This is a genomic window from uncultured Ruegeria sp., assembly GCF_947489545.1.
Lineage (GTDB): Bacteria > Pseudomonadota > Alphaproteobacteria > Rhodobacterales > Rhodobacteraceae > Ruegeria.
In genome coordinates this window covers 1-57,671 of the sequence record NZ_CANLDZ010000010.1, presented here as the reverse complement: position 1 = coordinate 57,671, position 57,671 = coordinate 1, and the positions used below count along the sequence as shown (strand labels likewise).

The following is a 57,671-nucleotide window of genomic DNA, read 5'->3' as shown; positions in this document are numbered from 1 at the left end:
ATTCTGAGGTCTTTGGGAAAGCTGGTCAGAGACCGGCAACCATCCTCAGTCACCAATACATCATCTTCGATGCGAACGCCGAAGTTTCCAAGATCGTAAAGACCCGGTTCGTTCGTCCAGACCATGCCAGCGCGGATCACCTGGTCGTTCCCGCGCGTGATATAGGGGGCCTCGTGTACATCGCGGCCCAGCCCGTGGCCTGTTTTGGTTCGAATGCGATCGGCGTAGGGCGATGCTTCAAGGACATTGATCACAGCGTCATCAATGTCATGAGCGGTCACGCTAGGGCGGCAAGCCTCGAACCCAGCCTGATTGGCCCTCAATACAGTATCATAGACCGCCCTGCCCTCATCCGAGACCTCGCCGACAAAAAATGTTCGGGTGATATCCGCCGCAAACCCGTGCTTGCGCGCACCAAAGTCAAAAAGCAGCGCATCTCCGGACTGTATCTTGTAGTCAGCCCTCGCTTTGCCATGCGGTTGGGCTGAGTTATCGCCAGCCGCGACAATCGGCGAAAAGGCCAGTGAGGAAGCCCCTTCGGCGAACAGCGCCTGTATCAGCGCCTGCTCAATCTGTTTTTCCGTTTGGCCGATACGCACATCAGCAATGACCCGCTCCAACGCGCGTTCTGAGATATCGATGGCAGCTTGCAAAGACGCGATATCGTCTTCCGTTTTGATGATTCTCAGACCGGAAATCTCGCGTTCAGCATCTACGATCTGCAAGTTCGGAAGTGCCTTTGTCAGCGCCTTGGACACGAACACGCGCATGACTTGGCCTTCGACGGCCAGTGTTGCCATCGGCAGGTGCGCCGCAAGCTCTGCAAACGCGCTATCATACCCCGTTTGGTCACGCCAATCGAAGACCGCGCCGTCAAAGCCGACAAGATCCCAGGACCCCAGTTCAAGATTGGGAACAATCGCGGCTGGTTTGCCCGAAGCGGGGACGACGACCACAAAGGGTCGTTCGTGACTCATGAAAGCGTGGCCGATAGCGCGGGTGAAATTCGGGCCGGGCACAAGGGCCACAGCATCGACTGACATGTCCTTTGCCAGTTGGGGCGGCTCCGGTCAGTGAGTGGTGGGTTATTCGACGCTTACACCGTAGAAGATGTGACCACCCAAGGGATGAACCTTGTAGCCCTGGACCTTGTTGCTCATCGGCATATAGACGACCGAGTGGGCGATTGTTGCCCAAGGCGCCTGATCCTTAAAGACAACCTGAGCGTCTTCATACAGCTTGGTGCGTTCGGCCTGATCAGTGGACTGCTTGGCCTCGAGGATCAGGTCCTCGAACGGCTGATGGCACCATTGTGCGCGGTTCGATGCTTCGCGACCGTCACAGCCCAGCAAAACCGCCAGGAAGTTGTCCGGATCGCCGTTGTCACCGGTCCAGCCCAGTAGTACCGCACCATCCCGGTCCAGGTCTTTCGAACGTGACAGGTATTCGCCCCATTCGTACGACACGATTTCAACGTCGACGCCAACCTTTGCATAGTCAGCCTGGATCAGTTCCGCCATACGGCGCGCGTTGGGGTTATACGGACGCTGCACAGGCATCGCCCAGACCTTCATCTTCAGGTCTTTGACACCTTCGGCTTCCAACATCGCTTTGGCTGCTTCGGGATCATAGGCGTCGTCAACGATTGCGTCGTTGTAGCCCCACATAGTTGGCGGGATGGGGTTCTTGGCGACTTGGCCCGAACCCTGGAAAACCACATCGATGATCGCGTTTTTGTCGATCGCCATGTTCAGCGCTTTACGCACTTTCGGATTGTCGAACGGCGCGATGGTGGTGTTATACGCAAGGTAGCCAACATTCAGGCCTTCCTGCTCCATCATGTTGATGTCTGCGTCATCCTTCATCGCCTGAATATCGGCGGGGTTCGGATACGGCATGATGTGGCACTCGCCCGCTTTCAGCTTTTGATAACGAACAGACGCGTCTGGCGTAATCGCGAAGATCAGATTGTCCACATCCGCAGGTGCTTTCCAGTAGTCACCATTGTTGGCATACCGGATCACGGCGTCCTTCTGATAGGCCAGGAATGAGAACGGGCCCGTCCCGATCGGCGCAGTGTTCAACTTTTCAGGCGTACCCGCTGCCATCATCGCATCGGCATATTCCGCCGACAGGATCGAGGCAAAATCCATCGCCATATTGGCCACGAAAGGGGCTTCGGGCTTGGACAAGGTGAACTTCACCGTGTAGTCGTCGACTTTCTCGATGGATTCGACCAGATCAGGCATGCCCATGCTCTGGAAGTATTCCCAGGTTCCGCCCGACACCTGATTATAGGGATTGGTTTCGTCTTTCTGACGCATGAACGAGAAAATCACGTCGTCCGCGTTGAAATCACGGGTTGGGGTGAACTCGTCGTTGGAATGGAATTTGACACCCTGACGCAGCTTGAACGTGTATTCCAGACCATCATCGCTGGCTTCTACACTTTCCGCCAGTCCGGGGACCACGTTGGTGGTTCCGGTCTCAAACTCCAGCAGACGATTGTAGATCGGATGCGAAGACGCATCGAAGGTCGTACCTGCGGTGAACAGCGCGGGGTCAAAGCCTTCCGGCGACCCTTCTGAACAATACACCAGCGTATTTGCCTGTGCGGCAAAACTGGTGAGTGCTGCAACTGCCGTGGCAGCCAACATTGTAAACTTCATTGCTTCCTCCCGTTTCAATGGTCCAAGCCCTGACCCATGACCGTTTCATACGGTCCTTGCGGTGTATGCGGGCGATGATTCAGTTCGGACTCTGCGTTTTGTATCCAAAATACGTTATCCATTGTCAACTCGTTTACTACACGCCTTAGGTGTTTACCAATGCCCGTCGCCTGCACGAGGTACCCCTCACAGTTCGGAGCTTGCTGTCCCGCTGCTGTCAGTTCAGCCACGTAGTCTGTGGCCGATTGCAGCGCACGAAGACCTCACCAAACCCGCCGCCAAAGGCTGTAGGGCACATAAAATTTCGCCAAGTGTTGCGGCGCCAATCCGCAGGCATTCATGCGTTGTTTAGATGCGCTTTCGGCGTACGCACTGCGCCCTGATTTACCAATCTGGATCGCCGCACAATCATGTACCCAAAACTGATGCTTTTGAATTCCCGTATTTCAAAGCTTGCAGGATCAGAAAAGGTAAGTCTTTCCGCACACTGAAAATAGTTGGCGCATGGTTGTTAATGACACCTATCAGATTGAATCGCAAGCTGCAGGGATCCAACGCAGCGTGGTTCATCAACAGAACTCAGCGCATCGGATTACTTGGAATGAAAACCGCGCGACAAAGACGCGTTCTCAGGCTTTGAATAGTGCAGACGGGTTTGAGGATCATGTCGAAGCCTTGCGAAGTTGGCTCTGGCGTGACCCCGGACGCAGCAGGGAAATGACATCTTCCGCGATTGCGATCAGTACCGGCACAAGAACCAGCATCAGGGCCGTTCCGAACAATTCACCGAAGGCCAAAGAAACCGCGGCTGGGATCAGATACTGCGCTTGTTCCGAAGTTTCTGTCATCAGGGGAAGCAATCCGATGACTGTCGTCGCTGTGGTCAGGAAAATCGCACGAAAGCGACCGACGCCTGCACTGTGCAATGAGCGATCTACGCTCTCGCCCTCCGCGCGCGCTTGATTGTAGCGTGTGATCATCACCAAACTGTCGTTTACCACGACCCCGGTCAGCGCCAGCATTCCGAAGAAGGAAAAGACCGACAGCGTCACACCCATAATCAGGTGCCCGACCGCTGCGGCAACAAAACCGAATGGCACGATGGCGAGGATGACAAAGGGCTGCCAGTAGCTTTTTAGCGGCACGGCCATCAAGACATAGATCAACACAGCTGCCAGCAGCAACGCGCGCTTTAACCCACCACTAATTTCCGCTATTTCCTCCAGCTCGCCCGCGGCCAGAACTTTCACACTTGGATAACTCGCGTGCAACTCTGGAACCAATTGCTGGAATACGGCCTGCCCTACCTCTTCTGGTGCAACAATTGACCGGTCGACCGATGCGGAAACAAGGTTCATGCGCCGACCATCCCGACGATTGATCGCCCCTGACACATAACTGCCCTCGATGTCCGCCACCGTTTCCAAAGGCACCCACGCGCCGGTTTTACTGCGCAACCGCGTCTGCATCAGATCCGCCAACGTGTCCCGATTTTCACGCGCGTTCTGGACAACAACACGCACTTCGGACCCCTCGCGCCGAACCTTGGAGACCTCAGACCCGCCAAATCCATACCCGATCTGGCTGGCCAGAGTTTCGGCGTTGAAACCCAAGTTGCGCGCGTCTGGACGCAGGCGCAGTTTTAGCTCGGGCTGTCCGCCCACAAGCCCGTCCCTTAGATTCGTCACTCCGTCGATCTCGGATAAAAACGTCTTCATATCCGCACTGGCCCTTCGCAGCAGGTCATCATCCTTCGATACCAGCCTGATCTGGAACCCTCCGGCCAAGGCTTCCGAACCGGTAAACTCTAGCTCTGTTGCGCCTTCAACGTCTCCAACGCGTTTCTGCCATTCACGCACGACATCAAGAATTTGCACGTTGGGACGCTCGGCCACCGGCAGCATTTCCGCAAATATCTGGGCGCTACCGGCGCTGCTGATGATAGTGAAAATGGTTTGAATGGGAGGTTCTCGCATGCCAGCGCGGTCCGCCAGCTCGATGTTCAACTGCCCGATCGTCGCTTCGATCCGGTCAATATTGGATCGGGTCAGCGCAAAGGGCGCACGTGCATCCATTTCAAGGTTCACGGTAATCACCTGTCCGGGCACATCGGGGAAGAAAACTGTTTTGACTTTATCTTTGACCATCAGCCCGATGCCAAGCAGCGCAGCCGCGACAAACAGGATCAATACCGCATAACGTTGGCGAACCGACGCCACGAGGACCGGGTAGTAAATGCGATCCCTAAACCAGATCAAACCGCCTTGCGCCCCGTCCTGAATGCGGCCCCAGATCCGCGTCACCAGATACCGCCTCTCCTGATCCAACGGAATATGCGCCAGATGGGCCGGCAGGATGAATTTACTCTCAATCAGGGAAAAGATCAGCGTCAGAATGACGATACCTGAAAACCCTGCCAGCACTTTTCCCAGCGGATTGTCGATCAGCAGCATCGGGAAGAAGGCGGCAATTGTGGTCAGAATACCAAACACTGTGGCGACGGCCACGCGATGTACGCCACGCTCAGTGCCTTTGATCGGGTCTTTTTCCTTGCGCCGCTCTTCAAAAACGCTTTCGCCAACGACAACGGCATCATCCACCAAAATCCCCAAGGCAATGATAAGGCCAAAGGTCGTGACATCGTTAAGCGAATAGTCCAGCCATTTCGAACCCGAGACAGCGATTGCCCCCATGACAGAAATCGGAATACCCATCGCCACCCAGAAGGCCAGTCGGACATTCAGGAACACTGACAGCATCAAGATGACCAGTATCAAACCCTGCACGCCATTTGACCGCAAAAGTGCCAACCGGTCCGCTATGTAACCAGCGCTGTCGCCCCAGATTTCAGCCTCAATTTGCGGAGGTAACTGACGGCTGAAATCTTCAACTGTACTGCGCACAACGCGGCTTATGTCCAGCAGGTTTTCCTTTTGACCGATCAGCACTTCCATGCCGACTGTTGGATTGCCGTCCAATCGAAACAGAAAATCATCATCCAGAAAGCCGTCTTCGATCGTGGCCAAGTCACCAAGCGGCACGTTCGATCCGTCATCTCGCTCTATCACCGGCAAAGCGGCATATTCCGGCGCGTATCTGGCGCGGCTGTCCGCCCGCAAAAAGATTGTACCACCCTCGGTACGCAAACGACCGGCCTGAAACGGCGGCGAGTTTTCGCGAATAGCACGGGTAACGTCCGCGACTGTCAAACCATAGTGCCGCGATTGCTCTGGATCGATTTCGATCCGCAATTCACGCGGGATCAGCCCCCAGATATTCAAGCGTGATAACTCGGGTTGCGCCAGCAAGTCTTCCTTGAGCCGTTGCGCCAAGGTCTGCAACGTAGCCGGGTCGGCATCGCCGTGCAGGTTCACGTAGAGGGCCGGGAAATCAAAGCCTGATGCCTCGATCACAGGACGCCGCGCCTTTTCCGGCAGATCAGTCAGCCCATCAATTCGAATACGAACCCGATCCAAAACCGCCTGAAGTTTTGCCCCGCCAGCGCGGCGCACCGAAATCGTGCTCAGGCCATTTTCAGACTGCGATGTAATGCTGCGGACACCTTCCAGCCCCTCCAGCGCTTGCTCGACCTTCTGCGTCACCAACTCATCTACCTGTTGGGCGGTAGAATCTGGATATCCGATCGATATCGTAACGCTTTCAGGCGGAATCCGTGGAAACCCTTCGATGCGGATGTTCATCAGGGTCTGAACACCAAGGAACAAAATCAACGCCATCATAAGGTTGGCGGCGACGGGGTTGCGAATGAACCAGGAGACAAGGGCGTGCATTGATCAACCCTCGGCGTCCAACGGCGTCACATGCTGACCCGGCAAAAACGAGGCCAAAGGCGTCCGTGCAACACGCCACGGCCCTCCCCCATCCGGGGCTGGAATTGTCACAGTACCGTCTGAACGAAACAGAATACTGGGCGTGATCCGGCGCAGCAAATCATCGGCATCGACCAACCACACATAACCTGCGCGAGTCATTGCACTGTCGGGAAGGGTCAACGTCTCGTCGATCAGACGGCCGGGAATAGACACACGCAGATAGTCCCCAGCCAGGATTTGATCGTTTGGTTCCGTGACTTCCAGAAAGACCCGCATCTGACGCGTGTTCTGGTCCAGGAAGCCACCCCCGCGTCGAATATGCGCCTGCCCCAAAGCCGCGCCATCGCGATCATAAAGCGCGGCCAGCTTGCCCGAAATCGGGTGTTCCAATAGCTTCCAGTCCGCCTGGCTGAACTCTGCGACAAGCTCAAACTGACGATCGTCTGAAAGGTGGAGCAGCGCCTCGCCCGGCGCCACGGTTTGACCGAGGCTAGCAGCCCGACGTGTCACAAAACCCGAAAACGGAGCCGTGACTTCTGTGTCCAACAATTCCTTTCGGGCCGCCTCTAGTTTTGATTGTGCCGAAGCAACCGTCTTTTCCTGGATACGCAACTGAGGAAGCCGCAGGGAAAGCTCGGTCGGCGGGTCTATTCCATCCCTTTGGAACTGTCGGCGCGCAACCGTGACATCGTTTTGCGCGCGCAATAATGCAAGCTGCGCCTCTTCAACTTCCCTTTCTGCCGATGCAACCGCGCTTTCGTATTGAGCTTTTTCAATCGTGAACAAAGGATCACCCTTGGCAACCTTTGATCCCGCTAACGCGCTTTCATGAACCGCCACTATTCGACCTGTCACGGCAGATCGCAGCTCAGCATCCCACCTGGGCCGCACTTCGGCAAATGCTGTGATCTCGGCACGTACTGTTGCCTGATCAACCATGAGAACGGAAACTGCCGGAGGTCGCGGCGGCAAATTGGATTTCTCGACATCGACTGTGTCTTCGACTTCCAGAAGCACCAAAATGACGCCAAGCAAAATCATGGCCGCGCCCGCTATCCAAAGCCATCGCACAACCGGTTTTGCTTTCGGTTCAACTGAATCTGCGGACATTGAGTGGCCTTTCTATTCCAGACGAAATTGCCCACCGCCTTGCAGATAATGGGTTTCCGCTATATAGTATGAACGATCGTTCGTTCAATAATGATGGTAAAATAATGCCCGACTCCAAGGCCACAACAAATCGAGACAAAGCGACATCCAAGCGCCGAAATCAGATTCTGGAAGCCGCGGTCATGTGCTTCTTGGAAAAGGGCTATCACCAGACTGGTGTGCGCGACATCGCGGCCCGCGCAGGTATTAGCCTGGGAAACCTCTATAACCACTTCCCCGGCAAACACGATGTATTGGTCGAAATCGCACAGCTGGAACGGAAAGAAGTGGGCCCATTCCTTGAAATGCTGATGAAGCCTTCACCAGCACCCAAGGTTCTAGACGGGTTCATAGGTGCCTACGCGAAATACCTGTCTGCACCTGAGAACGTGATCTTAAGCCTGGAAATCACCAGCGAAGCCATTCGCCAACCGGATATCGCAAGGCTGTTTCTGGATACCCGCGAAAACCTGATCGCAACATTAGTTACCCTGGTCGAACGCGGCATCGCAGAAGGTGACTTCAGATCTGTCCCGAACGCCAACCAAGTCTCGCATTTGATCATCGAGATACTGGAAAGCAGTGCAGAACGCAGCGTGTTCTCAAATACTCCGATGCGAAAAATCGTTGGAAGCGTGCGGGATTTCGTATCAGCGGCGCTACAACCGCAATGACACATTCACACAGCACGACGCGTTCTGGTCCAGTATGTCCTTCGACGCCTTTGAGGTTTGCATATCGGGACCTTACGCCGGGAACCAAGACCAGGGCACTTATGGTCTTCCAAAAGTCCTGCTCATATATTTGCCAAAACTCGAGCCAAAAAATAACACATTCTAGATGTCAGTTTAGGATTAGTGCTTTTGTAGTAGTAGGTAAGCTGGGTAATGGACGGTTCAACAATCAACGGTGATGTTCAGGGTTACATTTCCGGAACAATCAAATGGTTCTCACCTGAGCGCGGATATGGCTTTGTTGTTTGCAACACCACAGGCAAAGAAGCGTTGCTGCATCAAAACGCAGTATATGACTTTGGACAAAACTCGATTGCTGCTGGATGCTCTGTTGACGCAACCACATGCATAACGCCCAAAGGACTGCAGGTCGTCGAGGTTTTGAGCTTGAACGCAAAGCCCCCTGCAAAATGCGAAACAAGTATCGTCATTGATCGGAAACCCGATATCTCAAAAACCTTTGAACCCGCACGGGTCAAATGGTTCTCGTTGGAAAAACGATACGGCTTTGTAAATGTATTTGACGATAAACGAGATTGCTTCCTGCATGCCAACATCCTGGAAGATGCCGGGCTCGGATCTGTGAACGTCGGTGAAGCACTGGGTGTAGAGCTTAGCGAAAGATCAAACGGTCGTGTTGTTGTGGCCGTGAAGTCTTGGATCTGACTAGGGCCGAGCTTGCACCGAGCGCGCATTTTCCGGCCAGCAAGATATCACAGCGTATCTAGCGACCAAAACCAAACCGGATCTTCGCCGTTTACCCTGCATGCGCCAGAGAAAGAGACGTCTGCAGATCACCCGATTTGTGCACAAAACACTTCGACAAAATGCTGGCAGCTTTTGGTAACCAAGGCATCGTGACGAGTTCCTCGGCGTCATCAAAGCGCGTACCCGTCTAAACGGATCCCAACGCCAGTGTGATCAGGAAAAACACCGTTGCGGACAGAATGGCAGCTGCCGGCACCGTAATCACCCAAGCTGCGATGATGGTCATAAAGTGAGAGCGACGTACGAGCTTGCGACGTCTACGTTCTTCCGGAGCATAATTGGGCCTTTCCGGCATCGTAAGGCGCGCATTTCGAATGCGGCGTTCAGCATCCCATTCACGGAAGAACCCGACACCGAACACACCTCCGACCGCGATGTGAGTTGAACTGACGGGCAGCCCCAGCCAACTTGCGACAATCACCGTGATCGCAGCGGACAGAGCCACGCAATAGGCACGCATCGGGTTCAGTTTGGTAATCTGACTCCCGACCATGCGGATCAGTTTGGGTCCAAACAGGAACAAACCAAATGATATCCCGAAGGCCCCGATCACCATGACCCAGAACGGAATGCTCACAGCCTCGGTAAAGTTACCAGACTGCGACGCTTGCACGATCGCAGCAAGCGGGCCGACAGCATTGGCGACATCGTTGGCACCATGGGCAAAACTGAGCAGTGCAGCAGAGACAACCAACGGAATACCAAACAGAACCTTCAATGATTTGTTGCGGTTTTCCAGCCCTTCGGATTGCTTGCGGATGACCGGGATCATCGTCACCCACACCAAGGCCCCAATAGCCGCACCGATCAAAAGCGCTGTTGGCAGGTCAATCTTGATGATCTTCTTCAGCCCCTTCAGCGCCAGATAAGAGGCAAAAGCCCCGGCCATGATCCCGACCAGCACCGGCACCCAGGTGCGCGCGGCCGCGATCTTGTCTTCGCGATAGATGATCCGGGATTTGATCAACCATAGAAACAGAGCGGCAACCGCCCCACCCAATACAGGCGAAATCACCCAGCTGGCTGCGATTTTGCCCATGGTTGGCCAGTTCACTGCGGCAAAGCCAGCCGCTGCAATCCCAGCCCCCATCACGCCGCCAACGACGGAATGCGTGGTCGAAACCGGTGCCCCGACCCAAGTTGCAAGATTGACCCAAAGGGCAGCCGACAAAAGGGCGGCCATCATGGCCCATATGAAAATCTCGGCGGTGCCCATGCTTTCAGGCGCGATGATGCCCTTGGCGATGGTAGAAACCACATCTCCGCCAGCAATCAGCGCCCCGGCGCTTTCAAAGACGATGGCAATGGCAATGGCGCCACCCATGCTCAGCGCATTTGCTCCAACAGCCGGACCCATGTTGTTGGCAACATCATTCGCGCCAATGTTCAGTGCCATGTAGGCACCAAAACAAGCGGCGACGATGACGATCATGGCGTTGTTGGTTTGCCCAAAGAACAAAGCGGCGGCGAGACCGGCCAGAACCACAAAGACCAGCGAAATTCCTGGGCCGACCATTGGCCTGCCAACGTAACTTGTTGCCGTCTCGAGATTGGAAAAGCGGGCGAGATCGCGATCCAGCGTTTCAAGGTGACGTGGATCGCCTTGTTGTTCAGTCATCTGCTTCCCCAAAAAGATTTGCGCGTGTTTAACCGTCGCAGGGAAAGAAAATCAATCACTAGCTCTGATGTTTTTGATCAAAAGCCCCGACTGCGGAGAATTTGTCGGTGCTTTGGTTCCTCAGTCACAAAAGCCTCGGCCCGCACTATCATTGATCATCGAATTTATTCGGCCTTTTACTGGCCTCCTCATGCGCGTCAGAAAGGGGCTTCACTGGTCGGTCACACAGAAGGCCAGCGAACCCGATTGACTGACCAAAATCACGTCAGCCCACTTTCCAATGTACGGAAGTCGTTTTCCAGCCAAGGGAGCTTTGCGTTCATTGGATCGCAAAAGTTCTGCTTTATCAAACGGCTCAGTACCTTGTGAATCAATAGAGAAGTGGAAGCCGGGTAAACATCCGTTGTGAACAGCGACACTGTGCGTACAAAGTTTCGTCCCGGAAACGGCAGGGCCTTTACGTTGCGATGGAACCGCTCAGCGCGCCTATAGCTGGCGGCCGTGGTTATTGCCCAACCGCTGCCCTCGGCGACAAGTCCAACAATCGAATGATTGCATTCCAGTTCGAACCGGTTTGGCAGGCTGAACTTGCTGCGTGTCAGCTGTATCTCAATCTGCTTGCCGATTGTGTAATCGCGCGAGTAGCGCAGGAACGGCAGGTCCGACTCAGGCGCCAACACATCCTCGGCACCACCTTGGAAGCTTTCGGGCAGGATGACGATAAACGGATCGCGCAACAACGGATATTCGACCAACCCATCCGTTTTCCCAGCGGGTCGTGAGGCCACTCCGGCATCTAGTTTGTGTTCTTGTAGTTTGGCCGTAATTTCATGGCTTGGGCGGGTAAAGTGACGGAAATTGCAGCGCGGCAAAGCATGCGCCAGAAATCGAAAAAGCTCGGGGGCGACCTGATTGTCGAACTCATCGATCAATGCCAGCCTGAGGGCAGTCGCATGTTGCCAGTTCCCAGATCGAATTTCCGCTTCGCCGCGTTTCAGCGCTGTCAGCCCCTCTCTCACGTACCGCGAGAACACTTCACCCGCCGGGGTCAACCCCATGGGACGGCGACTATGATCCACTAATTCGACACCCAGGGCGGTTTCCAGACTGCGCATGTGATTGGATACGGTGCTGATCGACAAGCCCGTCTCGGACGCGACCTTTTGGATGGATCCGGACTTGGCAATCAATTGGAACACTTCCAGCCAACGGAGGCTCAGGGATTTTGGCAATTTCTTGGTTCCTGATGTTTCGACTTATTCGAAAAAATCGAAACAGATTATCTTCGGTGCGGCAATGATAAATCTACAGAACCACGCGCCACGCCCCAAATTTAGACCTCGATCTAGCTGTATTTGCCATAGAGGAGCGGGCACCTTCTGCAAGTACTAGCTTTGTGCATTGGCCATCTTCGGATCATACGGCGACGGCTCGATAACCTTAGCACGCTTAAGCCGCCCGCACATGTCGATCTCTAACGCATTTCCTATGGCCGCGAAGGGCGTATCGACAAAAGCATAGGCTAGGTTCAATCCGGTTCGGTGACCCCAATCACCCGACGTCACTGCGCCAACGACATCAGACCCATTCATCAGTGACGCCCCAGGATGGGCAGGCGCGTGTGCGGCATCAATTTGCAACGTCACCAAACGCTTTTGCGGCCCGCTTTCCTGCCTTTCGAGCAGAGCCTGTCGACCAACAAATTCATCCTTGTCCAGTTTTACAAACCTATCCAAACCCGTTTCAAACGGATCAAACTCGGTGATCAGATCCGCTTTCCAATGCAGAAACCCTTTCTCCATCCGCATGGATTCGACCGCGCGAGCGCCGAATAAGCCCATTTCAAACACCTCACCAGCCTTTTCCAGCGCCAGATAGGCCGCGTAAAGCGACGCATTTGGAACATGGATTTCATAAGCCAGCTCACCAGAAAAGCTGACATTCATCACTGTGGCTGGGGCGATACCCACGAAACACTCCCGAACGCTAAGCCACGGGAACGCTTCGCGCGACCAGTCACCGCGCGCGCACGCGGACAACACTTTTCGGGCGCGGGGACCTGCCAGAACAAGGATCGTCTGATCATTTGTCAGGCTTTGGATTTGTACGTCTTCGTCAGGGTTCAGGTGGTATGACAGCCAATCCATATCATGGGCTTCACTTGCCGCTGCCGAGCCGTACCAGACCCGCGCTTGACCCCGATCGCTGGCCGGTATGTTGGCAACTGTCGCCTCGGATTTGACCATGCCATGGTGGTTCAGCAGATATCCCAGCCCCATCCGCCCATCGCGTTTGGCAACGGTTCCGCACATCAACCGATCCAAAAAACTGTGACGGTCTGAACCGGTGATTTCGATCCGGTTGAATCCATTGACCTCAGCAAGCGCTACATTTGTCTGCACGTTCTTCACTTCGGCGGCTACAAGATCGAAAGCTTCGTCAAAATCGAAACTCAGAGAGGTTGTGAAATCCGGATAGGGTTTGATGTATTCGACCCGCTCCCAACCGTTGACGACAGTGAATTCTCCGCCTTTTGCAGCCAGGACCGGTGTCAAAGGTGTCGTCTTTGCTGGCCGACCAGCGGGCCGATGCTCATGCGGGAAGTGGAACCGAAACTCGTTTTGGTAGTCTTCGATAGCTTTCAGTGCCGTTAGCTCAACATTGCAGTGCCCGGCGAACCGTCGGGGATCGAGGCACCAGGTGTCATAGCAGGCTTCACCGTGTACGATCTGCTGCGCCAACAACCATCCATGCCCACCGCCTTCACCAAGCCCCGCGCGCAATCCAATGATGCAAAACGCGTTGCGCTTGCCCGGGATCGGACCAACCAGGGGTGCCCCGTCGATTGTGTAGGTAATGGGTCCGTTGACCACCGTGTGTATGCCAACCTCCATCAACGCAGGCATCCGCGCAAATGCCCCTTCCAAAACATCTGTCACCCGATCCAGATCATCTGGGCACAAAGCGTTGACGAAGTTCGGATCGATCCCGTCCATACCCCAGGTTTTACAATCCTGCTCATAGAACCCCAGCAGCAACCCGTTCTTTTCCTGACGGCAATAATAGTCGCTGATGGGGCATCTCAGCAGCGGCATCCGGTGGCCCGCATCACGAATGGCGGGGATGTCTTCGGTCAGGAAGTACTGGTGTTCCATTGATGCGACCGGATGATGCACACCCATCATCGCGCCCACTTCATTCACCCGGTATCCGCCCGCATTGACGACAATGTCACAATCGATGTCACCATGCTCGGTCTGCACTGTCCACGTATCGTCGTTGTGCTGCGTCAGCCCAGTGACCGGAGCGTTGCGATATACTTCCGCCCCGGCCTTTCGCGCGCGCCGTGCCAGCGCCTGACACAGCTGCGCCGGATCAATGTCACCGTCCAACGGGTCCCATAGTCCGCCAATCAGGTTCTCACTAGAAATCAGCGGATGACGGCGGGCGCATTCCTCGGCGTCGATCACTTCGAAATGCACATCCATTCCACGCGCCATGGACGCGAAATGATGGTAGCCTTGCATCTGCGCCTCGGTATTGGCCAAACGAATTCCGCCATCGCCATGATGGTAGTTGATCGGATAGTCCGGGTCGTCGGCCAGTTCTTTGTACAGTTGGATCGAGTGTGTTTTTAGGCCGACCATCGTTTGGTTCATGCCGAAATTGGTGACCTGCGCAGCAGAATGCCAAGTGGTACCCGATGTCAGTTCGTTGCGTTCAACCAAAACCACATCTGTCCACCCTTCTTGTGTCAGGTGGTACAAAGTAGAACACCCGGCGATGCCGCCACCGATGACAACAACTTTAGTGCGCGTTTTCATCTAAACCGTCCCCGTTCGTTTTGCTTAGTCTTGGGAACAAACCTTACCCTTCGGCAACGCGGCAGTTGCCGGTTTCGGAAAATCGAAACTGCGATTTTAGATTTCGAAATTTTCACAGCTGCTTTTGCCCGTCGGGCAACGTCGTGCCTATCGTACTGGCAGAAACGAGGCAGGAGAGGCCACAGAATGCCGTCGGACAACAACCGAAGAAGCGGGCGGAAAGCCCGATTGGTGCAGCGCGCGGCAAAGCCGGAAGTTGACCCATGCTCGCCCGGCCAGATCGGTGGAGCCTTCAAGCCTTTGACCGAGGCCGAGATTGGTCTGATCTACGATACAGCGTTGAGACTACTTGAAACTCTGGGGATGGGCGAAGTACCCGAGAGGCTGCGCAAAGACCTGCTGGCGGCAGGCGCGCTTGGTGGCAAACAGGACCGAGTCACTTTTCCGCGGGCCATGGTCGAAGACACCGTTCGCATGGCGGCGAAGACCTTTGTGCTGCATGGCCGGGACGAAAGTCGTTCGATTGAGGTTGGTGGTGATCGTGTGTTTTTTGGAACAGGTGGGGCTGCCGTGCAAACGCTGGATCTTGATACCGGCCTTTACCGACCCTCCACGCTGGCGGATCTGCACGATTTCACACGCCTGCAAGACACGCTTAGCAATGTAAGCTGGTTCACCAGATGCTGTGTTGCCACCGATGTGCCCGACGTTTTCGATCTTGATGTGAATACTGTGTACGCGTTGGTCAGAAACACCACCAAGCCGATCGCAACATCCTTCACGCTGGCGGAACACGTCGCCCCCATCGTGGACATGCTGAACATCGTCGCCGGAGGTCCGGCCAAGTTCTCGGAACGCCCCTTTCTGAAAGCCCACATCAGCCCGGTCATCTCACCCTTGCGGTATGGGGAAGATGCGGTGGACGTTGTCTATGAATGTGTCAGGCACAACATCCCGATGTCCTGTATCACTGCGGCTCAGGCCGGCGCGACCGCACCGGCAACGCTGGCCGGATTCCTGGCGCAATCCCTGGCCGAGACGCTGGCCAGCCTTGTGATGGTCAACGCCATCAAACCGGGCTATCCGATGGTTTTCTCAAACTGGCCGTTCATCGTGGACCTGCGCACCGGGTCTTTTGCAGGGGGCAGTGGTGAAACCGCTATTTTGAATGCGGCTTCAGCACAGATCATCAATTGGCTTGGGTTGCCATCTGGCGTCGCCTCATCGATGACCGACGCCAAGGCGATCGACGCGCAATACGGCGTGGAAAAAGCCATGACCTCGCTGGCGGCGGCACTGGCCGGTGGTAATCTGATCTATGAAAGCTCGGGTATGACCGCATCGCTTTTGGGGGCAAGTTTCGAAGCCTTTGTTCTGGATGATGAGATGCATTCCCACACTTATCGCGCATTGCGCGGGATCGAGGTAAACGCCGAAAACCTGGGGTTTGAAGCTATCTGCCAATCAGTTTTGGGAGACGGGCATTTTCTGGGCAGCACGCATACATACACTGCGATGGAGCGGGACTATTTCTATCCGTCCTTAGCGGACCGCCGTGAACCCAGGACATGGGAAATGGACGGCGCCAAGGATGCCTGGACCACTGCACGCGACCGGGCGCGCGAAATTTTGGATACCTATCGCCCCGAATATCTGACCCCCTCGCAAGATGCAGAAATCCGCAGCAAGTATCGCATTCTGATCTGACGCCCGCAAAATCATTCCCTTTGCGGAGTTCACCCGATAGGGTCGGCCGAAGCAAAAAGGGGCACGAGGTACGCATGGCCAATTCCTTCTTTCAACCGGTATCGGCGATGGAGCTTGCCCGGTTTGCTGGTGTCCCAACATTTATGCGCCTGCCCGTCCTGACACCGGATCATGAGCGGTTCAACGAGGTCGATCTGGGGATTGTCGGAATCCCCTGGGATGGGGGCACGACCAACCGGCCCGGCGCGCGCCACGGACCACGGCAATTGCGCGATTTTTCAACAATGATCCGGGCCATGAACCCCGTCACAGGTGTTAGCCCGTTCGACCTGATCAACTGCGCAGATTTGGGTGACGTCGCACCCAACCCGGTGGACATCGACGATACACTTGGGCGCGTAACGGAATTCTATGCCGGGCTGTGCGACAAGGGTATCACTCCGCTAACCGCTGGTGGCGACCATCTGACAACCCTGCCCGTTTTGCGCGCTTTGGCGACGTCGGGGCCATTGGGGTTGATCCAGTTCGACAGTCACACAGATCTGTTTGACAGCTACTTTGGAGGGTACAAATTCACCCACGGGACACCGTTCAGACGCGCGGTTGAAGAAGGGCTGGTTGACCCCAAACGCTTTGTGCAGGTTGGCATTCGCGGGACCGCCTACAATACCGAAGATATCGAATGGGGTGAGGCCCAAGGTATTCGCATCATCCGCATAGAAGAACTGTTTGACAGGGGCATCGACGACGTCATGGCCGAAGTACGGCGCATTGTCGGGTCCGCGCCTTGCTACTGTACCTATGATATCGATTTTGTTGACCCGACCTACGCTCCGGGCACCGGAACGCCAGAAATTGGCGGGCCCAACAGTTTTCAGGCTCAGCAGGTTATTCGCAAGATGTCCGGGCTGAATCTGATCGGCGCAGACCTGGTTGAGGTGTCCCCCCCGTTTGATCCCAGCGGTAGCACAGCGTGGCTTGGTATCTCGTTGATGTTCGAATTGCTATGCGTGCTGGCGCAGTCCGTGGATACTCGCCGCCCTAATTAGCGCTTACATTTTCGGCGATCATCGAGATCATCTCGAACATGACGGCGGCAGCGGTCAGCGCCGTGATATTGTTGGGGCTGTCCTTGGTGGGCATCATACAGACGACATCTCCTCCGACGATGTTCAGGCCCCGCGCCGCGCGCAGCAAACCAACCGCTTCATCGATATCAAAGCCTTTCTCGCCGGGCTCCAGATTTGACACCGCTGGCGCCACCGTCGGATCAAGGCAATCCAGATCAAACGTAATGTACACGGGTCGGTCGCCCAGAACCTCGCGCGTTTGCGCGACGACATCTTCCAAACCGCGCTGACGGAATTCCCGCATCGTCACGATGTTGTATCCGTAGTCATATGACGGTTGCAGCCAATCCAAACTGCGCGGGTGACCTCGTAATCCAATCTGCATGGAACGGGTTGGGTCAACCTGGCCTTGGTCGGCCAGGTAAGCCCCCCAATGCGCCGCAGACTTTTTGGCACCCAGGAAGTGGTCGACCTTGGTAAACACATCCGTATGGGCGTCAAAATGCAGAAAGCTGACCGGCTCGCCGCCGGCAAGATTGCCCCCTCCAAGCGCCTGAACAATCCCGCCTGTAATCGAGTGATCCCCACCGATGGAAACAGGGCGCGCACCCGCCGCGTCGATATCCTTGTAAAAGGCTGTGATACGTTCGATGCAGTCTTCGTTGTCATTGGCACGCGGAAAAGGGACATCCCCCACATCCGCAATCCGGGCACTGTTCCAAGGATCGATTCGGAACAGCGAGTGAACCCTGCGCTGTACGGCAGAGACATTGCGTAAAGCCCTGGGCCCCAAATGCTGGTCGCGCTCGGTCGTGCCGTTTCCAGTTGAGTGTGGAACCCCGACCAGCGCAATGTCCTGATCTTCAGGGCCTACATGAGGGCATCTGAACAAGGTGGGCACACCCCACCAATAAAGATTGTCCATCATGGATTTTTCGTAACGATCAGTCATGATTGGTCTCAGCAGAAATCAAATGCGCCCCCGGAGAAGTCCGGAGGCGCAGAGCATTTTAGATTTTTTCGTCTTCGCGCCTGAATGCGCCTTGCACGATCCGGTCCATCACCATGGCGAGGAACAGGATTGCAAAGCCACCCAGCAAGCCGGGTCCTTTGGCCGCATATTGCAGCGCTTCAAGGATTTCCTTGCCAAGTCCTCCGCCGCCGATCAGCGAGATGATAACGACCATAGACAGACACATGAGAATGGTCTGATTCACGCCGGTCATGATCGATGGCAAGGCAAGCGGTATTTCAACATCTTTCAGTAACTGCCACTTGGATGCGCCAAAGGCTACGGCCGCCTCTTTAATACTGTCTGGCACCCCGCGCATACCCAACGCGGTCAATCGTATGACCGGTGGCATACCGAAGATGATCGTGGCCAAAATTCCCGGCGGGTTGCCGGTTCCGAAAAACGCGATAATCGGGATCAGATACACAAAGGCCGGAAGCGTCTGCATCAGATCCAATACCGGTTCCGCCGCTCGGTACGCGCGTTTGGATTTCCCAAACCAGATCCCCAGCGGGATCCCGAAGACAACACATAAAAATACCGCGGCTCCGACCAGGGCGACCGTCTCCATTGCGACTTCCCAATATCCCAGCAGTGCGATGTAGGCCAAGGAAGAGGCCGTGAAGATTGCCACGCGTGGACCCGCCGCCCGCCATGCTGTCACGCAGATAACAAGCATGACAACCGGCCATGGTGACCCGATCAAGGCAATGGTCAGCGCATCAAGAACCGATCGAACACCTGCCACGATCCCATCGAAGACATCCCCGCCAGCGGCGGCGGCAGCATCAATCTGGGCTTCCATCCAAGAGGCCAGCGCCGAGAACAACGTACCATTTCCTTCACCCAAGATCAGCTCTGACACTGCCAGTTCGGGAAAGGCATCCAGCATGGCCATGGAAGAATTGACGGTGAATTTGTACACGATCAGCGGGCCAATGGCGGCGACCAAAACAGCACCAAGAACCGTGTTGTGCATCGAGCGGCCGCTTTCAGTACTTTTGGGATCAGTCCGCCAGTTGGCATATTGCTTTTCGTACACCCGATCAGAATAAAAACCCTGAACCAACTTGAAGACCAAGAGCATCAGAAGCCCTGTAACCAGGATTCCAACCGCTTCGGATTGTGCGGACAGTGCTTTCTCCATGCTGGAATCCGCAGCCTTCTGGATGTTTTCTGCCAGTTTGGAAAAACGCTCTATATCCGCTTTCTCCGTGGCTTCAGCGGCGCGCGCCAACAGCTCATCTGCCCGCTCCTGCTGACGCGCCGCCCGTTCTGCAAAATCGGCTCCGGGATTTCCCCAGGCACCACGCCCAATCTGAACCCACGCGATGATTTCAAGGATCAGGAACGTCCAGAACATTCCCCAAATCGCCCGAGATGCAGACCAAAACGGACCCAGGACCGCAGCCCATTTGTTGAAAGTATTGGGAACGGCACTGGTGGCATCATGAATCTTGTGAAACGCCTTGACGTAATAGTCCCCGTTGGGACCTGCGAATTCATGGATAGAACGGTCCAGCGCTTCGCGATCGACTTCAATATCCGAGGCAGCTGTGACCTGGATTTCACTTGTTGTATCAGTCATTTTTGCCCCCTTGGATTCCGCGCAACAGTCGTGGTTTGGTCACAACACCTACGTCCTGGCCTGCATCGGTTATGACCACCGGCATATCCGTATCAACCGCAAGGTCGATAAGCTGGTCCAGATCGGCCCCTTCATCTGCCCTGGGCGCACCATCCAGCGAGCCGGAATAACTGTCCATCGGCGCCATGATCGAATGCGCCTTAACAAGCTTCAGCTTCGATATTCCCTGCACAAATTCGCGAACATAGTCGTCCGCCGGATTCATCACGATATCTTCCGGCGTGCCGATCTGCACAATGACACCGTCCTTCATGATCGCAATCCGGTGTCCAATGCGAATGGCTTCGTCCAGATCGTGCGTGATAAACAGCGTTGTCTTCTTTAGCTGAGCGACCAGAGCCTTGAACTGATCCTGCAGTTGCAATCGGATCAACGGATCAAGCGCCGAGAAGGGCTCATCCATCAATAGAATTTCAGGGTCCGATGCCAGCGCGCGTGCAATCCCCACACGTTGCTGCATCCCACCAGACAATTCCTTGGGCAGCCGATCTTCATAACCCGTCAGATCAACCAATCCCAACGCATGATCAGAAACGGCCCATCTTTTTGATTTCGGGACCTTACGGATTTCAAGCGGATACGCCACATTGTCCCGCACCGAGCGATGCGGCATCAATGCCATGTGTTGAAAAACCATTCCGATCTGCTGGGCACGAATACGTCGAAGCTCTGCCTCTGATATTTTCGAGACATCATGGCCGAGAATTTCGATCTTCCCCGCTGTCGGCTCGATCAGCCGGTTCACATGTCGGACCAGAGTGGACTTGCCAGAGCCCGACAACCCCATGATACAGAAAATCTCGCCCCTTGGCACTTCGAACGTGGCGCCCTGAACGCCGACGACACAGTTGAATCTTTCCAGAACTTCGGGCTTGCCGATGCCTTCGCTTCGAACGGCGGCCATGGCTTCTTCGGTGCGCGCCCCGAATATCTTCCAGACATCGGTGAGCTTCACGACTGTTTCGGTCATACTTGTCCCTTTGATGCACAACAGGCCGCCGGTTACGTCCGGCGGCCTGAATCTGTTTCAGTTCTGATCAGGTATGATCACTCAGACATCCAACCCAGAACGGCATCTTCGTTTGCTCCGACCCATTCCTGCGCGTATGCCAATGGTTCTTTGCCATCAATCACCAGAGCATAGGTCATGGCTGATACTGTATCGGTATCAAGTTTCATGTTTGCCAACATAGTGGCGACTTGCGGGTACTCTTCTTCAAGCGACTTCGCATAGTGCAGATGCAGATACGCCAGATCCCAGGCAACGCCCGCATCGGATTTGGCCAGCCAATCCGGATCATCCGTCGGCTGGATCACATTCCACTTGGCCGCGTCATATGCTGGCTCTTCCAAGACTTGCAGGTCATGCAATTCGAACACGTAGTGTGGCGTGTAGCAAAAGCCGACCCATGCATCCCCAGCCTTGATCGCATTGTCGAGGTTGGCATAAGCAACCGTTTCATCAATCTCGGTGAGTTCGAAAACCTGATCATAGCCGTAGGACTTCGCGCGCACTTTTTCGACATTGGTTGACGCCCATCCAGGCGCGCCAATCCACAATTCACCCTGACCATCCCCATTGCTGTCGAACAGAGCCGCAATATCCGGGTTTGTCAGGTCATCAATCGACGTGATCCCGTTGGCCTCAGCAGTGGCTTTGTCCACACACATACCCTGGAACGCTTCGACACCATTGCCGTTGAACGTCACCGTGCCTTTGTCTTTGACGTAGGTATCGTGCAGGTTTTGCTGATTTGGCATCCAGACCTCAGGGTGCACATGCATCGCCCCTGAATCCATAGCTTCGAAAACAATCGGGTTCGTACCGTTCTGAAGCTCTACTTCCAGGCCAAGATTCTCTTCAATCGCGACCTTAAGGATATGCGCCGTTGCATTTACCGACGGCCAGTTGGGCACACCAATTACAATATCAGCCGCAAATGCCGGCATGGCGATCGCAACAGATGCGCCACCCAATAGCATCGAAATTTTGTTCATTCGAGTTCTCCACGTTGGACTTGTACAGCGCTCACTTTCGGTCGGTCAGAACCGTAGGGCGCTTTGGTTATGTCGAAAACACTTGTGTTCTCTGTTTTGTTTGTTGCTTGCAGCCCGTTTGCCTGCCAAGCACAGAAATTGAAACATGTGGATGCCAAAGCCATCAAGAGTGTCTTGCCCGAATTTACGAATATCCGGCATTCCCGAAACAAATATTCGGTTTGATGAAACTCACTGGACGAAGAAAATTGCAATTTGGTGAACTTTGGCCGTCAATTTTCATTAATATCAATCTGATATGAATTGCCGGGCCCTCCCAATCCAAAATCCTCCACATCGGACTGAAGCGGTGTATCGGCAGGTTTGAAGCAGCAACGAGACATCAGTATGCGCCTTTTGGGATACCCAAACCCGTTGAGGCAGCACGTGCCCTGCTGCACGCCGCGTATATCGGACTTTGCTCTTCACCGCCTGGCGGCTAACCTGCCGCAATGGATCAAATTGCTCAGCTGGCCGATTGGATGATGAACGAGGGCCGCCGGTCGGGCGATCCAGTAAAAATCGTATCTCACTTCTGCGCGTCACTTATTGATGCCGGGGTTCCACTTTGGCGTGTCAATATTGGTCAGCGGTTTGCGAACCCCCTGCTGATTGCCTGGGGCGTTGTCTGGACACCTGACGGCACGGAAAGCTACGACGTGACGCATGAGCGTATGCTCACAGATGGCTATGTCGGCAGCGCATTCGAGTATGTTCTGGAACACAGGCACCCTTTGCACAAAAGTCTGCGCGGGCTGGATTCGGAAACCGACCATGTCTCATACTTGGAGTTCGCAGATCAGGGCGGCACGGATTACTATGCAACCCTTCTGTTTTACGGAGACGGTTCGCTGCATGGCTGCACATTCGTCACACAATCCAAAGATGGGTTCTCGGATCAGCACCTCAAGATGATCGAGGGCGCGTTGCCGGCGCTTTCGTCGGCGATGGAGCCCATCACAATGCGCAAATCGTCCGAAAGCCTTCTTCGCACATATCTTGGGAATGGACCCTCCGAAGCCGTGTGCAACGGGACGATCAAACGCGGAGAACGCACATCTCTGGAAGCGGTTGTGATGTTCTCTGACCTGCGCGGGTTCACGGCGCTCACCGATCTGGCAGATGAAGATGACGTATTTGATGCGTTGAATGGGTATTTCGATAGGGTGGTGCAGTCCGTTGAGTCCCATGGAGGAGATGTCCTCAAGTTCATGGGTGACGGAGTTTTGTCCATTTTCACCATCGCCACGCCAGATGATCGTACCCAACAATGCCTCCAAGCGGCGCGCGCTGCGCAAAGCGCGCTCAACGGTCTTTCTGCACTGAACAAGCATCGCGACCAGCAGAACAAACCACCATTGGATATCGGTATTGGCATCAACGTAGGTCAGGTCAGCTATGGCAATATTGGCAGCCCGGGCAGGCTTGATTTCACAGTCCTAGGTGGCGCCGTCAACGTCGCAAGCCGAATAGAAGGTTTAACCAAATCGCTGGGGCACCGAGTATTGGCGACAATTGCAGTCGCTGAAGCTGCACCAGATCTTTTTTCCGAATGCGGGCTTCACAGCATACGCGGCGTCGCCCGCCCGGTCCAATTGTTTGGACTGATCGAGAGAGGTCTCTGACCGTGCAAACCACTTTCCTTTACACTGGTTGGTGAGGCAGGCGGAAGCGACTGCGGGCGACCGCCGCCGCGTTTCGCATACTTCGGGCAAACAGGCTGACATCGATTTCAGTGGCGATGAAACTCGCACCGACGGCGCGGCATTCAAGTTGGAGTTCTGTGTCCAGGGTCAGGATTCCAGCCGCCTTGCCCGACGCAACGATCTTTTCCAGTGCCCGCAGAACAGCATTCTTCACTTCGGGCACGCCGGGCCGACCTATGAAACCCATATCGGCGGCAAGATCGGACGGGCCGATAAATACTCCATCCAGCCCGTCGGTCGCTAGAATATCGTCCAGCGCGGCCAGACCTCTTCGGTTTTCGACCTGCGCCAAGAGACAGATTTCATCCCGCGCAGTCTGAAGGTAATCTGGAATCGCCGCGAAGTCTGAGGCGCGGGCCAGAGCAGAGCCCACACCGCGAACCCCGTGCGGCGGGTAAGTCACTGCGTCTACAAGGGCTTGCGCCTGTTCGGCGCTTTCCACCATGGGGACAAGAAGGCTTTGCGCGCCCGCATCCAGCAATTGCTTGATGATCCATGGCTCTCCGATAGGAGGCCGAACGACGGAGTGAGTGTCCCGTGCACAAATGACCTGCAGCTGCGCCACAATTGACCGGAGGTCATTTGGAGCGTGTTCTCCGTCGATCAGAACCCAGTCGAACCCGGCGCCCGCGCTGATTTCCGCGATGTAGGGATCGGCGAGGCCAAGCCAGCATCCCAGCTGAAGCTCTCCTTCGGCGATTGCGTGTTTGAATGAATTGCGCGGCGCAGACATGGGAAACCTTCAGGCAAACGAGACGGCAACGTCGCCGAAGGGACCGAAATCGGCAAAGATTTTGCTACCAGCAGGGCACTCAATGGGCCGAATGAAACTGCCCGACAGGATGATATGTCCGGCCTCGATCCTTTGACCATACTGCGCCATGCGCCGGGCGAGCCACACAACGCTCTGCACCGGATCATTCAGCACCCCCGCGCCCAGGCCGGTTTCCTCGACCTCGCCATTGCGAGAGGTGACGGCCCCGACCCAGCGCAGATCGAAAGCGTCAACCGCATGCCGCTGGGTGCCCAAAACAACACCTGCATTGGCCGCGTTGTCACTGATCGTGTCACACACATTGCGGGTTTTCCCGGTGACGGCATCGACGCGCAGGATCCGGGTATCCAGTATCTCAATCGAAGGGGCGACATACTCGACCGCTGCCAGCACGTCTTGGCGGGTCAGGTCCGCACCCCCTATGGCGGATTTCATGACAAATGCTATCTCGGCCTCGACCCGCGGCTGGATGAACCGGTCTTTGGGCACTATCGCGGTGTTCCCGAACACCATATTGTCGAACAGAATCCCACTGTCAGGGATATCGATGTTCAACGCAGATTGCATCGCTTTCGATGTCAGCCCTATTTTCCATCCAACAACCTTGCGGCCCTGCGCAATCTTGGCGCGGTAGATGGCGTTTTGCACTTCGTAGGCATCATCCAAACCCATCTCGGGATGCCGCAGAGAAAGTAGCCCAATCTGCTTACCGGTCTCTTCGGCGCGCAAAAGATCAGCGGCGGCGGTCGCGTGGTCTGCGGGCGTCATACCACTTCGTCCTCGATGGTGTTGCGCAGGGTCCCAATGCCGTTCACCTCGACCTCGACCACGTCGCCGGGTTTTAGATACTGCGGAGGGTCCAGCCGCGCACCGGACCCAGTCGGAGTGCCGGTGACAATGATATCGCCCGGCTCAAGCGTCATGAATGTCGAAATGTACTCAATCTCGCGCCGGATTGGGTGCATCATGCGGGACAAGACATCATCTTGCCGGACTTCTCCATTCACCCGCGTGACGATGCGGGCGTCGTCCAACTGAGCAGCGTCGGTGAAAGGGACAAGCCATGGGCCGATCGAGCCGGACTTGTCCCAGTTCTTACCTTGGGTGACGTTGAATTTCGCATGCCGCACCCAGTCGCGGATGGTGCCTTCGTTGCACAGCGTCAGGGCTGCAATATGGTCATAGGCGTCATCTTGTTTGATGCGCCGCCCGCTCTTGCCAATGATGATCGCCACTTCGCCCTCATAATCAAGATGGTGGCTTTCGGGCGGGCGTATCATGGGGCGATCATGACCGGTGAACCCGCTGGCAAAACGCGGGAACAACGACATGAACTTGGGCTGTTCGCTGCCGTCCTTGTATTCGGCGTTTCGATCCGGGAAGTTCACGCCAACGCAGAGGATACGTCGCGCATTGGGCAGAACCATCTCGTATCGAAAATCGGTATGGGTAACCCTTTTCCCGGCAACTGCGTCGGCAAGCGCACCGAGCCCGCCTGCTTGCACAACGTCAAACAAGCTCGGCCACTGCGGGAAGGCGTCATTCAAGGCGATCATGCCATTGTCGGTGACAGCGCCATACAGAGTCTCACCGTGGGAGGTGTAGGTTGCAAATCGCATTGTCATACCCCCGCGACGACGTTGAAACCGTAGTTGCATTTGGGTTCAAGGAAACCGTCAAGCATTTGACGCGATCCCGAACGCTGGACAGCCGAGTTTACGGCACAAAAGCTCATGGTGCGATAATCGGGCTGGCGTTCAGCGCGGAATCTTTGGTTTCCACACCAACAAATGTCGTCCCGTGCTTGAACCAGCTTTCAGGTGCTGCGGCGCCCCAAAGCGTCTGGCGCTGCGGGTCTTTCAGATCCCACTTAATGGGCTCCAGGTCCGGGTCGACCGTTTGATAATCCGAACAATAGATTTCGATCCGGTGGCCATCGGGATCCAGAACATAAAGGAAGAACGCGTTGGAAATGCCGTGACGGCCAGGGCCGCGTTCGATGTTGTCCACATAGCCGGTGGTCGACATTAGATCGAGCAGGTCGATGATGTTAAGCGGCGTCGGCACCCAAAACGCTACGTGGTGCATCCGTGGACCGTTGCCGTTTGTGAAGGCCATGTCGTGCACACCGCCCTTGCGGTGCAGCCAAGCTGCCCAAAGCTTCTTGCTCTCTTCGTCCTCGGTGTATTCGGTGACGCGAAATCCAAAGTCCGAGTAAAACTCCACCGATGCATCAACATCATGGCTAAAGCAGTTGAAATGGTCGATACGCAGCGGTTTGACACCGCGATAGAGCGCGTATTTCTGGTGGATCGGCTCCAACCGATCCATCTGGTGGTAGAACTCCAGCGGAATACCCATGTTGTCCGAGGTCAAAAGCGTGCGCCCCTGATATGCGCGCTGGACCCATTCCGTCGGGCGGTCCTTGCTATCGAAATAGGCCTTTGCCCGGTCTAGATCGTCTTCGTCAAAAGTCTTGAAGCCCATAACCTCGACGGTGCCGGGTTGATCGGATTGCTGCAGGATCACGCAATGATGCCCGCGTTCCTCCATCGCGCGTAGGTAGATGCAACGGTCATCTTCATCCGTGACCTGAAGACCAAGGATCTCGGTATAGAACTTCTTTGACGCCGTAAGGTCTTTGACGTTCAGGCACACATGGCTCAGGCGGATCGTATTGAAATCAGGATATAGATTTGGGGCAGGAACGGGCATCGGTGCCTCCTATCGAATGGGGAAGATGGTGTTGGGCTGGCCAGTGCCGACTGACGGGAATTGATCAGACAAGATCGCGCCAGTCTTTTGCGGCTTGGACGGGTAGGCAATCTCAAATGGCTCATCAACAAATGTCTGTTGGTTGCCCATCACAGCGCCCCCAGTTTGGTGATCTTGTGGTGCCCCGTGGCAAAGCCGATGTGTTTCTGCTCCATGTAAAACTCAAAGGACCAATCGCCCCCGTCACGACCAATACCGCTGGCTTTGACGCCACCAAAGGGTGTCGGCAGGTGTCGGACATTTTCCGAGTTCACCCAGATCATCCCGGCCTCTAATTTGTCCGTGAAGCGCAGCGCGCGGGTCAGGTCATTGGTCCAAACATAGCCGGTCAGACCGTAAGGAATGTCATTGGCAATCTGCAGCGCCTCTTCCTCGGTCGAGAACGGGATCGACGTAAGAACTGGCCCAAAGATCTCTTCTTGCGCGATCCGCATCTGATTGTTGGCGTCGGTAAACAGTGTCGGGCGGACAAAGTACCCTTCTTCCCCGACAGTCACGCCCCCGGCGGCAACGGTCGCGCCATCTTCGCGAGCAATGTAGAAATAGTTGGTAACCTTTTCAAAGTGCTCTCGGTTGACCAGCGGGCCGATCTCGGTTTTTGGGTCCAGAGGGTGACCTACTTTTATGTTGTTCACACGTTCGATCAGCTTGGTTTCGAACTCTGCGCGGATCGTGTCCTGCACCAAAAGACGCGATGACGACGTGCACCGCTCGCCGTTAATCGAATAGATCATAAAGATCACCGCATCGAGCGCGCGATCCAAATCGGCATCCTCGAACACGATGACAGGGTTTTTGCCGCCCAGTTCCAAGTGGTTGCGTTTGAGTGTATCTGCACCCTGCTTGGTGATCAGTGATCCTGTGCGGCTTTCACCCACAAAGGCGATGGCCTTGATCAGGGGGTGTTCGCAAAGCGCCTTACCGGCGCCTTCGCCAAATCCGTTTACGGTGTTGAGCACCCCAGGGGGCAGCCCCGCGTCTTCGGCGATTTCCACCAGTAGGCGCGCAGTCAATGGCGAAGCTTCTGCGGGTTTATGGACTACTGTGCATCCGGCCGCGAGCGCTGGTGCGATTTTCCATGTGGACAGCATGAAAGGTGTGTTCCACGGGGTAATGACCCCCACGGGGCCTATTGGAACCCGGGTCGTGATGTTCATCAAAGTCGGTGATTTCAGGTGTTGCCCGTCTCGCGCTTGCACGACCTGATCGGCGAAATACCGAAAGTTCTCCGCCCCACGCAATGCGGCTTTGGACATGAACTTCAGCGTCTGTCCTGTGTCCCAGCACTCGCACAACGCGATTTCCTCGGCCCGCGCTTCGATGCCTTCGGCAATTCGGATCAGAATTTCCTTACGTTCACGCGCCGCCATATCACGCCACGCTGCAAAGGCTGCGTTGGCAGCCTTGGCCGCTGCGTCGATGTCGTCGCCAGTCCCATGGGCTACATCACAGATCACGCTTTTGTCTACGGGCGAGATGGTTTGGAACACCCCTGCTTCACCCGCGACATCCGCACCGGCGATCCGATTTTGGATGCCGGTCTCTTGGAATCGCTCAAGATAGCCATTCAACTTGGTAACGTTTTGTTCTAGCTCGCTCATGCGGTGTTCTCCAGATGATCTCGGACGTTGCCGAATTTAGGGGAGAGATCGGCGTCGATGTCCCGGATTTCGGCAGACAAAGCGATGGAATGGGTCCGCATTGCAGGGGCTACAAAATCCTTGAGCGTTGCGAAAATACGGGTAACGGCATCCTTCTTCACGTCATCGGAACGGCCAGCGCGCAGACGGATGGACAGGTCGATGAACCCATGCTTTGGATCCCCGTCAGCCATTGCTACATGGTCAACACGAGTTGCGCGAACGCGAATGCCAGGTGTTGGAAAGGTCTCGATTTCAGCCGCAGCGCTACGGATAACCTCGCACAATGCGCCCATGTCCACGACCTGTTCAAGGTTTGCAGAATAGTCGATGTGGAAGTGCGGCATATCATTTCCTTAACATGTTAATTATTGTTAAGTTAAATAATATGGTGCTTGGTTGTCAAGACTAAGTTTACGGTGCATTTGACATTCCAGACAACTCCCGAGGTTTCTATGACATCCACACTCCCGCCGACCAAACGATCCCTTCCGATCGCACTGATCCGCGCGCGCGAAGGTGTGATGGCCCCGATCCGAGAGATGCTGGCCGAAACGAGGATCACGGAACAACAATGGCGTGCCCTACGGGTTCTTAGCGAATACGGCCGGTTGGACGCGAAAACGCTCGCCGACCGGTCCAGCCTGCTGTTTCCCAGCCTGACACGGATCGCAGCAACTCTGCGTGACAAAGGCCTTATCACACAAACCCGAGACGATGCGGACCGCCGCCGGCAATTCATCGAAATCACGCCCGAAGGTCAGAAGATAATCGACGACCGGGCGACCCAAGCCGCACAAATTGTGGACGGGTTCAAATCTGCTTTGGGGGCTGAAAACTATGAAACTCTGTTGGATTTGCTGACCCTTCTTGACCCCGGTCCTGCAGACTAATCGGCGATGATGCCCTCATCACGCCAGGCATCAAAAATCTCCAACGCCTTTCCGGCGAATTCCGGATCGTTGATGTGGCAATCGAGCCTGTGGGAAAAGACATTCGAAGGCAGGGTCGCCTGAAGCTCATCCAGGAACTGCGCCAACCCCTCTTTGTCATGGAGGTCTGCGCCCTCACGGTCCCATTCGCCGAGGCCGCGCTCGGGCAAAATCATTGCGACGGGTGCCTTTGCTGCTACCAATTGCCTTGAATGGGCGCGCGCCACCGCTTTCCGTTCATCCACATTCAACACAATCGAGGTCAGCAGCCGATTGTGTTCGTGCTTTAAATGATCGGCCCATTTCTGCGGCAAGGGTTGCCAGCCCACAACATCCACCAGATCATAGCAGCCGGGTGCCACGATCTGCGGCGTTCCGCTGGCCCCCGCATTGGTCAGCCGATCTGCGCCAGCTGAAATGTTGGACCCGTTCACGTGATTGCCCAGCTCTTGCGTGCAGAAATCGAACACACAGGCGAACGCCCCTTGCCGTGCGAGGCTTTCAAAGGCCCGCCCACCCATACCGGTGGCATGAAACACTGCGACCTCATACCCACGCGCTTCCAACGCTGGTTTCAACGGGATCACATATTTCAGCGCCGAAGTGCCCAGCGACATCATCCCGATCAGGGGCTTGTCTGGGTCCGGCTTCTCAACAGCACGCGCAGCGCCCAAAACCGCACCAGCGGCCTGCGACAGGGACGCTTTGCAAACCGAATTCAACCCATAGAGGCCACCCGCCCACAGGATCATCTGGATGTCCGCCGCCAGACGGTCTGCCGGAATTAACGGGGAAAACGACACGGTCGATACGATGTATTTAGGGACACCCAAGGGCAGCGCCGAACAAACGTCCAGTGCAAGATCGGTGCCCATCGTACCGCCCAGCACAATCACGCCATCGAATACGCCCTCGGAGTAAAGCCGCGATGTCAGAAGGCTGGCCCCTTCCGCCATGATTTGCATCGCGTGATTTTCGTCACCGCTGTCAATGGCGGCCTGGATCGAACTGCCACCTTCCTCGGCCACATCGTGTTTGGAATGGTCCGTAGGCTGTGATGGGTCACCCAGAACGGAAACGTCCATAGTGACAACCGTGCCGCCCTGTTCACGGATCACATCTGCAAGGAAGCCCAGCTCATCGTCTTTCGTATCGTAGGTTCCTACAATCAGAATGGTTTTGTCGGTCATACGAGGCCCCTTACAACTTGATCCAAGCCGTCTTCAGATTGATGTATTTCTCTATGGCATGCAGTGATTTGTCGTGCCCATTGCCGGATTGACCCACGCCACCCAGCGGGACAGTTCCGTCCGCGCCGCCATAGGTGTTCACATGCATGACGCCGGTGCGGACATCGCGGACCATGCGGTGGGCCCGGCCAAGGTTCGATGTCCAGACACCACCCGCCAGGCCGTAGACAGTTGAATTGGCGATCGCGACCGCCTCATCGTCATCTTCGAATGGCGTCACACCCAGAACCGGGCCGAATACTTCTTTCTGCGCGAGGGACGCGTCTGGCCGGACACCGGTAACGACGGTGGGCGCCATGTAATAGCCATTGGTTTCGGCCAAGACTCGTTGACCCCCGGTGACAATCTGACCGCCTTCGGCCACCGCCGTGTCGACAAATCCAAGATTGGCGTTCAGCTGCGTTTCCGAGTTGACCGCACCAATATGAGTCTCCAGTTGCAAGGGATCGCCGACGCGCATGGCCTCCGCTGCTTTTGCGACTTCAGCGACAAAGTCATCATGGATTGACGCCTCAACCAATAGGCGCGACGCAGCAACGCACACCTGACCCGAATTACGAAAAATACCGGCTGCTGCGACCTTCGCTGCTTCTGCAAGATCGGGTGCGTCTGCGAAAACGATATTGGGGGACTTACCGCCCAGCTCCAAGTAGACGCGTTTTATGTTCGAGCGCGCCGAATACTCCATCAACCGCCGCCCCGTCCCACCCGAACCAGTGAACACCAGCACGTCGACATCCATCGACAAGCCCATAGCCTCGCCCACGATCTTTCCTTCACCGGTCACCGCGTTCAGCACTCCTGGCGGCAACCCCGCTTCGAGCGCCAGATCACACATGCGCATTAACGAGAGAGAGGCCGTTTCGGCAGGTTTCAGAACCACCGAATTGCCCATCGCCAGAGCGGGGCCCAGCTTCCAGGCTCCGATCATCATCGGGAAATTCCATGGGATAATTGCGCCAACGACCCCCACGGGTTCTTTGTGGATCAAGCCCAGAATATCACCAGCCGTCGGTGCAATTTCACCATAGATCTTATCCAGCGCCTCGGCGTAGTAGCGGATTGTCCCAGCAGCCGATCCCGGCTCAGCCTTGAACGCCATACCAATCTCGGTTCCGTTGTCGCGCACCCCAAGTACGGCCAGTTCCAGCGCATGTGCTTCGATCAGGTCGGCCCACTTCATCAGAACCTTCTTGCGGGCTGCAGGTGGCTGCCCTGCCCAACGGCGATCCTCAAAGGCTGCGCGTGCTGATGTTATCGCGGCTTCCATATCCGCCACTGTCCCTCGGGCCATAGTTGTCAGCACTTGCCCATTTATCGGCGACACAACGTCCATCGTCGCGCCGTCAGATGCAGGCAAATGCCGTCCGTCGATCAAATGCGAAAAACTTGGGACTAGCTCAGCGCGAAGCGTGTCGATCTTATTCTGGTCCATCAGGACTACCTCAATTGGCTGTCATGCATGTCGTGATCTTCCTCGGGCTGGTACGCGCGCCATTCCTTGATCAACGTGCGAACATGCAGCGCCAGCACCAGTAAGATCATAACAAAGAGGATGAAGGAGATCGGACGGTCGATCATGTCAAACGGCGTCTTGAGGCGGGGCAGCGCGGACCGCAGCTTGACCTCCATGATACCACCAAGAACCATTCCAAGGATGATCGGCACAATCGGCAGGTTCAGACGTTTGAGGATCAGGCCCAGCACCCCAAAACCTGCCGCAATCATACAATCGGTCAGTGAATTTCGCAGCGAATAGACCCCCACGAAAGACAAGAGCAGGATCAGCACACCCAGGAACCGTGTCGGGATCCGGATGATCTTGGTCAGCAGGTTCGTCGAAAACAGAAGAAAAACCATCACAATGACGTTCAGCGCGATCAGCGCGAAATAGAGCCCATAGACCAGATCAATATTGTTCTGGAACAGCTGCGGGCCGGGGATGACGTTGTGCACATAAAACACTGACAGCATCATCGCAGTCAGCGCTTCTCCCGGGATGCCCAGGGCCAGTAGTGGTATCATCGCAGCGGCGGGCACCGCATTGTTGGCCGCTTCGGACGCAATCAGCCCCTCGGGCGAGCCTTTACCAAAGTCATCTGGCGTTTTGGAGGTTTTCTGCGCGTAGGTGTAACTCATGAACTGGGCGGTGAACTCTCCGGTGCCGGGTATCATCCCAAGAATGACACCAAAGCCCGAAGCGACGGTCGCGACCCGTTTGTGTTTCATCAGCTCTTTGATGCCTGCGGTCATCTTGCCGCTCACCGGCTTGGCGTCCGGGCTGTTATCCGGCGCCGTCAACAAAAAGAACGCCTGGCTGAGGGCGAAAAGGCCAAGTACGACAACGATCAAGTTGACGCCCGAGCTGAGGAACGAAAACCCAAACGTGTATCTTTGGGTGTAGGTCACGGCGTCAAGACCAACGGTTTGCAGAAAGATGCCGAACATCGCCAGCATTCCGGCCGCAAATATCTGCCCGCGATGGGCCAGGATCACGAGGATAATGCCCAGTAAAGCCGCCAAAAAAATCTCTCGTGAGCCAAACATAGGCGCGATAATAGCCAACACAGGCGAGAGGAGGATCAGGCACCCGATCCCGAAAATCCCTCCCCAGAAAGAAGCGCTATAGGCCAGTGAAACAGCGCGATGCGCTTCGCCTCTTTTGGTCATGGGATAGCCGTCGTACGAGGTCAACGCATTCACTGCGGTGCCGGGCGTGTTGATCAATACAGCAGGGATTGCCCCCCCATACATTGACGATCCGTAAATTCCCAAAAGCATCGTCAGGCCGACAATCGGGTCCAGCGAGAATGTAGCAGGCAGCAGGATGGCAATCGCTACTGCCGGGCCCACGCCCGGTATCGCGCCAATGATCACGCCGCCGATTGAGCCCACGAACAAGGCCAGCATCACGTCCCAACGGGCGAGCATTTCCAGTCCTGCAAGTAGGTTTTCCATCATTTGGTCCGATCAGAAATAGGTCAGCATGAACTGGCGCAATCCGTCCGGCAACGCCTCGTAGATGAGGCCGCCGGGCAGGTTCACTTTCAGCAGCGTCTTGAACAACAGAACAATCACGACGGCTGCGGCGGCCGCAGCGATCAAGGTCGAGGCACGCCGATAGCCAACGCGCCGGGTCAGCGCGATCGCAAACACGACGGTTGTCAGTAAATACCCTCCATAAGGAACGACGGCCGCGTAGGCGATGAACCAACCCGCATATTCAAGCGAGGTGATCCACAGCCAAACCTCTCTCCACCGGCCAGGGATACGTTCGGACAAAGCCGACCCTAAAAGATGGAAGGCTGCAAAAAACACCATGCAGGCCAATGAGACTGCAGGCCAGAACCGTGGTTGGGCGAACAGTTTACCACCATTCTTCCAGACGGTTTGATCGGCCAGTTGCAAAAGCAGAAAGACGGAAACGATCAGAGCGATCCACGCAAAAACGATATCACCGGGTCGGCGGTAGCGTTTGAAGAGGGATTGCAGTGTTTTGACATGCGACATGACCGACCCCAATGTGATCGTAAAACAATATGGCCGGACGGTTTAGCTGCCCGGCCACTTCGTCTGGTTTATTCAGAGAGCATCGTGTCAATGTTACCCAGTGTTTGGATGTCCTTGTTGATCTGATCAACGACATCTGCAGCAGGCTGCCAATAAACTGCGGCACCGGTTTCAGCTGCCAAGGCTTGTGCACGATCCGACATCACAGTCTCTTTTGCCACCGCAATGATCTTATCCTGAACATCCTGAGGGGTGTCTTTGTGCACGAACAGACCGTTCCAGAGAGAGACATCAAGACCCGGTGCCAATTCCGCTACGGTCGGCGTGTCGGGTGTCAGAGAAATCCGATCAGACCCGATCGAGGCCAGAACTTTCACGTCACTCAGGCAGGGTAGGATCAGCTGCAAAGTGGTGTTGATCACGTCCACATCACCCGACGCCAAAGTGTTGCAGTCCAAAGCATCAAATGCTGCATCAGAGGCGTAGGAAAAACCCATCTCCTTGGCCAGCCCCATAGTCACCTGCGTCGGAACAAGCGGCGCTCCGAAATGTCCGAGAACCACATCGTTTTCCTGCGCATGTGCCGCTAGACCCGCCATATCGTCATAGGGGGCGTTGCCACCGGCGGCGATAACAAACGGATAGGTCAGGAAGTTGCCAAGTGGCACGAAGGGATCAGGGTTCAGTTCCGGAATTCCGATCTGGGGACCAACAGTCGGGATCGCGATAATGAAGGATCCAACCGTATAGCCATCAGCCGGTGCATTCGCGACTTCAATGGCACCAGGGAACGGACCACCGCCACCACCGGGCTTGTTCACGACCGCTGTCGGAACTCCGTAAGCTTCCGAGAAATCCTCGGCGATCATGCGCGTCAAGACGTCTTCAAGATCACCCGGAGGCCACGGCACGACAAACTCAACAGGTTTTTCCGGATACTCCGCCTGCGCCACGCCTGCGACAGCCGTCAAAGCCAGCGCCATGGCGGTGATTGATGTGGTGAATTTAGGCATTTTTCTTCTCCCCGCTGTCGGTTCATATATTAAACCGTTGTTTCGAAAAAAAGGTTGCCATGTTAATAAATACCTGTCAAACTTTTTTTAAGATGACAGGAATTGACTGCTAATGTCCTCAGCAACCAAAACACTCGAGCTTCTGAACCATTTTACAACTGACCGACCCGAGATCGGGTTGTCGCAGCTGTGCAGGCTTGCAGGGCGGGATAAAGCGACGACCTACCGGCATCTTCAGGCCCTTGAAATGGCTGGATTTGTTGAGCAAAACCCACTTTCAAAACAATACCGCCTCGGTCCGGTCGTGTTGCATTTAGCGCATGTGCGCGAGGCTACAGTGCCTCGCAAAGCCAGCGCTCGGGCCGCTCTTGTGGCCCTTTCTGATGCAACGGGTGAGACAGCCCATGTGACGGTTCTGTCCGGCAAAACGCTCTATGCGCTGGACGACTGCGAATCCCCTCGCCACGGTATTCGCGCGGTCGTCGACATCAACGTTTTCCCGCTTCATGCGACGGCATCCGGCATTTGCGCTTTGGCGTTTGGACCAGATGAGCTTTTTGATTTTGCGGTCACTAAGTTGGAAAAATTCACCGATACCACACCGAGCACTGCGGACGAGCTATCCGAGTTGATCAGCTCTGCGCGCGAGACGGGTCTTGGCCGCGGGAACCAAAGTTTCGAAGTCGAAATCCTTGGATTGGCCGCCCCCGTCTTTGATCACACCGGGTTGCTGGCCGGAGCTGTTTCCGTCGCCAGCGTAGCGTCTCGGTTCACGTCCGAGTTGGAACAGGTCACTAAATCTGAACTTATCGTCGCCGCACGCGAGATCAGCCGCAATTGGGGCGGTACGCTGCCCAGCCATATCGAGGCCGCTTGGGCCAACTCCTTGAAACAACCGCACTCAATGGAAACCACGTCATGAAAGATTCAAATTTCCTGAAAGAGAACAACGGTCGCCTGATGTGGCATCCCATGACATCTCCGAAGGACAGCATCGACAACCCGCCAAAGATCATCACTGGTTCGGATGGCGTTAACATCACCGACATTGATGGCCACCGGGTTGTGGATGGCGTTGGTGGATTGTGGAACGTCAATCTGGGGTATTCATGTCGGCCCGTGAAGGATGCGATCACAGCGCAGCTTGACCGGTTGCCATACTATTCGACCTTTCGCGGCACCTCCAACGACGTCGCAATCGAGCTGTCCTATGAGTTGGGCGAGTTTTTCAAACCCGATGGTCTCAGCCGGGCGTTTTTCACGTCAGGCGGGTCAGATTCCGTTGAAACTTCCCTGCGTCTGGCGCGCCAATACCACAAATTGCGTGGCGAACCGGGGCGGGTAAAATTCCTGAGCCTCAAAAAAGGCTATCACGGCACCCATGTTGGCGGGGCATCGGTGAACGGCAACGCCAATTTCCGTAATGCCTATGAGCCGCTTTTGCCGGGCTGCTACCACATCCCGGCCCCCTATACCTACCGCAATCCGTTTAACGAGACAGACCCTGAGCGACTGGCCCAGCTTTGCGCCGCTGCCCTGGAGGACGAGATCGCCTTTCAAGGCGCCAACACCATCGCCGCAATGATTATGGAGCCGATTCTGGGCGCAGGCGGGGTCATTCCTCCACACAAGTCCTTCGCCCCGATGGTTCGCGAGATTTGCAACAGGAATGGTATCCTGCTGATCACTGATGAGGTGATCACGGCCTATGGTCGCACCGGCGCGTGGTCCGGCGCTCGGCTCTGGGGTATTCAACCTGACATGATGTGCACGGCCAAGGCCATCACCAACGGGTATTTCCCGTTCGGAGCGGTGATGCTGGGCGATAAGTTAATCGAGCTATTCGAAGACAATCCCGATGCCAAAATCGGTCATGGCTACACTTATTCGGGGCACCCTGTGGGCGCGGCCGCAGCGCTCGCCTGTCTGGCCGAAACCAAACGACTGAACGTGATCGAAAACGCGGCTGACCGAGGCACACAACTCTATCAGGGGTGCCTGAAGCTTATGGAAAAACATGATATTATCGGCGATGTGCGCGGCGGATACGGGTTGATGACCGCTATGGAAATGGTATCAGACCGGGGCTCCAAAAAACCCGTCGATGCAGCTACCGCGTCGACGGTGCAAGAGACCGCCTACCAAAACGGCGCGATGGTCCGCGTGTCGGGACCTAACCTAATTCTCTCCCCGCCGCTCGTGCTGACGGAAACTGACGCCAGTGCCATTCTGAATGCGCTCGATGCTGGCTTTAGGGCTGCCTGACGGCGAACCGGAAACTCTCAGCCTGCCACAACACCCTGTCGCTGGACTCCAAGCCCTGCGATGCCCAGCTCGACCTTGTCGCCGGGTTTCAAATAGGTCTGCGGGTTTTGACCCATGCCAACACCGGGCGGCGTCCCGGTCGAGATTACGTCGCCCGGCTGCAAGGACATGAACTGGGACAAATGCGAAATCACATTAGCCACCCCGAAATGCATCGTCCGCGTAGAACCATCCTGATAACGGTGGCCGTTCACCTCAAGATACATTGGCAAGTCTTGCGGGTCCGTGACCTCATCCCGTGTGACCAGCCATGGCCCGATCGGGCCGAACGTGTCCGCCGACTTGCCCTTGACCCACTGGCCCGAGCGATGCAGCTGAAAGTCACGTTCAGACAGGTCATTAATCACGCAATACCCCGCGACATGATCCATGGCATCAGCCTCGGAGACATATTTTGCCTCTGTCCCGATGACAACGCCCAGCTCAACCTCCCAATCGGTTTTGACCGATCCGCGCGGGATTTCAATTGTGTCATCGGGACCCATGATCGACGAGGTCGCTTTGAAGAAGATCACCGGCTCGGCCGGCAGATCCATACCCGCCTCAGCGGCGTGATCGGCGTAATTCAAACCGATGCAGACGAACTTGCCCACGTGGCCAACGCAGGCGCCGATGCGGGGCTGTCCATCGACCTTAGGCAAGCCGTTGGGATCAAGCTCGCGCAGCGTCTGCAGCCCTTCGTCCCTTAGAACATCACCCGAAAGGTCATCGATCACGCCCGACAGATCCCGAATTGCACCGTCATCGTCCAACAGGCCGGGCTTTTCCGCACCTGGTGCGCCATAGCGTAGAAGTTTCATATCGTGATCCTTTTCAACTCAGATCGTCCAGCCGCCATCGATGGCAAAGGGCTGTCCGGATGTATATTTGCTTGCATCGCTTCCAAGATACAGCGCAAGTTCCGCAATTTCGTCTGCGGTTCCAATGCGTCCCATGGGTTGCCGGGCAATGAAATCAGTCATGGCTTGTTCATAGTCGCCCGTCGCCCGCAAACGGTCATGCAGACTGGGGCTATCGACCGTTCCGGGGCAGATCGCGCTGCACCTGATGCCTTGGGTGACGAAATCAGCAGCAACTGATTTGGTTAGGCCAATAACAGCCGCTTTGGACGCGCAGTAAGCGAACCGATTTGGCACACCTTTCAAGGACGATGCCACCGAAGACATGTTGATGATCGACCCACCGCCCTGTTCAAGCATCCCTGGCAGGGTTAGCCGGATCAGCCGGTACATGGCTTTGACGTTCAGATCAAAACTGAAATCCCAGTCCTTTTCCTCACAGTCCAGAATTGACCCTCCGGCAACGTAGCCCGCGCAATTGAACAGGATATCCAGATTGGGCAGGCTTTCGACAGAAGTCCCTACGGCCGCTGCATCGGTGACATCCAATTTCAGCGCGGTGACACCGTCGATTGCGTCCAGTTCGGCCAGAGACGCATCGTTGATATCGCTGGCGATCACCCGCGCACCTTCAGCGGCAAAAAGCGCGGCGGTTGCCCGACCAATGCCTTGCCCAGCCGCCGTGATCAAAGCGGTCTTGCCGGACAAGCGATTTGAGGGGGTAAACTGTGTCATACCTGTTCTGTCCTTCACACTTTCTCCAAAAACAATCGATCGGGATATCCCGATAACAGTCAGGCCGCAGAAAGCGGCGGATCGACAGCCTGCGCAACAATCTCGCCCGTGCCGGGATGGACCGGGTGACCTTTGACCACAACCGGGCAGCCTACGGCCAGCGCCGAGGCGGTATCCGTGCCCGCAGTTGAGAAAGCCAACGGGAAATTTGATGCGCCAAACACCGCGATCGGACCCAGCGGGCGTTGGATCATGCACAGATCAGGGCGCGGCAAGGGCGCTCGATCCAGCAACGCCTGGTCGTGGCGCACGCCCAGATAGTCACCCTGTTCGATGTGATCGGCAAGAAAGCGCAACTGGCCTACGGTGCGACCAAGCTCGCCCTGCAGACGCGCCTCGGGCAAGCCGGTTTCCTGCGTACCGATCTCGGTGATCGCGTCGCCCCGGGCGTCAATCTCATCGGCTATTAACCGGAGCAAACCCGCTCGTTCCGCCCGCGCGGACCATCCGAACGTCGCAAAAGCGTCTTCGGCTGCGGCAACTGCTGTGTCTACTAGTGCCGGTGTGCCAACGGCAAAATCATAGCTGGGGCCGTGGGCAGGTTCCGACGCAAAGGTCGCGTCTGAACCGATCCAATCGCCAGAAATCAGGTGTTTCCCGGTCAACATTAGAAGATCTCTCTCAAATCAAGCCACGATGGGCCAGGTTTCGCATCAGATGGGACGCCCCAAACCGCCATTCGGGGCATTCCGTGGACAGGCGCACGGTATTGGTCAGCGCGCCCAATTGATCATTAGCAATCGTGACGACATCACCCAGCTTATGGGTGAACCCGCCGCCGGGCGTATCCCTGTCTTGTGTCGGTGCAAAGAGCGTACCCAGAAACAGCATCAACCCGTCGGGATACTGATGATGACGGCCGATTGTTTGCTGCACCAAATCTGTTGGGTCGCGACTGATCTGGGACATTGATGATCGCCCATTCAGGGCAAACCCATCCTGTCCAGTGACAGTCAAAGTCAGTTCAGCTTTGCGCACGTCGTCCAATGTGAAGCTGTTGTCGAACAGGCGGATCATTGGCCCGATCGCACACGAGGCGTTGTTATCCTTGGCCTTACTCAACAACAGAGCTGATCGCCCTTCGACATCGCGCAGGTTCACATCGTTGCCCAAGGTTGCGCCTTTGACCACGCCCTGCGAACTGACCGCCAGAACCACTTCGGGCTCGGGGTTGTTCCAGGTTGAGATCGGGTGCAGACCAACTTCGGCGCCATAACCCACAGAAGACAGCACCTGTGCTTTAGAAAACACTTCGGCATCCGGGCCGATGCCAACTTCCAGATATTGGCTCCACAGCCCCTCCTCGATCAACGCCTGCTTCACATCGGTGGCCGCGTCCGAACCGGGGATAATGTCATTCAAGCTGTCGCCAACCTGCTTACCAATGCGTTCGCGAATGGCCGCTGCCTTGGCAGGATCACCTGCGGCCTGTTCTTCAATCACGCGCTCGACCATCGAACCGGCGAAGGTGACCCCGCAGGCTTTGACCGGTTGCAAATCACATGGCGCCAGCCAGTGATGCCCTGCCTCAACTGGACCTAGGGCTTCACCCGGCGCGCTGCTGACGTAGTCCGCCGCATCATCGCGCTCGAGAACGTCGCGCGTCGTCGGCGCGGTTTTTGAGGTGATGTCCAGCACCTGACCACCGCGCAATGTCACAACACATGGACCAACGCCCGAGCGTTCAATACGCCCGAGCCACAGCCCGGCAGGATCGAGGTTCAAAGTCATCCGTTCAATTCCTGAGATGGTAGGCCCGCGCAGCATTCCCCCCAAGGATGGCATCGCGCTCGGCTGTTGTTAACGCGCTTAACAGCGTGTCGGTGGTATCCAGCCATCGTTCATACGTGCTGGCCAGGGTGCAAACCGGCCAGTCACTGCCCCAGATCAAGCGGGATGGGCCGAACGTGTCCAGAAGATGCTGCACATAGGGGTGTAGATCGCCGGTCTGCCAGTCAGGCTTGGCCTCGGTCACCAGACCCGACAGCTTACAATAGGCGTTGGTTTGATGCGCCAATGCTGCCATGCCACCCGCCCAGTCATGGATCAGACCATCGCGGATTGCCGGTTTCGCGCCATGATCGATTACGACCCGCATATTTGGATGCCGTTCCAATAGCTGACGCAGCGGGGCAAGATGCTCCGGCAGGATCAGCGCGTCAAAAGTCAGATCAAGCCTTTGCACCGCCTCAAAGACCGGGGTCAATGCCGAGCACAACATCCAGTTCGGATCAGCAGTGTTCTGAATCATTGGGCGCAAACCGACGAAAGCAGGGTGTTCGGCCAAAACGGCGATCTGAGCGTCGGCATCCGAAGCTTCGAAATCAACCCATCCGACAACGCCTTTAACAAACGGAGTCTCATCCGCAAGCGATAGCATATATTTGGTTTCGGCCACGGTCGGGGCGGCCTGAACCAGAACCGTTCCGTCGATACCCGCGCGCTGCAGCTGTGGCTGTAAGTCATCTGGCAGAAAATCGCGATAAATCGGGGCCAGATCCGGCGTCAGCCAGCCATAGTCGCCCCGTGCAACCGACCAGAAGTGCTGATGAGCGTCCAGCCTCAACTGATAACACCTTTTTTCAGGATGATATTGCCATACAGCCTGCGTTCTCCGGTCTGAACAATCACATAGGCCGAGGCTGCGCGTTCATAAAAGGCAAAACGTTCCAGCCCCTGCACAGGCGCCGGGTTGTCGGCCACCTCATCTATGATGTTTTGAAGATCCGCCACCGCATCGGGCACGATATCCGGTTCACCCACAACCTGCATCGTCAACGCCGGGTTAGGCACAAAACTGTCCAGTGGCATCACCGATAACACAGCGCGCAACACCTCACTGGCGGTGGACCCGTCAGCCCGAATGCATTCGGGCCCAACGCTGGTTCCTGGAAAATTAGCATCTGCTATTACGATGTCATCCCCATGTCCCATGGCGCGCAACGCATGCAACAGATCGGGCGACAAGATCGGGTCGATGTTACGCAGCATTGGCAGCCTCCTCAGGCAAGGGCGCGTCAGGGCGGATCAACCCCTCGCCGCGCAAATCGGACCAAAGCGCCGCCGGAATTGCCCGTTCCATCAGCGCGACGTTGGATTGCACTTCGTTTGCGCTGACAGCACCCGGAACCACGGTTTTGACGCAGGGATGACCCAGAACAAATTGCAGTGCTGCCGCGATCAAGGGAGTGTCATGTGCGGCACAGACGGCTTCGATCTTACTGACCCGGCCAAGGATTTCGGCAGGCGCATCGGCATAATTGTACTTTGCACCGGGAACAGCGCCCGTGGCCAGAATTCCTGAGTTATAGGGCCCGCCAAGAATAATGCCGACGTCACGCTTTTCGCACAAAGGCAGAAAGCTGTTCAACGCCTCCTGTTCCAAAAGCGTATAACGCCCCGCCAGCAGGAACCCGTCAAAATCGCCCAGCCCTAGCAGCTTTTCACAAACCTGCCACTCATTGACGCCTGCGCCGATGGCCGCGATCTCACCCGCATCGCGCAGCTCGGTCAGCGCGCGATAACCACCACCATCGAACAGCTCACGCACTTTGGCATCGGACATTTCCTGACTGCCCTGACTGAAGGTGCAGACATCATGGACCAGCAAAATATCAGCATTTGCCACACCAATCCGTTCCCGGCTCGCCTCGTAAGAGCGCATGACGCCGTCATACGTGTAATCGAACACGATCCGTTTCTGGAGAACGTCGACAAACGCCTCCGGAGTGACCTCATGCGGGGCGCAATCCAGTAGCAGGCGTCCGATCTTAGTTGAGAGCTGGATGTTGTCGCGTCCAAAGCGTTTGACAGCCTCACCGACCCTGAGTTCCGACCGACCCAAACCGTATTGCGGGGCGGTGTCAAAGAAACGGATACCGGCATCAAAGGCGGCTTGAAGAGCGGCCTGCGCGTCCTTGTCCGACACTTTGCGATAAAGGTTTCCCAGCGGTGCACCACCAAACCCCATCCGGGTCAGAGGAACCGGTCTGGATGTGCGGCTGTTCAAAAGCTCAGTTTGTGAAACGGTCATCCTGCCTCTCGGGTGTGCTGGGAACTGAGATTAAACAGTTCTGGTTTTTCCTGCTGAAGCACTTCGATCCGTGGCATCAACTGCCCGAGATGAAGGCGCATCGCCTCTTGCGCATTTGGTACATTCTGCGCGTTGATTGCATCCAAGATCACGCGATGCTCGGAAATGGTTTCGGCAATACGTCCCGGCGTTGGCAAAAGCAGCATCCGCGCCCTGTTCACCTGTAGCGAGACGGTCTGCGCCACATCTGGCAGTTTCGAGATACCGGTAAACTCCATCAACAAAGCGTGGAATTCTTCGTCCGCCTGATAGAAGCCGGGAACATCCTCATCTTCGATCAACAGTTCCTGCAATCGCATATTGCGGCTGAGTTTTTTGCGCTGCTCATCCGTCAGGTCACGCGCGACCTTGGCGACAGCAGCCAATTCCAACGCCTCGCGCAGAAAAGCGCCTTCGCGGATTTCGATCATCGAGAAATAGGAAACGCGCGTACCAGATTGCGGCACCACATCAACAAGTCCTTCGGCGGCAAGCCGGGCAATCGCCTCGGACACAGGCGCGCGCGAAACACCAAGGCGGTCGCAGATAGGCGCCTTTCTGAGGATCGCGCCCGGGGGGAAATCCAAATTTAGTATGGCCTGTTTGATTGCAAGATAGACGCGCTGCGCCAGCGACCCCTCAATCGTTGAGATGTCTTGCAAAAGGGTGGCGTCAATATCCTGGGGTTTGGTCATGGGTTCCGATCTAGCATACTAACATGTTAGTTGACAAGTAAGTGTTTTCAGCTTAGCAGTTTGGCCAAGCAAGCGGAAAAACAATGCAAGCACACGACGATTTCAAGGGCTTAATGCCGACAATACGCGATGTGGTCAGACTGAACCCGGCTGACAACGTTGTTATTGCGTTGCGGGACCTGCCCAAAGGGGATCAACCAGCTGGTGTCCCGACGCCCCTGCCCGGTTCCGTTTCCCGCGGCCACAAGATTGCCATCGCACCAATTCCAGCGGGCGAAAACGTGCTTCGATATGGGCAGATCATCGGTCAGGCCAAGTCAGACATTGCGCCGGGCGAACATATCCATGTGCACAATCTTGGCATGGGGGATCACCATCAGGATTACGCGTATGCCAGCGCCAATACGCCGTTGGCCGACATTGACGATAGCCGGACATTTCAAGGCTACATCCGCGCGGACGGCAGAGTTGGGACACGCAACTATCTCGGCATTCTTACGACCGTGAACTGCTCGGGCTCTGTTGCACGCTTTATTGCCGAGGCAGCGGCGAAATCCGGTCTTCTGGATGAGCTTCCCAATGTGGATGGGATCGTGCCCATCGTCCATGGCACCGGGTGCGGCATGTCCGGCAAGGACGAGGGTTACGCCACCCTGTTCCGCACACTCGCCGGATACGCACAGCATCCGAATTTTGCAGGCATCCTCCTGATCGGGTTGGGATGCGAGGTGATGCAAGTGGCCGATCTGGTCGGCGGGCGTCCGATCCGGTCCGATGGCGCGCTGCGTTATATGACCATTCAGAACGAAGGCGGCACACGTCGCACGATTGAGCGTGGTCTGGATGAACTGCGCGGCATCGCCCAACTGGCCAATCAGGCCCAGCGTCAACCGGCACCCATCAGTCAAATCACAGTAGGGATGCAGTGCGGCGGGTCGGATGGGTATTCCGGGATCACGGCGAACCCGGCGCTGGGATACGCCTCGGACCTGTTGGTGCGCCATGGGGGCACGACCATCCTGTCGGAAACATCCGAGATTTATGGCGCTGAACATCTTCTGACCCGGCGGGCTGAAACCGTGGACGTTGGCAAAAAGCTGATCGACCGCATTGGTTGGTGGGAAGATTACACCGAACGCAATGGCGGTGAGATGGACAACAATCCAAGCCCCGGCAACAAACGCGGCGGGTTGACCACCATTCTGGAAAAATCTCTGGGGGCTGTCGCCAAAGGGGGCACAGCACCTCTGCGTGACGTCTACAAATTCGGTGAGCGCATCGACACAAACGGGTTTGTCTTCATGGACAGCCCCGGGTTTGATCCGTGTTCGGTCACCGGCCAGGTGGCATCAGGTGCAAACCTAATCGTGTTTACCACCGGGCGCGGCTCGGTTTCCGGCTATCAACCGACACCTTGCATCAAACTGTCGACGAATTCGGAAATGTACGCACGCATGGCCGACGACATGGATCTGAACTGCGGAGACATCGTCACCGAAGGCGTCAGCATCGAGTCCAAAGGCGAGGAACTGTTCGAAATTCTGATCCGCGTCGCTTCCGGCGAAAAAACCAAAAGCGAAGAGCTGGGCTTTGGGGGTGTCGAATTCGTTCCCTGGCAAATCGGCGCGGTCATGTAGTCCGCGAACGCCCAAGGAGGGGTCAGGGGCAAATGGGAGGGAATATGTCAAAACTGGTCGATATGACGGGGATCGAAAAATACTTCCCCGGCGTGCATGCGCTTAAGGCCGTGCAGTTCGATCTTGTTCCGGGCGAAGTTCACGCGCTGATGGGCGAGAACGGCGCAGGAAAAAGCACATTGATGAAGATCCTCTCGGGCATTTATCAGCGTGACGGTGGTACCCTGAAAATCGAAGGGCAAGAGGTCAGCCCTACTACCCCGCGCGAGGCGCAGAATCTGGGCATCGGGATCATTCACCAGGAACTGAGCCTGATGAACGATCTGACCGTGGCGCAAAACATCTTTATTGGCCGCGAACCGCGAAAACGATTTGGTCGGCTGGATGAGGCGGCGCTGAATGCGCAAACCGCCGAAATCTTCGCCTCGATGAACCTGAACCTTGACCCCAAGACACTTGCAGGCAGTTTGACGATCGCAAAACAGCAGATGGTCGAGATCGCCAAGGCCCTATCTCATCGATCCAAAGTTCTGGTCATGGATGAGCCGACTGCTGCCCTGAATGACGCTGAAATTGCCGAGCTGTTCGTTATCATTCGTCGCCTCAAATCCGAAGGCGTAGGCATCGTCTATATCAGCCACAAGATGGACGAGTTGAAGCAGATCGCGGACCGAGTGACCGTGATGCGCGATGGTGAATATGTTGGCACCGTGAACGCGGCGGATACCCCGATCAGCAAGATCATCCCCATGATGGTGGGCCGTGAGGTCAAGGAAGAACCTCTGCAAGTGCCTGATCTGGGAGCTGCCGAAGTGGCTTTGCAAGTATCCGGACTGACCCGAAATAAAGAAATACACGATGTCAGTTTCTCGGTTCAAAAGGGCGAAATCCTGGGTTTTGCAGGGCTAATGGGTGCTGGCCGGACCGAAGTTGCCCGGGCGATCTTTGGGGCTGACCCCAAGGATAGTGGCAATATCCGGGTGCATGGCAAAACGGTTTCGATCAGATCCCCTAAAGACGCCGTTAAGGCCGGAATTGGCTATCTGTCCGAAGACCGCAAACATTTCGGCCTCGCTACTGGAATGAACGTGCGGGACAATATTGCACTGGCCTCGATGGATCTGTTTGCCAGCAAAGGCGGTGTATTGAGTGATGGCGAGATGGCCTCAACCGCTCAGCAATACATCCAGCAGCTTGGCATTCGGACGCCATCGGACAGGCAAGAGGTCAGGCTGCTGTCCGGCGGCAATCAGCAAAAGGTGGTCATTGCCAAATGGCTTTTGCGCGACTGCGACATCCTTATCTTTGACGAACCCACGCGCGGCATTGACGTGGGCGCAAAATCCGAAATCTACAAACTGCTCGAAGATCTGGCGGAACAAGGCAAGACGATCATCGTGATCTCGTCCGAACTGCCCGAGATCATGCGCCTAAGCCATCGCATCGCAGTGATGTGCGAAGGTCGGCTGACCGGGATTTTACCCGGCGGCAAAGACACCACACAGGAAGACATCATGCATCTGGCCACGCAACGGGCGGCGGCGATGCAGGTTACAGGGACAGTCTGATGACGACAGCGACGGATATCGAAAAGAAAAAGCCACTCGCCGGTTTGGCGGATAGCGGCGCGTATCAAAAGCTGCTGGCCTTTGCCAGTCTGATCGCTTTGCTGATTGGGTTCTCGGTTGTCTCACCGAATTTCATGCAGACCTCGAACATGATCGCCATTTTGCAAGCCACCTCGGTTAATGGCGTGCTGGCCGTGGCGGCAACACTGGTGATCATCACCGGCGGGATCGACCTGTCGGTTGGTACGCTGATGACTTTTTGCGCCGTCATTGCTGGCGTTGTGCTGACCTATCTGGGAATGCCGCTGTTACTTGGCGTCGCCGCCGCCATCGCCGCAGGCGCGCTGTGCGGTCTGTGCTCGGGCACTTTTGTTGCCAAGATGAAAATCCCACCCTTCATTGCCACACTGGGCATGATGCTGATCCTCAAAGGGCTGTCGCTTGTGATCTCGGGCACCCGACCGATCTATTTCAATGACACGCCGGGCTTTGATCAGATCTCGCGCGGGTCGCTGATCGGAGAGGTTTTTCCGGCTTTACCCATCCCCAACGGCGTCCTGATCCTGTTTCTGGTGGCCATGGCCGCGTCCTATATCTTGGGGCGTACGGTTCTGGGGCGCTACACCTTTGCACTGGGTTCAAACGAAGAGGCGGTGCGGCTGTCAGGCGTCAACACCGACATCTGGAAAATGCGCATTTACGCACTTGCAGGCGGTATCTGCGGGATTGGCGGCATCCTGATCGCCTCGCGCCTGAATTCTGCCCAGCCCGCCCTTGGGCTGGGGTACGAGCTTGAAGCCATCGCTGCGGTTGTGATCGGCGGTACATCCTTGTCCGGCGGCCGCGGGACCATCCTGGGCACGTTGATTGGCGCCTTGATCATGGCGGTTCTGACCAACGGTCTGCGTGTTCTGTCCGTGGCGCAGGAATGGCAAACGGTCGTCACGGGCGCAATCATCATCCTGGCTGTTTATGCCGACATGGCACGACGCAAGAAAGCCGGCTGACCGAATAAACCACGACAAAAATCACAATTTCAGAGGAGGAACTAAACATGTTTTCACGTCGTTTCATACTGGGGGCGCTCAGCGCTGCCACACTCGCAGCCCCGGCCTCGATGGCCTCGGCTGCGGACGAAGTATACATCCCGCTGGTTTCGAAAGGGTTCCAGCATCAGTTCTGGCAGGCGGTTAAATCCGGCGCTCAGCAAGCCGCAGACGAATACGGCGTCAGGATCACTTTCGAAGGTCCCGACAACGAAACCATGGTAGATCGCCAGATCGACATGCTGGCCGCGGCCCTGGCCAACAACCCCAAAGCGATTGGATTTGCAGCCCTGGACAGTCAGGCCGCCATCCCACTGCTGAAACAAGCCAGCGACGCAGGTATTCCGATCATCGCCTTTGACAGCGGTGTCGACAGCGACATCCCGGTGTCGACAGCAACCACCGACAACCTGGCAGCCGCTGGGTTGGCAGCGGATAAGATGGCCGAGAAAATTGGTGGCAAAGGCAAAGTAGCCGTGGTCGCGCATGACCAGACCAGCCGAACCGGCATCGACCGCCGAGATGGCTTCGTCAATCGCATGGCCGAGAAATACCCCGATATCGAGGTTGTGACGGTTCAATACGGGCAAGGCGATCACCTGAAATCCACCGAGGTGACAAAAGCGATCCTGACGGCCAATCCCGATCTGAACGGCATCTTCGGCACCAACGAAGGTTCCGCCATTGGTGTTGTGAATGGTGTGCAGGAACTGGGCACCGAAGGTCTGGTGATCATTGGCTATGACAGCGGCAAGGCCCAGAAAGACGCCATCAAAAGCGGCCTGATGGCAGGTGCGATCACGCAAAACCCGGTTGGCATCGGATATGAAACCGTCAAAGCGGCGATTTCAGCTGTAAATGGTGAAGACGTTCCGGCGCTGATCGACACGGGATTTTACTACTACGATGCGTCGAATATCGACGATCCCAAGATCGCAGCCGTCCTTTACGACTAAGATCAGGTGTCACAAACAAATGGCTCGCCTCTTTGGCGGGCCATTTCTTTTGGCACAAACTTGGAAACATGAGGGACGTATCGATGATGCAGCTGGTCAGACCGCAAAACCTCCTAAAAAAACCTACGGCCTGCCGCAACTACTCCAAAGGCGTCTTGGACGAATAGTAATATGCAATTGCCTGAGCTCGGTTCTTGACCGAGAGCTTTTCATAGATATTGGACAGGTGGAACTTCACCGTGTTGGTTGAAATCTGCAGGTCTTTCGACAGGTCCCGGTTTGACAAACCCTTGGCCAAAGCCTCGAGAATTTCGCGTTCTTTTCGCGACAGGTTGTGAATTGGATCCTGTTGCATCTTGCGCACGTCGATGAACGGAAAGACCATTTTGCCAGCTGCCACGTCTGCACATGTTTCCAGCAGGCCTTCGACCTCACCTGAACGCGGCGCAAACCCGGCAGCCCCGGCCTGCATCGCCAATCTGGGAACATCGCCGGCGGCTTCACCGTAGACGACAAATCGCGGCGCGTTTTCCTGTTCGCGCAGAACTTCGATCAATTTGGCGGCCCCCAAAACAGGAAGAGTCCAGGCGACCACACAGACCTGAACCGGGACCCGCATCACCGCACCCAAGAACCCTTCGGCCGTTGCCGAAGTGGCAATCAAAGAGAATCGCGGATCACGTTCAAAGATTTCCGACATGGCCGACAGAACCAAGGGGTTGTTGTCGGCCAACATAACGTCAATCGGATGCTGCGAAGACTCGGCCATTGTTTTTACGCCCAAAATTTAAACAAACTACCCATAAGGGTGGGTCAATTCACTGTATACATCGGTATTCTTGCCCAAATGGGTAGTTTATTAACCACCCAATTAGATACCCTAAAGCAGTAGTAAGTTACGTTGCGCAAAGACGCAAGCATCGCTTTTCTGACCCTCAACGCGAAGTTTGGGCGTGGATTGCCACCCAGACGCTTGAGGAGGATCATCAATGACTGCCCAGATTTTTTCCCCGCTCGAAATCCCCGAGACCCTGGCAGCAGGGCCAGGACCGGGCAACACCGACGCCCGTGTGCTGCAGGCCTTTTCCGGCGCCGGGGTGGCCGATCACATGCAAGGCGACGTCTTGCGCGGCATGATCGAATGCAAGCACATGCTGCGGCAGATCTGGGGCACGTCTAACACATATACCTTTGCGGTTGCCGGAACTGGCTGGAGCGGGCTGGACACCATGTTCTCGGCGGTCATGCCTGGCGACAAGGTTGTTGCCTTCTCAAACGGCACCTTTTCAGGCATCGATGCGCTGACCCTCAGGATCAAGGCCGCAACACCACAGGAACACGCGGCCAACCCGCTGGATCCGCCGGCGGCGAGCGTGACGGTGATCGAGGTTCCGCATGGCCAGACCGTGACTGGCGAAACGGTCGAAGCCGCATTAGCCGAACACAAACCGAAATGGGCCTTCATGGCGCATTGGGAAACCGGCTCGGGCCGCATCAACGATCTGCGCGGTTTTTCAGATGCGTGTGAACGTCACGGCGCAATGGGTCTGATCGATGCGGTTTCCTCGCTGGGCGTCGAAGACTTCCGGATCGACGACTATCCGGGGATTGCTGGTTGGGCGTCTTGCCCGCAGAAAGGTCTGTGCTGTCTGCCACTGACCTATGCGCCAGTCAGCTTTACCGACGCCTATATCGACAGCCTGAAATCAACCGGTGCTTACACCTATGTCCACAACCCGATTTTCGAGGCCCGCCATTGGGGTATCGTCGACGGTCAGGACGTTGAAAAAGGCGCCTATCACCGCACCCACTCGGGCTATGCGGTCGCCGCCTTTCATGAATCTCTGCGCCTGACGCTGCAGGATGGGTTGTCAAAGCGGTCAGCCTCGTACCGGACACACGAAAAGGTCCTGCGCGATGCAGTGACCGCGCTGGGATGCGAAGTGACGTCGGACATGCCAAGCCTGGTGGTGCTGAACCTGCCCGCCGAACTGGCCGGGCGCGAGATGGAACTGGTTCAGAACTGCCGCGCCCGTGGCTTTGGCATCTGGCCGACGCTCAGCGCGCCGGTTCAGGTTCGGATTGGTATCCTCAATCAACTGAACCGCCAAGCCATCAGCCAGATCGTGCGCCTGTTTGCAGAAGCCATGCATGAGCTGGGGGGCCAGGTTGATTTCGACGACATCGATGCACTGCTCCAAAGCCGCTACGGCACGTCGATCGCCGCATAATTACACTGCATAAACGGGAGGAATGCAGATGGACATTCATGAGTATCAGGCAAAAGAAGTTCTTTCGAATTTTGGTGTCGCCGTCCCATCTGGTGCGCTGGCCTACAGCCCGGAACAGGCGGCCTATCGCGCACGGGAGTTGGGAGGCGACAAGTGGATCGTCAAAGCTCAGGTCCATGCGGGCGGACGCGGCAAAGCTGGTGGCGTCAAGCTGTGCAACAGCGAAAACGAGATACACGAAGCCTGTGATGAAATGTTCGGCCGCAAGCTGGTGACCCATCAGACGGGCCCAGAAGGCAAAGGCATCTACCGTGTCTACGTCGAATCCGCCGTACCGATCGACCGAGAGATCTATCTCGGGTTTGTTCTGGATCGCTCCAGCCAGCGGGTGATGATCGTGGCGTCCTCGGAAGGCGGGATGGAGATCGAGGATATCTCGGCTGAGCGCCCAGACAGCATCGTGCGGTCCATCGTGGAACCCGCAGTGGGTTTGCAGGAATTCCAGGCACGCGAGATTGCGTTCAACCTGGGGCTCGAGCCTCGTCTGGTTCAGCAAATGGTCCGGACCCTACAGGGCTGCTATTCCGCTTTCAGCGAGCTGGACGCAACCATGGTGGAAATCAACCCGCTGGTCGTGACGGGAGACGACCGCGTACTAGCTCTGGACGCCAAGATGAGCTTTGACGACAACGCGTTGTTCCGGCACCCCCAGATTTCAGAGCTGCGCGACAAAAGCCAAGAAGACCCGCGCGAAAGCCGCGCGGCGGATCGTGGCCTGTCTTATGTCGGGCTGGATGGCAACATCGGCTGCATCGTGAACGGAGCCGGTCTGGCGATGGCCACGATGGACACAATCAAACTGGCCGGAGGTGAACCCGCCAACTTCCTGGATATCGGCGGTGGCGCATCGCCCGAACGTGTGGCCAAGGCCTTTCGCCTGGTGCTGTCGGACAACAATGTGCAGGCGGTTCTGGTCAACATTTTTGCAGGTATCAACCGCTGCGACTGGGTTGCCGAAGGCGTTGTTCAGGCGCTGCGAGAGCTGCAGCTTGATCTGCCAGTGGTCGTGCGTCTCGCAGGCACGAATGTAGAGGAAGGTCAGAAAATTCTGGCCCAGTCCGGCCTGCCGATCATCCGCGCCACAACCTTAATGGAAGCCGCCGAGCGCGCCGTTGGCGCCTGGAAAAGCGATCTGACTCAAAACACCAAGATGAGGGCCGTGTAATGAGCATTCTCCTCGACCGCGACACACGCGTAATTGTTCAGGGCATCACCGGACGTATGGCGCGTTTTCACACCAAGGACATGATCGACTATGGCACCAATGTTGTTGGCGGTGTTGTTCCCGGCAAAGGCGGCGAAACCGTCGAAGGCGTGCCCGTTTTTGACACCGTCAAACAGGCCGTCGAGGCCACCGGCGCGGAGGCGAGCCTTGTATTTGTCCCGCCCCCGTTTGCAGCGGATTCAATCATGGAGGCCGCAGACGCAGGCATCCGCTATTGCGTTTGCATCACAGACGGCATCCCGGCGCAGGACATGATCCGGGTCAAGCGCTACATGTACCGCTATCCCAAGGACAAGCGGATGGTTCTGACCGGCCCGAACTGTGCCGGAACCATCAGCCCAGGCAAGGCCCTGCTGGGTATTATGCCGGGTCACATCTACCTGCCCGGTAATGTCGGCATCATCGGTCGATCCGGTACGCTGGGCTATGAGGCTGCGGCGCAGCTGAAAGAGCGCGGCATCGGTGTCTCGACCAGCGTCGGGATCGGAGGCGATCCGATCAATGGGTCCTCGTTCCGCGACATTCTCGAACGGTTTGAATGGGATGCCGACACAGAAGTCATCGCCATGATCGGCGAGATCGGAGGGCCACAAGAGGCCGAGGCGGCCGAATATATTCGCGATCATGTCTCAAAACCCGTCGTCGCCTATGTCGCAGGTCTGACCGCACCGAAGGGCCGGACAATGGGCCATGCAGGGGCGATCATCTCGGCCTTTGGCGAAAGCGCCTCGGAAAAGGTCGAGATCCTCTCGGCTGCCGGTGTCACGGTGGCTGAAAACCCGGCTGTCATCGGCGAAACCATCGCCCGCGTCATGAGAAAGGCAGCATGATGGTCAAACCTTCGGTTCTTGTCACCCGTCGTTGGCCCGCCGCCGTCGAGGCGCAATTGGCCGAAAACTATGATGCGGTCTTGAACACCGGGGACAAACCCATGTCCCCGGCCGAGATCCGCGAAGCACTGAAAAGCTATGATGCGGTGCTGCCCACAGTGACCGACACGCTGAACGCAGAAGCCTTGGATGTGCCCGCTGCCCAGACCAGGATCCTGGCCAATTACGGCGTCGGCTACAGCCATATCTGCGAGCCATCGGCACGGGATCTGGGGATGACCGTCACCAACACGCCCGATGTACTGTCGGAATGCACCGCCGATCTGGCAATGACCTTGCTGTCGATGGTGGCCCGCCGCACGGGTGAAGGCGAACGTGAACTGCGCGCAGGTGGATGGTCCGGCTGGCGACCGACGCACCTTGTTGGCACCAAAGTGTCAGGCAAGACGCTTGGCATCATTGGGTTTGGCCGCATCGGTCAGGAAATGGCACGGCGCGCCCATCACGGGTTTGGCATGAAAATCCTAGTTCAGAACCGCAGCCGTGTATCGCCAGAATTACTGCAACATTGTAACGCCACGCAAATCGACACCGTGGATGAGCTGTTGCCGCAATGCGATTTCGTCTCGCTACACTGCCCCGGTGGGGTAACAAACCGACACCTGATCAACTCACGCCGGTTGGACCTGATGAAGCAGGATGCTTACCTGATCAATACTGCACGCGGCGAGGTCGTCGACGAGTTTGCTTTGATCCAGGCGCTGATGTTTGACGTGATCGGCGGTGCCGCACTGGATGTGTTTGATGGCGAGCCACGGATCAGCCCGGACTTGCTGCAATGCGACAACCTAGTGATGCTACCGCATTTGGGCAGCGCGACCCGCGAAGCCCGAGAGGCGATGGGTTTCCGTGTCCTGGATAACTTGGATGATTTCTTTCAGGGCCGCCCGCCGCGTGACCGGGTGATCTGATGCAAGCTTTGGCTCAGGAAACTCGGCCTTCGCACGACTCTTCGACCTATGCCGAAGGGCTGCGGATCGAATTGCGGATGCTATGGCGGAACATCCTGCTGAAGCGGGCCCCGCATGTGGCCATCTGGGCCGAGGCCACGACACTGGCACCCATCCCAACAGGCCCGGCGGCAACACCATATCTGCAAGCCCTGTCCATCTGGTTTCAGCTTCTGCGCCTCATCGACGAAAACGCAGATGTGCGAAACCGTCGCCTGACCGAAACCAACGACGGCGCTGATGCGGTCGAAGGTGGGTTTGCCCAGGCATTGTCTGATGTGTGCCCGACCGCCGAGCAAACCGAAAAGCTGGCAAGCAGGCTTTTGGCTGGTCCCACGCTGACGGCACACCCGACGGAGGCAAAGCGCGTTACCGTTCTGGAGATTCACCGCCGCATCTACCGCGTCCTCGTCAGCCTTGAAACGCAGCGCTGGACGCCGACAGAACGGGCCGGGCTGCTGAACGATCTCGAAGGTGAGATCGATCTGCTGTGGTTGACCGGCGAGTTACGCCTGTCCCGCCCCAGCCTGCGGGATGAGATCGAGTGGGGATTGCAGTTCTTCCGCGACGCAATCTTTGACGCAGTGCCGCAGGTCATGGACCGGTTCGATCAGGCCTGCCTGCACGTTCTGGGCCAGACCGTGGATGCGACCCCCAAAATTCGCTTTCATAGCTGGATTGGCGGAGATCGCGATGGCAATCCGAATGTGACCACTGACATGACGGCGCTTGCCTTACAACGCGGACAAGAGACTGTGGTCGATCTTTATGGTCAGGCCCTTGATCAGGCGGCCAGCAGGCTCAGCATCAGTGCCCTGATCCTACCCTTACCTCAGCCCCACGCTGCAAGATTGCAAGCAATCATTGACTGTGTGCCAAACAGCACTCGAAACCCCAACGAACCATTCAGACAAGCCCTCAGCGCTATTCGCCAGAAATTAACAGACGGGATGTATAACCACATCTCGCAATTCATCAGTGACCTCGATGCGCTTGATGCCGCACTTTGCGCCGTCGACGCAGCTATTCTGGCCCGCAGACACGTCCGGCCACTGTGCCGCGCGGCAGCGGTTTTTGGCTTCCGCACCGCAACGCTGGATATCCGCCAGAATTCAACCGTCACGACCAGCGTTTTGGCCGAGATCTGGTCCATGTCCGGAACCGCCCCTGAATATGGGTCACCCGAATGGTCAGCCCGGCTGCGCGCCGAATTGGCGGATCAAAATCTGCAATACCACGAACGGGACGGATTGAGCGATCAGGCGCAGGAATTACTGGCCCTGCTGGCCCTCGTGCATTCAGTTCGGACGGGACCCGATCCAAATGCGGTGGGGCCTTTCATCCTGTCGATGACCCGCTCTGCCGACGATATTTTGGGGGTCTATCTGCTGGCCCGCTATGCGGGGTTTGGGTCGGAAACGCTTGATATTTCTGTGGTTCCTCTTTTTGAAACAATCGCCGACCTGCGCAACGCCCCGTCGATCCTGCTGGATGTTCTGAATGTGCCCCTTGCCCGCCGCAGCCTGAAAACCGGTGGCAACGTGATCGAGGTGATGCTGGGCTATTCCGACAGCGGCAAAGATGGCGGCTATTTCTGCTCGACATGGGAGCTGGAGCGCGCGCAACGCCGGATTGTCACCGCGCTGGCGTCGCAGGGCTTTCGGGCCGCGTTTTTTCATGGGCGTGGCGGTTCGGTCAGCCGTGGTGGCGCACCCACCGGACGCGCCATCGCCGCACAACCCAACGGAACCATTGCGGGACGTTTGCGGGTCACTGAACAGGGCGAAGTCGTGTCGACCAAATATGCCAATCGCGGAACGGCGGCTGCACATCTGGAGTTGTTGCTGTCCAGCACGCTGCGCCACACGGCCGACCAGAACGAACCCCTGCTGCGGCCAGAATTCGATGACGCGCTGGATGCGTTGTCCGAACTATCGCAAACGGCCTATATCTCACTGCTGCAAATGCCAGGGTTTCTGGATTACTTCCAGCAGGCCAGCCCGGTCGAAGAACTGGCCAGGCTGAAAATCGGATCGCGTCCGACCCGCCGGTTCGGGGCGGCCAGTCTGGATGACCTGCGCGCCATTCCATGGGTCTTTGCATGGTCGCAAAACCGGCACTTGATCACTGGTTGGTATGGGTTCGGCTCTGCTATGGCCAGCTTTCGCAAGTTTCGCGGCGCGCGCGGCGACGAGGTGTTGCAGGATCTGTTTCAGCACTCGCGCCTGTTCCGCCTTGCTGTCGATGAAATGGAAAAATCGCTGTATCAAACCGATCTCGACCTTGCTGAACAATATGCGGGTCTGGTGCAGGATGCCGATATTCGCACCCGGATTTTCGGGATCATTGCTACAGAATATACCAATGCCTCCACCGCAGTGCAGTTTCTGACCGGTGGTCAGGCCATAGGGCACCGCTTTCCACGTTTGTGCGAACGGTTCGATCGCAAGCGGGCAGAGCTGACCCGCATTCACACGCTGCAGGTCGATTTACTTCGCCAAGCCCGTGATGAGCCTCAGGCTGGAACGGTTCCGGTTCCACTCTTGCAATCCATGAACGCCATTTCAGCCGGTCTCGGTTGGACCGGTTGACCCGTACGAAGGAGATCCGACGTGAATGCACCCCATCGAAATGACGGTTTTTTCACCCAGTCCCTGTCTGATCGTGACCCTGAGCTTTATGGCTCGATCACGTCCGAGCTGGGTCGCCAGC

General features: G+C 56.4%; 48 protein-coding genes and 1 pseudogene (1 of these 49 running past the window's edge). 17 read left to right on the top strand and 32 right to left on the bottom strand.

Going from position 1 to position 57,671, the window contains the following annotated elements:
• From Q1B13_RS14585 to Q1B13_RS14570, 4 genes are all read right to left on the bottom strand, one after another.
• Positions 1-1,043: the 5' portion of a Xaa-Pro peptidase family protein gene (locus tag Q1B13_RS14585; RefSeq protein ID WP_299081683.1), read on the bottom strand. Its footprint begins 13 nt before the window's first position; the window shows 1,043 of its 1,056 coding nt (coding positions 1-1,043); its start codon is at positions 1,041-1,043; its stop codon lies beyond the left edge, outside the window.
• Between the two features lie 42 nt (positions 1,044-1,085).
• Positions 1,086-2,669: an ABC transporter substrate-binding protein gene (locus tag Q1B13_RS14580; protein ID WP_299081686.1), complete on the bottom strand. Its 1,584-nt coding sequence runs from the start codon at positions 2,667-2,669 to the stop codon at positions 1,086-1,088.
• 662 nt (positions 2,670-3,331) lie between these two features.
• Complete coding sequence (locus Q1B13_RS14575; RefSeq protein ID WP_299081688.1) at positions 3,332-6,460, bottom strand: efflux RND transporter permease subunit; 3,129 nt, start codon at positions 6,458-6,460, stop codon at positions 3,332-3,334.
• Between the two features lie 3 nt (positions 6,461-6,463).
• Positions 6,464-7,612 carry an efflux RND transporter periplasmic adaptor subunit gene (locus Q1B13_RS14570; RefSeq protein ID WP_299081692.1) on the bottom strand — a complete coding sequence of 383 codons (1,149 nt, stop codon included), beginning with the start codon at positions 7,610-7,612 and terminating at the stop codon, positions 6,464-6,466.
• Positions 7,613-7,680: 68 nt separating this feature from the next.
• On the opposite strand from Q1B13_RS14570, the gene Q1B13_RS14565 reads away from it, so the two are divergent.
• Together Q1B13_RS14565 and Q1B13_RS14560 are read left to right on the top strand one after the other, a co-directional pair.
• Positions 7,681-8,325, top strand: coding sequence for a TetR/AcrR family transcriptional regulator (locus tag Q1B13_RS14565; protein ID WP_299799880.1), 645 nt, complete (start codon positions 7,681-7,683; stop codon positions 8,323-8,325).
• A 213-nt stretch (positions 8,326-8,538) separates the two neighbouring features.
• Positions 8,539-9,051, top strand: a complete 513-nt coding sequence (locus Q1B13_RS14560; protein WP_299081698.1) for a cold-shock protein — start codon at positions 8,539-8,541, stop codon at positions 9,049-9,051.
• A 229-nt stretch (positions 9,052-9,280) separates the two neighbouring features.
• Here the strand turns inward: Q1B13_RS14560 and Q1B13_RS14555 are convergent, their stop codons facing one another.
• The 3 genes from Q1B13_RS14555 to Q1B13_RS14545 all read right to left on the bottom strand — a co-directional run bounded on the left by Q1B13_RS14555 (position 9,281) and on the right by Q1B13_RS14545 (position 14,595).
• Positions 9,281-10,771, bottom strand: coding sequence for an inorganic phosphate transporter (locus Q1B13_RS14555; RefSeq protein ID WP_299081701.1), 1,491 nt, complete (start codon positions 10,769-10,771; stop codon positions 9,281-9,283).
• A gap of 260 nt (positions 10,772-11,031) precedes the next feature.
• A complete protein-coding gene (locus Q1B13_RS14550) occupies positions 11,032-12,003 on the bottom strand; it encodes a LysR family transcriptional regulator (protein WP_298936210.1) in 972 nt (323 codons plus the stop codon).
• Positions 12,004-12,159: 156 nt separating this feature from the next.
• Positions 12,160-14,595: an FAD-dependent oxidoreductase gene (locus Q1B13_RS14545; RefSeq protein ID WP_299081703.1), complete on the bottom strand. Its 2,436-nt coding sequence runs from the start codon at positions 14,593-14,595 to the stop codon at positions 12,160-12,162.
• Positions 14,596-14,781: 186 nt separating this feature from the next.
• On the opposite strand from Q1B13_RS14545, the gene Q1B13_RS14540 reads away from it, so the two are divergent.
• Together Q1B13_RS14540 and Q1B13_RS14535 are read left to right on the top strand one after the other, a co-directional pair.
• Positions 14,782-16,302: a trimethylamine methyltransferase family protein gene (locus Q1B13_RS14540; protein WP_299081707.1), complete on the top strand. Its 1,521-nt coding sequence runs from the start codon at positions 14,782-14,784 to the stop codon at positions 16,300-16,302.
• Positions 16,303-16,376: 74 nt separating this feature from the next.
• Positions 16,377-17,351 (top strand): agmatinase, encoded by a 975-nt coding sequence (locus tag Q1B13_RS14535; protein ID WP_299081710.1) that lies wholly within the window; start codon positions 16,377-16,379, stop codon positions 17,349-17,351.
• Here Q1B13_RS14535 and Q1B13_RS14530 read toward each other — a convergent pair.
• From Q1B13_RS14530 to Q1B13_RS14515, 4 genes are all read right to left on the bottom strand, one after another.
• On the bottom strand, positions 17,344-18,324 hold the full coding sequence (locus Q1B13_RS14530; RefSeq protein ID WP_298936205.1) for an arginase family protein: 981 nt from the start codon (positions 18,322-18,324) through the stop codon (positions 17,344-17,346). The two genes, Q1B13_RS14535 and Q1B13_RS14530, sit on opposite strands and share 8 nt — an antisense overlap.
• A 58-nt stretch (positions 18,325-18,382) precedes the next feature.
• Positions 18,383-19,972, bottom strand: a complete 1,590-nt coding sequence (locus tag Q1B13_RS14525; protein ID WP_299081713.1) for a proline/glycine betaine ABC transporter permease — start codon at positions 19,970-19,972, stop codon at positions 18,383-18,385.
• A complete protein-coding gene (locus Q1B13_RS14520) occupies positions 19,965-21,002 on the bottom strand; it encodes a glycine betaine/L-proline ABC transporter ATP-binding protein (RefSeq protein ID WP_298936203.1) in 1,038 nt (345 codons plus the stop codon). Before Q1B13_RS14520 ends, Q1B13_RS14525 begins: the two co-directional genes overlap by 8 nt.
• 77 nt (positions 21,003-21,079) lie before the next feature.
• A complete protein-coding gene (locus tag Q1B13_RS14515) occupies positions 21,080-22,030 on the bottom strand; it encodes a glycine betaine ABC transporter substrate-binding protein (RefSeq protein WP_298936202.1) in 951 nt (316 codons plus the stop codon).
• A gap of 491 nt (positions 22,031-22,521) precedes the next feature.
• On the opposite strand from Q1B13_RS14515, the gene Q1B13_RS14510 reads away from it, so the two are divergent.
• A complete protein-coding gene (locus tag Q1B13_RS14510) occupies positions 22,522-23,694 on the top strand; it encodes an adenylate/guanylate cyclase domain-containing protein (RefSeq protein WP_299081716.1) in 1,173 nt (390 codons plus the stop codon).
• Between the two features lie 19 nt (positions 23,695-23,713).
• Here the strand turns inward: Q1B13_RS14510 and Q1B13_RS14505 are convergent, their stop codons facing one another.
• The 7 genes from Q1B13_RS14505 to Q1B13_RS14475 form a co-directional block, all read right to left on the bottom strand.
• Positions 23,714-24,508, bottom strand: coding sequence for an aldolase/citrate lyase family protein (locus Q1B13_RS14505; RefSeq protein WP_299081719.1), 795 nt, complete (start codon positions 24,506-24,508; stop codon positions 23,714-23,716).
• Between the two features lie 9 nt (positions 24,509-24,517).
• Entirely contained in the window at positions 24,518-25,318 is an 801-nt protein-coding gene (hpaH, locus tag Q1B13_RS14500; RefSeq protein ID WP_299081722.1) for a 2-oxo-hept-4-ene-1,7-dioate hydratase, read from the bottom strand.
• Positions 25,315-26,169, bottom strand: coding sequence for a fumarylacetoacetate hydrolase family protein (locus Q1B13_RS14495; protein WP_299081725.1), 855 nt, complete (start codon positions 26,167-26,169; stop codon positions 25,315-25,317). The genes hpaH and Q1B13_RS14495 overlap by 4 nt, the downstream gene beginning before the upstream one ends.
• 112 nt (positions 26,170-26,281) lie before the next feature.
• Complete coding sequence (hpaD, locus tag Q1B13_RS14490; protein ID WP_299081728.1) at positions 26,282-27,265, bottom strand: 3,4-dihydroxyphenylacetate 2,3-dioxygenase; 984 nt, start codon at positions 27,263-27,265, stop codon at positions 26,282-26,284.
• A 9-nt stretch (positions 27,266-27,274) separates the two neighbouring features.
• Positions 27,275-27,415, bottom strand: a complete 141-nt coding sequence (locus Q1B13_RS14485) for a hypothetical protein (RefSeq protein WP_299799873.1) — start codon at positions 27,413-27,415, stop codon at positions 27,275-27,277.
• A complete protein-coding gene (hpaE, locus tag Q1B13_RS14480) occupies positions 27,415-28,926 on the bottom strand; it encodes a 5-carboxymethyl-2-hydroxymuconate semialdehyde dehydrogenase (RefSeq protein ID WP_299081731.1) in 1,512 nt (503 codons plus the stop codon). Before hpaE ends, Q1B13_RS14485 begins: the two co-directional genes overlap by 1 nt.
• Positions 28,923-29,312 carry a 5-carboxymethyl-2-hydroxymuconate isomerase gene (locus tag Q1B13_RS14475; protein WP_299081734.1) on the bottom strand — a complete coding sequence of 130 codons (390 nt, stop codon included), beginning with the start codon at positions 29,310-29,312 and terminating at the stop codon, positions 28,923-28,925. Before Q1B13_RS14475 ends, hpaE begins: the two co-directional genes overlap by 4 nt.
• Positions 29,313-29,420: 108 nt before the next feature.
• Between Q1B13_RS14475 and hpaR the strand changes: the two genes are divergently transcribed.
• Positions 29,421-29,858 (top strand): homoprotocatechuate degradation operon regulator HpaR, encoded by a 438-nt coding sequence (gene hpaR / locus Q1B13_RS14470; protein ID WP_299081737.1) that lies wholly within the window; start codon positions 29,421-29,423, stop codon positions 29,856-29,858.
• On the opposite strand, the gene Q1B13_RS14465 is transcribed toward hpaR, so the two are convergent.
• The 5 genes from Q1B13_RS14465 to Q1B13_RS14445 all read right to left on the bottom strand — a co-directional run bounded on the left by Q1B13_RS14465 (position 29,855) and on the right by Q1B13_RS14445 (position 35,670).
• Entirely contained in the window at positions 29,855-31,087 is a 1,233-nt protein-coding gene (locus Q1B13_RS14465; RefSeq protein WP_299081742.1) for a Tm-1-like ATP-binding domain-containing protein, read from the bottom strand. The genes hpaR and Q1B13_RS14465 overlap by 4 nt on opposite strands.
• A 10-nt stretch (positions 31,088-31,097) precedes the next feature.
• Entirely contained in the window at positions 31,098-32,582 is a 1,485-nt protein-coding gene (locus Q1B13_RS14460) for an aldehyde dehydrogenase family protein (protein WP_299081745.1), read from the bottom strand.
• A gap of 5 nt (positions 32,583-32,587) precedes the next feature.
• On the bottom strand, positions 32,588-34,105 hold the full coding sequence (locus tag Q1B13_RS14455) for a tripartite tricarboxylate transporter permease (protein ID WP_299081748.1): 1,518 nt from the start codon (positions 34,103-34,105) through the stop codon (positions 32,588-32,590).
• Positions 34,106-34,117: 12 nt separating this feature from the next.
• Positions 34,118-34,657, bottom strand: a complete 540-nt coding sequence (locus Q1B13_RS14450; RefSeq protein WP_299081751.1) for a tripartite tricarboxylate transporter TctB family protein — start codon at positions 34,655-34,657, stop codon at positions 34,118-34,120.
• A gap of 68 nt (positions 34,658-34,725) precedes the next feature.
• Entirely contained in the window at positions 34,726-35,670 is a 945-nt protein-coding gene (locus tag Q1B13_RS14445) for a tripartite tricarboxylate transporter substrate-binding protein (RefSeq protein ID WP_299081754.1), read from the bottom strand.
• Between the two features lie 112 nt (positions 35,671-35,782).
• Here Q1B13_RS14445 and Q1B13_RS14440 point away from each other — a divergent pair, with 112 nt between their 5' ends.
• Positions 35,783-36,592, top strand: coding sequence for an IclR family transcriptional regulator (locus Q1B13_RS14440; RefSeq protein ID WP_299081757.1), 810 nt, complete (start codon positions 35,783-35,785; stop codon positions 36,590-36,592).
• The gene (locus tag Q1B13_RS14435; protein WP_299081760.1) at positions 36,589-37,935 is read left to right on the top strand and encodes an aminotransferase class III-fold pyridoxal phosphate-dependent enzyme; all 1,347 of its coding nucleotides are present in this window, start codon (positions 36,589-36,591) and stop codon (positions 37,933-37,935) included. The genes Q1B13_RS14440 and Q1B13_RS14435 overlap by 4 nt, the downstream gene beginning before the upstream one ends.
• 17 nt (positions 37,936-37,952) lie before the next feature.
• On the opposite strand, the gene Q1B13_RS14430 is transcribed toward Q1B13_RS14435, so the two are convergent.
• The 8 genes and pseudogenes from Q1B13_RS14430 to Q1B13_RS14395 form a co-directional block, all read right to left on the bottom strand.
• Entirely contained in the window at positions 37,953-38,795 is an 843-nt protein-coding gene (locus tag Q1B13_RS14430) for a fumarylacetoacetate hydrolase family protein (RefSeq protein ID WP_299081763.1), read from the bottom strand.
• Between the two features lie 18 nt (positions 38,796-38,813).
• Entirely contained in the window at positions 38,814-39,569 is a 756-nt protein-coding gene (locus Q1B13_RS14425) for an SDR family oxidoreductase (protein ID WP_299081766.1), read from the bottom strand.
• Positions 39,570-39,652: 83 nt separating this feature from the next.
• Positions 39,653-40,237, bottom strand: a pseudogene (locus tag Q1B13_RS14420) (aldehyde dehydrogenase family protein); the annotation flags it as partial.
• Between the two features lie 13 nt (positions 40,238-40,250).
• A complete protein-coding gene (locus tag Q1B13_RS14415) occupies positions 40,251-41,360 on the bottom strand; it encodes a fumarylacetoacetate hydrolase family protein (RefSeq protein WP_299081769.1) in 1,110 nt (369 codons plus the stop codon).
• A 4-nt stretch (positions 41,361-41,364) separates the two neighbouring features.
• On the bottom strand, positions 41,365-42,195 hold the full coding sequence (locus Q1B13_RS14410) for an amidohydrolase (protein ID WP_299081772.1): 831 nt from the start codon (positions 42,193-42,195) through the stop codon (positions 41,365-41,367).
• On the bottom strand, positions 42,192-42,620 hold the full coding sequence (locus tag Q1B13_RS14405; protein ID WP_299081775.1) for an RbsD/FucU family protein: 429 nt from the start codon (positions 42,618-42,620) through the stop codon (positions 42,192-42,194). The genes Q1B13_RS14410 and Q1B13_RS14405 overlap by 4 nt, the downstream gene beginning before the upstream one ends.
• Positions 42,610-43,662, bottom strand: a complete 1,053-nt coding sequence (locus Q1B13_RS14400) for an aldo/keto reductase (RefSeq protein ID WP_299081778.1) — start codon at positions 43,660-43,662, stop codon at positions 42,610-42,612. The genes Q1B13_RS14405 and Q1B13_RS14400 overlap by 11 nt, the downstream gene beginning before the upstream one ends.
• Positions 43,659-44,396, bottom strand: coding sequence for a GntR family transcriptional regulator (locus tag Q1B13_RS14395; protein WP_299081781.1), 738 nt, complete (start codon positions 44,394-44,396; stop codon positions 43,659-43,661). The genes Q1B13_RS14400 and Q1B13_RS14395 overlap by 4 nt, the downstream gene beginning before the upstream one ends.
• A gap of 83 nt (positions 44,397-44,479) precedes the next feature.
• Between Q1B13_RS14395 and Q1B13_RS14390 the strand changes: the two genes are divergently transcribed.
• The 4 genes from Q1B13_RS14390 to Q1B13_RS14375 are packed head-to-tail and all read left to right on the top strand — an operon-like array spanning position 44,480 to position 49,603.
• Positions 44,480-46,033: a UxaA family hydrolase gene (locus Q1B13_RS14390; protein WP_299081783.1), complete on the top strand. Its 1,554-nt coding sequence runs from the start codon at positions 44,480-44,482 to the stop codon at positions 46,031-46,033.
• 44 nt (positions 46,034-46,077) lie between these two features.
• Complete coding sequence (locus tag Q1B13_RS14385) at positions 46,078-47,601, top strand: sugar ABC transporter ATP-binding protein (RefSeq protein ID WP_299081786.1); 1,524 nt, start codon at positions 46,078-46,080, stop codon at positions 47,599-47,601.
• Positions 47,601-48,608, top strand: coding sequence for an ABC transporter permease (locus tag Q1B13_RS14380; RefSeq protein WP_299081788.1), 1,008 nt, complete (start codon positions 47,601-47,603; stop codon positions 48,606-48,608). The genes Q1B13_RS14385 and Q1B13_RS14380 overlap by 1 nt, the downstream gene beginning before the upstream one ends.
• A 47-nt stretch (positions 48,609-48,655) precedes the next feature.
• The gene (locus tag Q1B13_RS14375) at positions 48,656-49,603 is read left to right on the top strand and encodes an ABC transporter substrate-binding protein (protein WP_299081790.1); all 948 of its coding nucleotides are present in this window, start codon (positions 48,656-48,658) and stop codon (positions 49,601-49,603) included.
• 139 nt (positions 49,604-49,742) lie between these two features.
• Here Q1B13_RS14375 and Q1B13_RS14370 read toward each other — a convergent pair whose 3' ends face one another.
• Complete coding sequence (locus Q1B13_RS14370; RefSeq protein WP_298936175.1) at positions 49,743-50,372, bottom strand: response regulator transcription factor; 630 nt, start codon at positions 50,370-50,372, stop codon at positions 49,743-49,745.
• A gap of 220 nt (positions 50,373-50,592) precedes the next feature.
• Here Q1B13_RS14370 and Q1B13_RS14365 point away from each other — a divergent pair, with 220 nt between their 5' ends.
• From Q1B13_RS14365 to Q1B13_RS14345, 5 genes are read left to right on the top strand one after another with little or no spacing between them, the layout of a single operon-like run.
• Positions 50,593-51,834 carry an aminotransferase class V-fold PLP-dependent enzyme gene (locus Q1B13_RS14365; RefSeq protein ID WP_299081791.1) on the top strand — a complete coding sequence of 414 codons (1,242 nt, stop codon included), beginning with the start codon at positions 50,593-50,595 and terminating at the stop codon, positions 51,832-51,834.
• A 28-nt stretch (positions 51,835-51,862) separates the two neighbouring features.
• On the top strand, positions 51,863-53,059 hold the full coding sequence (locus tag Q1B13_RS14360) for a malate--CoA ligase subunit beta (protein WP_299081793.1): 1,197 nt from the start codon (positions 51,863-51,865) through the stop codon (positions 53,057-53,059).
• Positions 53,059-53,949, top strand: coding sequence for a succinate--CoA ligase subunit alpha (gene sucD / locus Q1B13_RS14355; RefSeq protein WP_299081796.1), 891 nt, complete (start codon positions 53,059-53,061; stop codon positions 53,947-53,949). Before Q1B13_RS14360 ends, sucD begins: the two co-directional genes overlap by 1 nt.
• The gene (locus tag Q1B13_RS14350; RefSeq protein ID WP_299081809.1) at positions 53,949-54,920 is read left to right on the top strand and encodes a D-glycerate dehydrogenase; all 972 of its coding nucleotides are present in this window, start codon (positions 53,949-53,951) and stop codon (positions 54,918-54,920) included. Before sucD ends, Q1B13_RS14350 begins: the two co-directional genes overlap by 1 nt.
• A complete protein-coding gene (locus Q1B13_RS14345) occupies positions 54,920-57,550 on the top strand; it encodes a phosphoenolpyruvate carboxylase (protein WP_299081799.1) in 2,631 nt (876 codons plus the stop codon). Before Q1B13_RS14350 ends, Q1B13_RS14345 begins: the two co-directional genes overlap by 1 nt.
• Positions 57,551-57,671 lie beyond the last annotated feature (121 nt).

What these genes read in the sequence shown, in the direction of transcription:
- Q1B13_RS14580 (WP_299081686.1), bottom strand. Translation starts at nt 2,669, where the DNA reads ATGAAGTTTACAATGTTGGCTGCCACGGCAGTTGCAGCACTCACCAGT.
- Q1B13_RS14575 (WP_299081688.1), bottom strand. Translation starts at nt 6,460, where the DNA reads ATGCACGCCCTTGTCTCCTGGTTCATTCGCAACCCCGTCGCCGCCAAC.
- Q1B13_RS14570 (WP_299081692.1), bottom strand. Translation starts at nt 7,612, where the DNA reads ATGTCCGCAGATTCAGTTGAACCGAAAGCAAAACCGGTTGTGCGATGG.
- Q1B13_RS14565 (WP_299799880.1), top strand. Translation starts at nt 7,681, where the DNA reads ATGAACGATCGTTCGTTCAATAATGATGGTAAAATAATGCCCGACTCC.
- Q1B13_RS14560 (WP_299081698.1), top strand. Translation starts at nt 8,539, where the DNA reads ATGGACGGTTCAACAATCAACGGTGATGTTCAGGGTTACATTTCCGGA.
- Q1B13_RS14555 (WP_299081701.1), bottom strand. Translation starts at nt 10,771, where the DNA reads ATGACTGAACAACAAGGCGATCCACGTCACCTTGAAACGCTGGATCGC.
- Q1B13_RS14545 (WP_299081703.1), bottom strand. Translation starts at nt 14,595, where the DNA reads ATGAAAACGCGCACTAAAGTTGTTGTCATCGGTGGCGGCATCGCCGGG.
- Q1B13_RS14540 (WP_299081707.1), top strand. Translation starts at nt 14,782, where the DNA reads ATGCCGTCGGACAACAACCGAAGAAGCGGGCGGAAAGCCCGATTGGTG.
- Q1B13_RS14535 (WP_299081710.1), top strand. Translation starts at nt 16,377, where the DNA reads ATGGCCAATTCCTTCTTTCAACCGGTATCGGCGATGGAGCTTGCCCGG.
- Q1B13_RS14530 (WP_298936205.1), bottom strand. Translation starts at nt 18,324, where the DNA reads ATGACTGATCGTTACGAAAAATCCATGATGGACAATCTTTATTGGTGG.
- Q1B13_RS14525 (WP_299081713.1), bottom strand. Translation starts at nt 19,972, where the DNA reads ATGACTGATACAACAAGTGAAATCCAGGTCACAGCTGCCTCGGATATT.
- Q1B13_RS14520 (WP_298936203.1), bottom strand. Translation starts at nt 21,002, where the DNA reads ATGACCGAAACAGTCGTGAAGCTCACCGATGTCTGGAAGATATTCGGG.
- Q1B13_RS14515 (WP_298936202.1), bottom strand. Translation starts at nt 22,030, where the DNA reads ATGAACAAAATTTCGATGCTATTGGGTGGCGCATCTGTTGCGATCGCC.
- Q1B13_RS14510 (WP_299081716.1), top strand. Translation starts at nt 22,522, where the DNA reads ATGGATCAAATTGCTCAGCTGGCCGATTGGATGATGAACGAGGGCCGC.
- Q1B13_RS14505 (WP_299081719.1), bottom strand. Translation starts at nt 24,508, where the DNA reads ATGTCTGCGCCGCGCAATTCATTCAAACACGCAATCGCCGAAGGAGAG.
- hpaH (WP_299081722.1), bottom strand. Translation starts at nt 25,318, where the DNA reads ATGACGCCCGCAGACCACGCGACCGCCGCCGCTGATCTTTTGCGCGCC.
- Q1B13_RS14495 (WP_299081725.1), bottom strand. Translation starts at nt 26,169, where the DNA reads ATGCGATTTGCAACCTACACCTCCCACGGTGAGACTCTGTATGGCGCT.
- hpaD (WP_299081728.1), bottom strand. Translation starts at nt 27,265, where the DNA reads ATGCCCGTTCCTGCCCCAAATCTATATCCTGATTTCAATACGATCCGC.
- Q1B13_RS14485 (WP_299799873.1), bottom strand. Translation starts at nt 27,415, where the DNA reads ATGGGCAACCAACAGACATTTGTTGATGAGCCATTTGAGATTGCCTAC.
- hpaE (WP_299081731.1), bottom strand. Translation starts at nt 28,926, where the DNA reads ATGAGCGAGCTAGAACAAAACGTTACCAAGTTGAATGGCTATCTTGAG.
- Q1B13_RS14475 (WP_299081734.1), bottom strand. Translation starts at nt 29,312, where the DNA reads ATGCCGCACTTCCACATCGACTATTCTGCAAACCTTGAACAGGTCGTG.
- hpaR (WP_299081737.1), top strand. Translation starts at nt 29,421, where the DNA reads ATGACATCCACACTCCCGCCGACCAAACGATCCCTTCCGATCGCACTG.
- Q1B13_RS14465 (WP_299081742.1), bottom strand. Translation starts at nt 31,087, where the DNA reads ATGACCGACAAAACCATTCTGATTGTAGGAACCTACGATACGAAAGAC.
- Q1B13_RS14460 (WP_299081745.1), bottom strand. Translation starts at nt 32,582, where the DNA reads ATGGACCAGAATAAGATCGACACGCTTCGCGCTGAGCTAGTCCCAAGT.
- Q1B13_RS14455 (WP_299081748.1), bottom strand. Translation starts at nt 34,105, where the DNA reads ATGGAAAACCTACTTGCAGGACTGGAAATGCTCGCCCGTTGGGACGTG.
- Q1B13_RS14450 (WP_299081751.1), bottom strand. Translation starts at nt 34,657, where the DNA reads ATGTCGCATGTCAAAACACTGCAATCCCTCTTCAAACGCTACCGCCGA.
- Q1B13_RS14445 (WP_299081754.1), bottom strand. Translation starts at nt 35,670, where the DNA reads ATGCCTAAATTCACCACATCAATCACCGCCATGGCGCTGGCTTTGACG.
- Q1B13_RS14440 (WP_299081757.1), top strand. Translation starts at nt 35,783, where the DNA reads ATGTCCTCAGCAACCAAAACACTCGAGCTTCTGAACCATTTTACAACT.
- Q1B13_RS14435 (WP_299081760.1), top strand. Translation starts at nt 36,589, where the DNA reads ATGAAAGATTCAAATTTCCTGAAAGAGAACAACGGTCGCCTGATGTGG.
- Q1B13_RS14430 (WP_299081763.1), bottom strand. Translation starts at nt 38,795, where the DNA reads ATGAAACTTCTACGCTATGGCGCACCAGGTGCGGAAAAGCCCGGCCTG.
- Q1B13_RS14425 (WP_299081766.1), bottom strand. Translation starts at nt 39,569, where the DNA reads ATGACACAGTTTACCCCCTCAAATCGCTTGTCCGGCAAGACCGCTTTG.
- Q1B13_RS14415 (WP_299081769.1), bottom strand. Translation starts at nt 41,360, where the DNA reads ATGACTTTGAACCTCGATCCTGCCGGGCTGTGGCTCGGGCGTATTGAA.
- Q1B13_RS14405 (WP_299081775.1), bottom strand. Translation starts at nt 42,620, where the DNA reads ATGCTGCGTAACATCGACCCGATCTTGTCGCCCGATCTGTTGCATGCG.
- Q1B13_RS14400 (WP_299081778.1), bottom strand. Translation starts at nt 43,662, where the DNA reads ATGACCGTTTCACAAACTGAGCTTTTGAACAGCCGCACATCCAGACCG.
- Q1B13_RS14395 (WP_299081781.1), bottom strand. Translation starts at nt 44,396, where the DNA reads ATGACCAAACCCCAGGATATTGACGCCACCCTTTTGCAAGACATCTCA.
- Q1B13_RS14390 (WP_299081783.1), top strand. Translation starts at nt 44,480, where the DNA reads ATGCAAGCACACGACGATTTCAAGGGCTTAATGCCGACAATACGCGAT.
- Q1B13_RS14385 (WP_299081786.1), top strand. Translation starts at nt 46,078, where the DNA reads ATGTCAAAACTGGTCGATATGACGGGGATCGAAAAATACTTCCCCGGC.
- Q1B13_RS14380 (WP_299081788.1), top strand. Translation starts at nt 47,601, where the DNA reads ATGACGACAGCGACGGATATCGAAAAGAAAAAGCCACTCGCCGGTTTG.
- Q1B13_RS14375 (WP_299081790.1), top strand. Translation starts at nt 48,656, where the DNA reads ATGTTTTCACGTCGTTTCATACTGGGGGCGCTCAGCGCTGCCACACTC.
- Q1B13_RS14370 (WP_298936175.1), bottom strand. Translation starts at nt 50,372, where the DNA reads ATGGCCGAGTCTTCGCAGCATCCGATTGACGTTATGTTGGCCGACAAC.
- Q1B13_RS14365 (WP_299081791.1), top strand. Translation starts at nt 50,593, where the DNA reads ATGACTGCCCAGATTTTTTCCCCGCTCGAAATCCCCGAGACCCTGGCA.
- Q1B13_RS14360 (WP_299081793.1), top strand. Translation starts at nt 51,863, where the DNA reads ATGGACATTCATGAGTATCAGGCAAAAGAAGTTCTTTCGAATTTTGGT.
- sucD (WP_299081796.1), top strand. Translation starts at nt 53,059, where the DNA reads ATGAGCATTCTCCTCGACCGCGACACACGCGTAATTGTTCAGGGCATC.
- Q1B13_RS14350 (WP_299081809.1), top strand. Translation starts at nt 53,949, where the DNA reads ATGGTCAAACCTTCGGTTCTTGTCACCCGTCGTTGGCCCGCCGCCGTC.
- Q1B13_RS14345 (WP_299081799.1), top strand. Translation starts at nt 54,920, where the DNA reads ATGCAAGCTTTGGCTCAGGAAACTCGGCCTTCGCACGACTCTTCGACC.